This is a genomic window from Rhizobium rosettiformans W3, assembly GCF_004912135.1.
Classification (GTDB): Bacteria; Pseudomonadota; Alphaproteobacteria; order Rhizobiales; family Rhizobiaceae; genus Allorhizobium; species Allorhizobium rosettiformans.
The window spans coordinates 493,288-549,588 of record NZ_STGU01000002.1; the positions used below are offsets into that span (position 1 = coordinate 493,288).

Below are 56,301 nucleotides of genomic sequence, written 5' to 3' on the forward strand. Positions count from 1 at the left end.
CCTCAACTCCACCTTCGCCGAGACCAAGACCTCGCGCGACAAGGAAGGCCGTCCGGAAGTCATGGTGAACCCTGCCGACGCCCTGAACCTCGGCCTCGCCGACGGCGATGTCGTGCGCCTCGGCAATGTCAGAGGTGAGCTTCGCATCCACGCCAAAATCACCGATGCCGTGAAGCCGGGTGTGCTGGTGGCGGAAGGCCTCTGGCCGAACAAGGCGCATCTCGATGGCGAAGGCATCAACGTCCTGACCGGTGCCGACCCGGCAGCCCCCCATGGCGGCGCCGCCTTCCACGACAACAAGGTCTGGATGAGAAAAGCCTGAGTATGAGCATTTTCGACAAGGCCCGGATCGCGATCCTGGAAGACAAGACGCTGTGGAAGGGCTGGAGCCATCTGCGTGGCATCACCTTCGATTTCTTCCGCGAGGGCAGGGCGCCACATCGCCTGACCTGGGAAGTGTTCGACCGCCGCAATGCCGCAGCGATCCTGTTGCACAACGTCGAACGCGACACCGTCACGCTGGTGCGTCAGCTGCGCATCGCCGCCCATCTGAGTGGCGAATATCCGTACCTGCTCGAAACGCCCGCCGGCTTCATCGATGACGGCGAGACCGCGCTGCAGGCGGCGCTTCGGGAGGCGCGCGAAGAAACGGGTTACAAGATTGCCCGGGCCACACCCGCCTTCGCCGCCTTCATGTCGCCCGGCTCCGTGACCGAAAAGCTCCACGGTTTCTATGCGGCCGTGACGGATGCCGACCGTGTCGCCGAGGGCGGCGGGCTGGACGACGAGCACGAGGACCTCGAGGTCGTCGAACTCGGCTTTTCCGAGGCGCTGGAGATGGTCGAGGCCGGCGAGATCATCGACGCCAAGACGATCATGCTCCTGCAATGGGCGGCACTTCGGCGGGATCAGCCCGCCGAGATCTAGTCGTCGAGGGCTGCGATATAGCCGCCTGTCTGTCGTGCCCAGAGACGGCTGTAGAGACCCCCGGATGTCAGCAGGTCGTCCGGCCGCCCCTCTTCGACAATTCGTCCCCGGTCGAGAACGATGATCCGGTCCATCCGGGCAATCGTCGAGAGCCGGTGGGCGATGGCGATCACCGTCTTGCCCTGCATCAGCAGGTCGAGCTTTTCCTGAATGGTCGCCTCGGCCTCGCTATCCAGCGCCGATGTCGCCTCGTCCAGAACGAGGATCGGGGCATCTTTCAACAGCACGCGAGCGATGGCGACGCGCTGGCGCTGGCCGCCGGACAAACGAACGCCGCGATCGCCGACAAAAGCCTCGCGGCCGGTCCGGCCTTCGCCATCCTTCAGATCTGCAATGAACGCATCTGCGCTGGCGTCGTGAATGGCCGCGGTAAGCTCGGCGTCGCTGGCATCGGGCCGTCCATAGAGAATGTTGTCGCCGATCGACCGGTGCAGGAGCGAGACATCCTGGGTGATGTAGCCGATCTTCTGTCTGAGACTGGCCTGGGTGACGGTTGAGATATCCTGGCCATCGATGAGAATCCGCCCGCTCTTCACATCGAAGAGCCTGAGGAGAAGGCTGACCAGCGTTGTTTTGCCGGCACCGGAGAGCCCCACCAGCCCGACCTTCTCTCCGGATCGGATATGGAGGGACAGTTGCTGGAGAACCGGCGTTTCATCGCGGTAGCCGAAGTCGACACGTTCGAATCGGATGTCACCCTCTGTCACGACCAGTGGGCCGGCCTGAGGAGCGTCCACCACTTTCGGCGCATTCGTCATGACGGGCATGGCGTCCCGGATCGTCCCGACCGCCTCGAAGATCTGCTGGCCCATGCTGAGGAAGCCACGGGAATTGGCCGAGAGGCGCTGTGTGAGCGTGATCGCCGCGACGAATTCGCCGATTGAAACGAACCCCTGGACCATGCCCCAGACACTGACGCCGAAGATCGAGAGAAAGAGCAGGACATTCAGCGTAATGACCGCGGCATCGGAGAGGATGCCCACGCGGCGCTCCTGATACTGTGCGCCCATGGTCCGGGATATCGCATTGCGCAGCGCTCCGGCCTCGCTGTCCTCGGCAGCAAAGAGCTTCACGGTCTGGATATTGCTGTAGAGATCGGTCATCGAACCGACCAGCCGGCTGCGCGCCTTGGCGGATTTGCGCGCAGTCTCTGAGAACTTCGGGATCGCCCGCCGTGCGATGAGAACATTGCCACCGATCCAGATCGCCACGGGGATCGCGAGAGGCCAGGAGAGGGTGATCATCAGGGCGAATGTGCCGATGAGTTGCACGAGGAAGTGAGGGAAGGTCCAAATGCCGACGGCAAGCTGCTGCTTCACGGAGGAGGCGACCTGCGCGATGCGCGTCGCCACCTGACCGGCGAAGAGATCGTGGAAGAAAGCGAGATCCTGTCGCTCGACCGCCTTGTGCCCGTGCCACTGGATGAGTGCGGGGAGCGCGACACTCACCACATGCGAACCGAGCGTGTTGCAAAGGAAGCTCATGACCGGTGTGATTGGAAAGAACAGGATGAGGAACAGGATGAGGGCCGTCTGGTGCTCACGCAGATAGGGAATTGCGCCGCCAGCCGAAATGCCGTCGACGAGGTGCGAGACACCCCAGATGACCGTCAGGTTCGACACTTCGATCGCCGCACTGAGGGTCAGGATCGCCAGCATCGGCCCCGGGGCAAAGCGGGCAAAATGGTAGAGCAGCCTTATGGGCCCGGCATCTGGCAAGGGCTGGAAGGGAATGTCGAGCGGGCGGAGCAAGCCCTCGAACGGGCGGAAAAGACGATCGGAAAAGGACATCTGAAACACTGCGCTGATAAAGTGAAAGACCAAGAGCGGAGGCAATCACTGGCAGTAGATCATGAGTCTGTGGCATCAGGAAGTTGTTGTCCCCGCGGCCGGTATGCCGGTGCGGGGAAGCTTCGTGATCCCGTTAGATGGTCCCCTTCACGCCCGCGGTGACCATGATCGACTGGAACTCGGACGCGGCGCCGTCTTCGGAGCTGGCGCTGGCGCCGGTGACCGTGTTGCGGACATGGGCATCGCCGCGGGTCTTGAAGATCTTCTGGAAATCGCCGCCGACATAGATGGAGGCCGATTGCAGAACCTGGTAGTCGGCCGTCACCGTTGCTCCAAGCATCGGAGCGGGCTCCATGGTGTCGGTGAAGCGCAGGTCTCTCAGCCAATGGTCGTCGACGCCCTTGTAGCTGATCGCAGCCCCTCCACGCAGGACGCCGGAGAGCGTCAAGGCGCCGATTCGCTGCTGGGCATTGGCGCTGAGAAAGACGGTCGGAATGCGTTGCTCGTAGCTGATCCCCTTCACCCCATCCGCGAAATTGCCGACCGTGTCGTGCAGCGTGGTGTTGGTGTAAATGTAGCTGCCGCCGCGCGCCGTCCATTTGACGTCGGTATAGCCGAAACCGCCGCCGATCCCGAGGCGGGTTGCGCCGGTGTCGACGAGCGCCCGTTCGGCTTCCAGGAGAACATTGATGTAGCGGTCGAGCTCGGTGTCCGGATGCAGCGACTGGTGCGTCCAGCCGGAATAGGACGTGTCCAGCCAGTCGCGGTCTTCCATGAAGCCGTCACCGCCAAGGCCGACATCGACGCGTCCCTTCAGCGTCCAGGCATAGCCGATATCGACTTCCCCGCCGATCGTGCCGGTCTTCACGCCCTTGCTCTCCCAGTCGAGCTGGCTGACCTTGTAGTCGCCGCTATAGACGTATTCGCCGGCCTTGATGTTCGCCATGCCGATGCCGGCAAAGTAGCGCACCGTCCCGGCTGACGAACTCGAATAGGCGTCCTGGCCGAAGGCTGGAGCGGTGAAGAGCAGGGTGCCGCCAAGCGACAGAGCTGAAATAACCTGGAGATTGAACATGTCGTGACCGTGTCGATGAGATAATCGTTACGGTTGCATGTTTATGGTTAAGAGAATGCTATCAAACGGCGATCGCGCGTGCAGTCGGTCGATTTGCGTCAGCCGCTGATCAGCCGTGCGTCTGCGTCTGTCTCCGACGCCCGTCGCTCGACACTGCCATCGGCGCGCATGGTGACGCTGCCCGACGCCACGAGCTTCAAGGCGAGCGCATAGGTCTGATGCTCGACCGTGAGCACCCGTGCTGCCAGCGTCTCTGCCGTATCGTCGATCAGAACAGGCACGACGGACTGCGCGATCACCGGGCCTTCATCCATGCCTTCGGTAACGAAATGCACGGTGCAGCCCGCGACTTTCATGCCGGCATCGAGCGCACGCTGATGCGTGTGCAGGCCGGGAAAGAGCGGCAGCAGGGACGGATGGATGTTGAGGATCCGGCCCTCATGTGGCCGGATGAAGTCACCCGAGAGCAGGCGCATGTAGCCTGCGAGGCAGATGAGGTCTGGGTCGACCTCGGCGAGTGCCGCAAGAATTGCCGCCTCGTGCTCGGCCTTCGAGCCATAGCTTTTCCGCTCGAAAACGTGTGTCGGGATGCCGAGTGCTTCCGCCTTGGCAAGACCCGCGGCCTCCGGTTTGTCGGAGAACACGGCGACGATTTCCGCCGGATAGTCGGCCGCTTCGCAGGCTCTGGCCAGCGCCAGCATGTTCGACCCGCCGCCGGAGATGAAGGCCACGACGCGTTTGCGGCCGCTGCTCATAGGGCGAGCGTACCCTTGTAGGTCACGCCATGCGCACCCTCTTCGCGGGCAATCATGCGGCCAAGGCGGGCAACGGTCTCACCTTCGGCTTCCAGCACCTTGGTCACCTCGTCCACCTTGTCGGCGGGAACGACGACGATCATGCCGATGCCGCAGTTGAAGGTGCGCAGCATCTCGTTCTGGGCCACGCCGCCGGTCTTGGCGAGCCAGGAGAAGACGGCGGGAACCTGGAACGAGGATAGGTCGATTTCGGCGGCGAGATGCTTCGGCAGCACGCGCGGAATGTTTTCGGGGAAGCCGCCGCCGGTAATATGGGCAAGCGCCTTCAACGCCCCAGTTTCCTTGATCGCCTTCAGAAGCGGCTTCACATAGATGCGCGTCGGGGTCAGCAGCGCTGCGCCCAGTGACTGTCCCTCGGCAAAGGGCGCCGGAGCATCCCAGGCAAGGCCCGAGACTTCGACGATCTTGCGCACCAGCGAGAAGCCGTTGGAATGCACGCCGGAAGACGAGAGGCCGAGGATCACGTCACCTTCGGCGATATCGCCAGCCGGCAGCAGTTCGCCGCGCTCGGCAGCACCCACGGCAAAGCCTGCAAGGTCATAGTCACCCTTGGAATACATGCCCGGCATCTCGGCAGTCTCGCCCCCGATCAGCGCGCAACCCGCCTCGCGGCAGCCGGCAGCAATACCCTGCACGATCGCCGCACCCTGATCGGGATCGAGCTTGCCGGTGGCGAAATAGTCGAGGAAGAGCAGCGGTTCGGCGCCCTGGACCACGAGATCGTTGACGCACATGGCGACGAGGTCGATGCCGACTGTGTCGTGGATATTGGCGTCGATCGCGATCTTCAGCTTGGTGCCGACGCCGTCATTGGCGGCCACCAGGATCGGGTCCTTGAAGCCGGCGGCCTTGAGGTCGAACAAGCCGCCGAAGCCGCCGATCTCGCCATCCGCCCCCGGACGGCGTGTCGACTTCACGGCCGGCTTGATCTTCTCGACCATCAGGTTGCCGGCATCGATGTCGACGCCCGCATCGCTATAGGTCAACCCGTTCTTGCCAGCCTGGCTCATGCCTGCCTCCGATCCTGCGAGAATTTCGGCTGGCCATGGCATGAAGAGGCTTCGGATGCAAGCAGCGAGCCGGGGAAGTGCACGATTTCCCGGCCATTCTAGGCCGAGATCGTCTCTTGTCGCCATCCGCGAGGTGCCAGTTCTTGACCAAGGCTTTGCCGGTAACCTATCTCCTACTGCGGCACCGCAGCATGCGGGAAACGCCCGCGCCGCCCAAAGCGGACAACAAGGTTCTGAACGGAGACGGATATGGCTCGCAACATCAGTGCTATCGGCCTTCGCCGCCAGGTCTTCTTCTGGCTGGTGACGCTGGCGTTCTTCGTCGCCTTCCTGATGCTCTTCTCGTCGATCCTGCTGCCCTTCATTGCCGGCATGGCGCTCGCCTATTTTCTCGACCCGGTCGCCGACCGGCTGGAGCGCATCGGCCTCAGCCGATTGATGGCGACGGTGGTGATCCTTATCTCCTTCGTGGTCGTCTTCGTGCTGTCGCTGATGATCATCATCCCGGTCCTCGCCAGCCAGCTCAACGAATTCATTCAGCGCGTGCCCGGCTATGTCACGCAGCTGCAGACCTTCATCGCGACCTCGAACGCCTCCTGGCTGCCGGATTGGGTCGACAGCCAGATGGGCACGATCCGGGAGAACTTCTCCCGCTATCTCAGCGAAGGCGTCGGCTTCCTCGGCACTCTCGTCGAGCAGATCTGGAACTCCGGCAAGGCACTCCTCGACATCGCCTCGCTGCTCGTCGTGACGCCGGTCGTGGCCTTCTACCTGCTGCTCGACTGGGACCGCATGATCGAGAAGGTCGACAGCTGGGTGCCGCGTGCCCAGGTCGCAACCGTGCGTCAGCTGGCGACCGAACTCGACAATACGATCGCCGGCTTCGTGCGCGGACAGGGCTCTCTCTGCCTGATCCTCGGCATCTTCTACGCCGTGGCGCTCTCGGCCGCCGGCCTCAATTTCGGCCTGCTGATCGGCTTCTTCACCGGCATGATCAGTTTCATCCCCTATGTCGGCTCCACCGTCGGCCTGCTGCTGTCGCTCGGCGTGGCGCTGGTACAGTTCTGGCCGGACTTCATCTGGATCGGCGTCATCGCCGGCATCTTCTTCCTCGGTCAGTTCATCGAGGGCAACATCCTGCAGCCGAAACTGGTGGGCAAAAGCGTCGGCCTGCATCCGGTCTGGCTGATGTTTGCCCTCTTTGCCTTCGGCGCGCTGTTCGGCTTCGTCGGCGTCCTTGTGGCCGTGCCCGCGGCCGCTGCGGTCGGCGTCCTTGTTCGTTTCGCCATCTCGCGGTATCTTGAGAGCGATCTCTACTACGGAACCTCGGTCGTCATTGCGCCGCCTCACCAGCCCGTCGGCGAGATCGCACCCCCAAGCTCTAAAGACGTGCCCGAGGCATGAATGACTGACGCCAAGATGGCTGCCGAAAAACGCGGCACCGCCGAACAATTGCCACTTGCCTTCGAACACGGCGCTGCGACCGGTCGCGACGACCTCTTGGTCTCCGAACGCATGGCCGCTGCCGTGTCGATCGTCGACGCCTGGCCGGACTGGCCATCCCCCGTGGTGATCCTGACAGGGCCGGAGGGCTCGGGAAAATCCCATCTTGCGCAAATCTTCAGGGACACCAGCGGCGCAACCGACATTGCGCTTCAGCCGGGCAAGGGCGCGTCGCAGGCCGCCGCAGCCGGTCCGGTTCTGTTCGAGGATGCCGATCGCAACGGTTTCGATGAGGTCGAACTCTTCCACGTCATCAATGCCGTGCGCCAGCACGGCACGACGCTTCTCATCACGTCGCGCAGCTTCCCACCGTCCTGGAACGTGGCACTGCCGGATCTCAACTCCCGCCTGAAGGCTGCGACCGTCGTGGAGATCGGTGCGCCCGACGAAGAGCTTCTCGGTCACCTGATCACCAAGCTCTTCGCCGACCGCCAGCTTTACATCGATGACAAGATCGTCGGCTATATCGTCAGCCGCATGGAGCGTTCATTCTCGGCCGCCCAGGTGGTGGTCGATCGCATGGACAAGCTGGCGCTGGCACGCCGCGCCAAGATCAGCCGAAGCCTGGCTGCAGAGGTTCTCGAAATGCTGGAGGCGGCAGACATCAGCGAGTAGTCGTCACAGATCTGTCGTTAAACTGTTATAATCGGCACCAACGATAACCAGAGGGCGAATCATGGACAGCGCAGTACAAGGCACGGGCAGCGACAGCGGCGCGGAGGCAGCACCCGCCGAAGACCTGCTGACCAGCCCGCTGCGCTTCATCAACCGCGAATTTTCCTGGCTGCAGTTCAATCGCCGCGTCCTTGAGGAAACCCTCAATACTGCCCACCCGCTGCTGGAGCGCGTGCGCTTCCTGTCGATCTCGGCCGCGAACCTGGATGAGTTCTTCATGGTGCGCGTGGCTGGTCTCGAAGGCCAGGTGCGCCAGGGCATCGCGATCAAGAGCCCCGACGGCAAGACGCCGGGCGAGCAGCTCGACGACATCCTGAAGGAAATCGACAATCTGCAAATGGAGCAGCAGGCGTCGCTCGCCGTCCTGCAACAGTATCTGGCCCAGGAAGAAATCCTCATCGTCCGCCCGGCCGCCCTTTCGGACGAGGACCGGACCTGGCTCGAAACCGCGTTCCAGGAATCGATCTTCCCGGTCCTCACGCCGCTCTCGATCGATCCGGCTCACCCGTTCCCCTTCATCCCGAACCTCGGCTTTTCCATGGGCCTGCAGCTCTGCTCGAGCCGCAACGGTGAACCTATGACGGCGCTCTTGCGCCTGCCGCCGACGCTCGATCGCTTTATCCGCCTGCCGGACGAAGGGGTGACGATCCGCTACATCACGCTGGAAGACGTGGTCGGCCTTTTCATCAACCGGCTCTATCCGGGATATGAGGTCAAGGGCTACGGTACGTTCCGCATCATCCGCGACAGCGATATTGAAGTCGAAGAAGAGGCCGAAGACCTCGTGCGCTTCTTCGAGACCGCCCTGAAGCGCCGTCGCCGCGGCTCGGTGATCCGCATCGAGGTGGACAGCGAGATGCCGGTCGGCCTGCGCCAGTTCGTGGTGCATGAACTCGGCGTGCCGGATAACCGCGTCGCGGTCTTGCCGGGGCTGCTTGCGCTCAACACCATTTCTGAAATCACCAAGGCCCCGCGCGATGATCTGCGCTTCGAGCCCTACAATGCCCGCTTCCCCGAGCGCGTGCGTGAGCATGCGGGCGACTGCCTGGCCGCTATCCGTGAAAAGGACATGGTGGTTCACCACCCCTATGAGAGCTTCGACGTCGTGGTGCAGTTCCTGCTGCAGGCCGCGCGCGATCCCGACGTTCTCGCCATCAAGCAGACGCTCTACCGCACCTCGAACGACAGCCCGATCGTCCGCGCTCTGATCGATGCTGCGGAAATGGGCAAGTCGGTCACGGCGCTTGTCGAACTCAAGGCGCGCTTCGACGAAGAGGCAAACATTCGCTGGGCCCGCGACCTCGAGCGCGCCGGTGTGCAGGTCGTTTTCGGCTTCATCGAGCTCAAGACCCACGCCAAGATGTCGATGGTCGTGCGCCGCGAAGACGGCAAGCTCAGGACCTACTGCCATCTCGGCACCGGCAACTACCATCCGGTCACGGCGAAGATCTATACGGACCTGTCCTTCTTCACGTGCAACCCGAAGATCGCCCATGACATGGCGAATGTCTTCAACTTCATCACCGGCTATGGCGAGCCGGAAGAGGGCATGAAGCTCGCGGTTTCGCCCTACACGCTGCGCCCGCGCATCCTGAAGCACGTCCGCGAAGAGATTGAACACGCCAAGGCCGGCCGCCCGGCCGCAATCTGGATGAAGATGAATTCGCTGGTCGACCCCGAGATCATCGACGCGCTTTACGAGGCGAGTGGCGCGGGCGTCGAGGTGGATCTCGTCATTCGCGGCATCTGCTGCCTGCGTCCGCAGGTGCCTGGTCTGTCGGACAACATCCGCGTCAAGTCGATCGTCGGCCGCTTCCTGGAGCACAGCCGCATCTTCTGCTTCGGCAATGGCCACGGACTGCCGTCCGAAAAGGCACTTGTCTACATCGGCTCGGCCGACATGATGCCGCGCAATCTCGACCGGCGCGTCGAGACATTGGTGCCGCTGATCAACCCGACGGTGCATGAGCAGGTCCTGTCCCAGATCATGCTGGGCAACCTGATTGACAACCAGCAGAGCTACGAGATATTGCCCGACGGCACGTCTCGCCGCATTGAAGTGCGGCAGGGTGAGGAACCTTTCAACGCGCAGCAGTATTTCATGACCAATCCGAGCCTGTCGGGTCGCGGAGAAGCATTGAAATCGAGCGCACCGAAACTGATCGCCGGCCTCATTTCCGGCAGGAAAAGATAACACTGGTACCTCATGACAAGATCTGAAGCGCAGGGGCGCCTTCCCGGTATCGCCCCTGTCTCCGTTGTCGACATCGGCTCCAACTCGATCCGTCTGGTGATCTATGAGGGCCTGTCCCGCGCACCGACGGTTCTCTTCAACGAGAAGGTTCTCTGCGGCCTCGGCAGGGGCGTTGCGACGACCGGCCGTATGGACGAGGATGGCGTCGAGCGCGCTCTGGCCGCCTTGCGCCGCTTCCGCGCGCTGTCCAACCAGGCCAAGGCCACGCGCATGTTCGTGCTCGCGACCGCCGCGGCGCGCGAAGCGTCGAACGGGCCAGACTTCATCGCGCGGGCCGAAGAGATCCTCGGCCACGAGATCCTTGTCCTGACGGGTGAGGAAGAAGCGAAGTTCTCGGCACTCGGCGTCGTCAGCGGCTTTCACGATGCCGACGGCATCGCAGGCGACCTCGGCGGCGGCTCGCTCGAACTCATCGATATCAAGGGCAAGAGCTTTGGCAAGGGCATCACGCTGCCGCTCGGTGGCCTGCGCCTCTCCGAGACGGTCGCGGGCTCACTCCCCAAGGGCCGCGCGCTGGCGAAGAAGCTCATCGGCGATGCGGAACTGCTCAAGAAGGGGCAGGGCCGCACCTTCTATGCCGTCGGTGGCACCTGGCGCAACATCGCCAAGCTGCACATGGAAATCCGCAAATACCCGCTGCACATGATGCAGGGGTATGAACTGCCCTATGACGAGATCGCCTTCTTCCTGGAAGAGATCATCTCAGGCGCCAATGCTCGCGACCCGGCCTGGTCGACGATCTCCAAGAGCCGCCGCAACCTCATTCCCTTTGGCGCCGTTGCCATGCGCGAAGTGATCGAGGTCATGCAGCCGAAGAGCGTCTGTTTCTCCGCCCAGGGTGTCCGTGAAGGCTATCTCTATTCGCAGCTTCTGGACGAAGAGCAGGCACTCGATCCGCTGATCGAAGCTGCTGATGAACTGGCGATCCTGCGTGCGCGCTCGCCCGAACATGCGCGCGAGCTCGCCGACTGGACCGGCCGAATGATGCCGTTCTTTGATATCGAAGAAACGGAAGAGGAAAGCCGCTATCGCCAGGCGGCATGCCTGCTCGCCGACATCAGCTGGCGCGCCCATCCCGATTATCGCGGCCTGCAGGCGCTGAACGTGATTGCCCACTCTTCCTTCGTCGGCATCACCCATCCGGGCCGCGCCTTCATCGCGCTCACCAACTATTATCGCTTCGAAGGCCTGCACGACGACGGCCAGACCGGGCCGTTGGCGGCCATTGCCACCGAGCGTCTGCTCGACCGCGCCAAGCTCGTCGGCGGCATGCTGCGTGTCGTCTACCTCTTCTCGGCCTCCATGCCCGGTGTGGTGAACAACCTGACGTTCCGGCGTTCGGACAATCCGGAGCTCGACCTCGAATTCGTGGTGCCCAAGGCCTATGAGGAATTCTCAGGGGAACGGCTCGACGGCCGCCTGACCCAGCTGTCGAAGCTGACCGGCAAGCGGCTTGCCTTCCTCTACGAATAACCGGGATTGCCCGCAGCCAGGATATCGATAATCCTTTGATCGGAACCGCGCCTTGGGCGCGGTTCTGACGACTTACGCCGTGCTGTGGTCCAACTCCGGGGTGGTAGCGATATGGTGTTCGGCAGGCTTGGCAGAGGTCGCAATCGTCTGGCGCGCGAGGTGGTCTCCGTGACCGCTGTGGCTGTGTCGGCACTCCTGGCCACGGCAGCTTGGGTGTCGGCGGAGGATGCCCGCAAGTGGATCGGCGATCGGCAGGAGAACATTGCCACGCTGATCTATGGTGTGCCGCAGAGCGACGACGCGCCGATTGCCTTCCGATGCGAGCTGCCGGCCCGCGACTTCTTCGTCACTCTGGCCATGGACCCGAACTTCGAGCCGAAGGCAGGGACGGTTCCACTGACGCTAACCGCGCCACCATCGACGGAGCAGCTGGCGCTCGAGGCGGACATCCTGTTCATCGAGGACATGGAGGTCACATTCCTGGAGGCCAAGCCAGCTTTCGACGTGCCGATTGCGCGGATGTTGAAGCAGGGCAGCGAATTGCGCTTCACGCTCGGGGAAAAGACCTTCGTTTATCCTCTGGCCGGGGCGGCGGACGCCATGGGCCCGATTGAGGCGGCCTGCGCCAAGCCTACTTGAAGGCCGGTTTGCTCTGTCTGCCTAAACAACAGAGGCGCGGGGCCACTGGCCCCGCGCCTTGACGTGATGCGACCGGATCGGGCGACGCCTGCCGCCCGACCCAGGCACGAATGACTGCCGCTTACTTCGCGGCGAGGAAGTCGCCGACTTCGAGCAGAACGAACTCGTTGTCGTCGGCCTTGTCCAGCGCACGACCGGCCGAGAAGGGCAGGTTGTTGTCGTTGCCGACGATGATGTGGGTCGGATCGACCACATCGACATTCTCGATGGTCACGAAAGGCATGTCGTAGAAGCCTTCGCCGCCGCCCTGGCGCTTCTTGTTATCGGGGTCTTCGATCTTCATCAGATCGATATAGCCGATCTTGCGCACGGCCTTGCCGGCATTCTCGTCCGTCATCTCGATCTTGTAGATGCGCTTGTGCTTGGCCGGAACGGCGAAGCAGTCGGCAGCCGGAGCCTTCGGATCGGCACAGGCCTTTTCAACGACACCCGCACCATTATCACGCTCGATGACCAGGGCCGTCGTTTCGTCGATCATGTTGAAATCGCCGATCGCCTCGCCGCCTTCCGACAGCGGATAGAGCCAGGTCTTGCCCGTCCAGGCCTTGGAGGCGGCATCGAGTTCGATGATGCGCAGTGCGGTCAGGCCATCGGCCTTTTCGACAGAGCCGTCTTCGAGATAAAGCGGACCTTCAAGCAGGCCGTAGAGCTTCGTGCCGTCCTTCGACATGGCGAGGCCCTCATAGCCGCCGGAGCGCTTGAGGTTGAAGACGGGCATCTTGGCGGCCGGATTGGCCGGAACGACGAGCGTCGGATTGTCGGGCGACTTCACCTCGGTTTCACCGGCCTTGGTGGCGATGACATCCGTCAGCATGCCCTCGGTCGAGAACTTCAGCATGTAGGGGCCGAGCTCTTCGCCGACCCAGAAGCCGTCAGCCACCGGCTGGATGGATTCAACGTCGAAATCGGCGCCGGTGAGGTAACGCTTATCAGAGCCTTCCATGGCGATCGGGAAGGGGGCCTTCTTGTCCGGATCAGAGAGGAAGAGCGTCTTTTCGACATTCACGGTGCCGGCATCCCAGTCGAAGGTCAGGTGGTGCAGCATCAGCATGGCGTCGGTCGAGTTGATCTTCGAGCCGAAGCCGTTGTCGGAAAGGCTCCAGAAGCTGCCGTCTTCCATGGCCTTGATGCCGGAGAAGCCCTGCAGCGGCTGACCATCGAAGGGAAGCGAAAGGCCGGTCAGGCGTACGCCGTCCTTGCCGGGCACGCTGCCGAGCGCGTCGGCGCGCTTGCGATCCGCCGTCGTGAACTTGCCGGAGGTCTTGAGATAGGCGGGTGCATCCGCAGGGGCGGCGATAATGGTGTTGGCCGGCAGGATCGCGTGACTGACGAGCTTGGACGGGAAGACCTTCTCCTCGGCCGAGGCCTGGGAGACGAAGAGAACGAAGAGGGCGGCGGAAGTCAAAAGGGCTTTGGTCATAGCGTCACCTTGTTGGAAGGGAGGAAACGCCGCAGTCCATAAGCAGGCTTCATGTCGCACCGATTGCGATCAGGTGAAGTTTCGGTGACGTCAGCGGTTACCCACAGCCGCCGCGAGCCATGCCGGCAAGGTGCCGCGATCCTCGCCGGTGACGGCGGCGTCCACACAGGCGGCAAGGCTGCCAAAACGCATGGTGCGCCCGGTGAGGCCGGGACCGTAATGGGCGTATTTGCCGGAATTGGTCATGATGACCTCTGCCTCGACGGGAATGATCGGCTCGGTCACCATGCACCAGCAGGTGTCGTTGACGAGCGTGACGCCGAAATCTGCGAGAGCCTCAAGGTCGCCTGCGGCCTCGGCTTTGACCATCTCCGCCCGGCCGCAAGTGACGACGAGCGGCACGCTCGCATGCCGTCTCTTGCCGCGACAGAGATCGGCTAGTGCTGCCAGTTCCGTCGCGGAAAAATGCGGATTGCCGAGTGAAACAAGCTGTACCGGACCGGCACCTGCGCCGTTCAGCTCGCGCCAGGCTCGCTGAAGGTCGTCATGAGTGAGTGAAATTGTCGACAGATCCAGTGCGGCGAATGCACCCGGGCTCTGCGCTTCCGGCGTGACGTCAGCGATATGAAACATCGGTGCCGCCGAGGTGGTGGCAAACGCTGCCCCGAACGCCTTGAGAGCGTCCGTGTCCGGTAGATGTTGGGACACCCCCTCGACGAGCGGAATGGCATCCGGCGAGACGGTCCCGATCAGATAACCGAGAAGTGGCCAGAGACTGTCATCCACGTCCTCAAGCGGCGGCACGGTGACGCGGATCTGGGGCAAGCGCTCTTCCGGCAGATGGCAGCCTGCCTTGGGTGCCCGGCCGGTCAGCGCGATCGCGATGTCGAGATAGTCAGGATATTTCATCGTGCGCGCGCCAAGCACGCTGTTGGCATAGACGACGGCATTCGATTCCGCCCAGACGATCTGCTCGTCGCGCGCGGGCCGGTCATCGAGCAGATAGGGCGCGCAGGTGAAGGTAGGTTGGGCGCCCATCGCCACATAGGCATCGGCCACAGCGGCCGCCGAACGCCCAAGCGCTTCCGCAACACCCTGCACCTGCCAGCGGCGATGATCGACCGAAATCGCGTTCAGCGTCGTCGGTACAACGACGCGGCCGCCCAGATCGCGCAGCTTCTCGGCAAAGGCGAGGCCACCGGGACCGGTGTAGATGCAGCCGTCTATATGGGCGCGGGTGATGTCGATGAGTTCTCTCGCGCCCTCAAGCGCCGCCATCCGGAGCACGATCCGCATGGCGACCGCTGCCGCTTCGCCCCGCTCGCCTGCGAGAATGGCCTGGTCCCGATCCGTGAGCGCGATCTCCGCACCCATGCCAGCAACGCCGTCGCTGATCCGGATATGCCTCGCTGTCTTCAATGCAGCAAATTGCTCTTTGCCGACCGCAATCACCGGAATGGACTGCCCGAATACTTCCTCCGCGACGATGACGCCGAGCGTGATGATCGCCTCGGGATGTTCGAGCACGATCGCCGCGGGACCTTGTCCGTTAAGGATCAGTTCGAGGATCACGCCGCTGCCGGTGCAGGAGCCGCGGCTGGTGGGCAGGGCGAGCACGCGGCCGGTCAACCGCTCGCCGCTCAACGGGTGATGCCGGTCGATGATCTCGCCGGTCACGGCGTCCGCACCGCCCCAGAAGCTGAGCGCGGTATCGGTGAACAGCACCTCGCCCTCGGCGGAGCCTGAGACGAGCACGCGGCCCGTGATGTCGACGGTGTCAGTGAGGCTGCTCATTATTCCGTTTCCGTCAGTGCCAGAACCGCAAAACTCGCCAGCCAGTGTTCGCCCATATAGTCGCCCGCCACATGCGCGATCCCGGCTTTAAGATGCCCATGCGCGGCCTTGATCATCACAGGTCGGCGTGGGTCCGTGTCGGGCAGGGTGCTGGCGAGCGAAGACCAGCACCAGGCGCGGCTAAGGCTCAGGCCATCGAGATGGGCGATCTTGCCGTCCGAGCGATCGGAAACGGAGGCGGGCGCAAACAGCGTGCGCGGCTCACCGGTTGCGATGTCTGGCAGGAAGGCATCGAACCAGCGGGCGAACTCGGTGGCGGGCAGGAGTCGGCGCATGCATTCCGCCTCGATCAGAGCCGGCGACAGGAAGTCGTCCCCCGAGGGCTCGCCCCAGGCGGGGCAGGCGGTGTCGGAGCCGTACCAGCGCAGAGCCGTCGCGCGCAGCAGTTCGAAGAAGGTGCCGTCTCCGACGGTCTCGGTATAGTCGGCGGCGAGCCTCAGCGCGAAGGCGGTGTTGTAGTGCGTGCCCACCCGCACCGGATAGGTGGCCAGCGGCAGGAAGTCGCGGAAGCGTTGGACGATCCGCTCCGTCAGCGGAGACAGCGCAGCGCCCCAGGCTGGAACCTCGTGGCCGTGCAATTCGGCGGCAAGCTTCAGCAACCAGCCCCAGCCATAAGGGCGCTCGTAACCGCGCGCCATCGGCCGGTCGAAATAGGCACATTCGCCAGCGATCCTGTCGGGCACCAGCATCGTGGCGAAGAGATCTCGGATCGCCTGCGCCTCGGGCATCTCGGGGTGGAGCCGCAGCAGCCGCGCCAGCATCCAGTAGCCGTGTACGCAGGAATGCCAGTCGTAACTGCCGAAGAACACTGGATGAAGCTCGGATGGCGTCTTCGCGTCTTCAGGCCCTTCGAGCCCATGGAGGATGTGATTGGGATATTCGCGGGTGACATGCCCGAGCGCGATCGTAGCAAGGCGGGAGGCAAGCTCGGATGTCAGCCGCGAAGTCATCCCTTATCTCCTAAGTCCAGCCGGTCGCCCCAGTCAGCCCGGCGGATCTCCTTGAAGGCCTCGCCGTCGCGTTTGCTGAGCGTCAGTTCGGCAGCCGTGCCATCGGTGCGACAGAGCTTCACCCGCCCGACACCGCCATTGACGCGCGGCGGAGCCAGCACCCGGTCGCCGCTGATCGTGACAGGCTCGCGCGAAGCGGCGATGAAGATGTATTTCTCGTCTTCCCACGGCACTTCCGCCCCCTTGGCCATCCGGTGCACGCGTGAGCGCGCCACGCGCCTCGAGAAGTGGCACCAGTCCGGTGCCACGATCGGACAGTCTTCCGCATGCATGCAGGGAGCGACAAGATGGGCGCCGAGGGATCGGAGCTTATCTCTAACTGTGAGAATGCGCTGCCAGCCGGCCGGTGTGCCGGGCTCGATGATGACGAGCATGCCCTTGGTCAGATCCCAAAGCTTTTCCGTGACGGCTGCGATGGTCGTCGGCGGCAATTCGTCCAGGACATAAGCGAGCGTTACGAGGTCAGCCGCAGCGAGCGCCGGGATCTTCCCCGTCACGTCACCCGCCTGCCAGTGGTTCTTCACGCTGCCGGAGGCGGCGAGTTTTTCGCCGACGCTGCGGATTGCGCCACTCGCTTCCACCATCTCGGCCGATGCCAGGCTGCCCCAGGTATCGGCGGCCGCCCAGAGTGCAGTGCCGGGACCGCAGCCGAGATCGATCAGCGTCTGAGGCTGGAAATTCGGTGCCGCATCCTCGACCATGGCGAGCGCTGCGCGGACCGCCGCAAAGGTGGCGGGCAGGCGTGTCGCGAGATAGGCCTTGGCGGCCAGCGCATCATCGATATGAAACCGCCCGTCACGCACCTCGCGACGATAGCGATCGGACAGGATCGCGCTCGCCCTGGCGAGCTTTTCGAGCGGCTCGCCCTGAAGCATCTGGTCGACGGCGGAGCGAAGAGGAGCGGGGAGTTCCATTCTTTCCCTCAGCCGCGCCGTGCCGCCCATTCGGGGCGGAGGATGGACATCAGAAAGAAATCCGACCGGCTGCCATCCGGCATCAGCGCTGCCTCGCGCAGCACGCCCTCCTGAATGAAGCCGACCTTGCGATAGACGGTTTGCGCTCTCAAATTGCCGCTAACCACGTCGAGCCAGAGGCGATGGGCGTTGGTTTCGAGAAAGGCGAAATCGACGGCACCGGTGAGCAGCGGCGTGCCCATGCCCTTTTCCGGGCTGGCGACCGCGATGCGCTTGACGCAGGCATTGCCGTCGCGCCGGTTGAGATCCATCAGAATGACGAAGCCGAGCGGGGTGCCTTCGGAATCTTCACCGATCAGATAGGCGAAAGCCGGATTGGCCAGCTGCGCCAGATGTTCCTCGACGCCATAGCGGCCGATGAACTGGTCATAGCCCGGCTTGCGCTCGGTCTCCATGATGAAGGGGATATCGGCCTCCGTCGCACGGCGCAGGACAAGCGCCGGCACGGATCAGAACTCCACCGCTTCGACGCGCTTGTCGACGAAGCGCAGGCCGACGCCGCCGGAGATGAGCTTCAGCGCCAGATCGCCGAACAGCTCCTTGCGCCAACCCTGCAGCGCCGCCACTTCGGCCTTCTCGCCTTCGGCCGCGATCTTCTCCAGATCGTCACTGTTGGCGATCACCTTGGAGGCAACGCCGTGCTTCTCAGAGGTGAGCCGCAGCAGCACCTTCAGGAGCTCGACTGCGGACTGCGTACCCTCGGGCGCATGGGTGTGGCGCTGCAGATGCGGCATTTCCGACTTCGGCAGCGCGAGCGCGGCGTTCACCTGTTCGAGGATCGCCGCACCGGAGCTCGACCGTTCCCAGCCCTTGGGGATGGTGCGCAGACGACCAAGCGCTTCGGTGTCCTTCGGCTGCTGCTGGGCAATCTCGTAAATGGCGTCGTCTTTCAGCACACGCGAACGCGGCACGTTGCGCGAGCGTGCCTCGCGCTCCCGCCAGGCGGCGACATATTGCATGACGGCAAGTTCCGTCGGCTTGCGCAGCCGCATCTTCAGCCGCTGCCAGGCCTGTTCCGGCGGCAGGTCATAGGTTTCGCGGGATTCTAGGATGGCCATCTCTTCGGTCAGCCATTCCGCCCGGCCTTCGGCCTCCAGCTGGCCTTTCAGCTTGAGATAAACGTCGCGGAGATGGGTGACATCGGCCAGCGCATAATCGAGCTGCTTCTCCGACAGGGGACGGCGGCTCCAGTCGGTGAAGCGCGAGGTCTTGTCGATATGGACGTTCTTCACCTTCTGCACGAGCTGGTCATAGGAGACCGAGTCGCCGAAGCCGCAGACCATGGCCGCGACCTGCGTATCGAAGATCGGATGCGGGATCAGATCGCCGAGGTGGAAGATGATTTCGATGTCCTGGCGGGCCGCATGGAACACCTTGGTGACGGCCGGATTGGCCATCAGCTCGAAGAAGGGCTTCAGGTCCAGGCCCTTGGCCATGGGATCGACGATATACTCATGCTCCGGGCTCGCCATCTGGATGAGGCAGAGTTCCGGCCAGAAGGTCGTTTCGCGGAGAAATTCCGTGTCGATCGTGATGAAATCGGATTGGGCGAGGAGGCGGCAAGCCTCCTCAAGCGCGGCAGTGGTATCGATCATTTCGGCTCGGTCATGGAAACTACAGGATCAACCTTAGTTTCCCTTCTGGCCTTCCTTGTCAATATGAACGGCCCGGAAAGCCGGCAAGAGCGGGCTCCGTAGGCCCGATCTCCCCTTATTCGTCTGTCGGCGCGCCCTTGAGCACGGCGATATTCTGTTTGTGGACCGCCTCGTAGGGCGCGAAATAGGTTAGCGTTCCCGCGGCGAGCTCGGGCGCAATGAAGCTTTGGAGACTTTCCTCCGCAAGAGCCGGATCGTCGAGACGGGCAAGCAGTCGGTCGAGATAGTCGCGTGTCGCCGTCACCAGCGACGGTGGATAGCCGCCTGATGCGATGACCTGCTCGTCGCCGTGATTGGGCAGGATGCGGGCAAACTCGAGCCCCGCCAGCCGATCAAGCTCGGCGATGTGCCGTGCGGTGCGTTCAGGTTCGGAGATATAGGTGGCGGTGTCTTCCAGCGTGTCACCGGCGAGCAGAACGCCAAGATGGGGCAGCAGCAGAACGGTGCCATCGGCACTGTGGATGTCGAACTGCATCAGCTTCACCGTGATGGCGCCCACCTCCAGCACCGTCTCGCCCTCGAAGGTCTCGGTCGGCATGACGACCGGGTTGATCGGCGGATCCTTTTCGGCAAGCACCTTGCGCTTCTCGATCAGCGTGTTGCGCGTCAACTTGTTCGACAGGATGGGGCAGTCGATGAAGCCGGCATTGCCGGCGATATGATCGGTGTGCCAGTGGCTGAGCACGACCCGGATGCGGGTGACGCCGAGGCCGGCAAGATGGCTGCGGATCGCCCGGGCATGGTCGAAGGAGATATGCGTGTCGTAAACCAGCGCCTCCGGGCCGGAGACGATCGCATAGCTCGCAACACCGAGACTGTAGGCGCCATCGTCGAGCCAGTTCGGCCTAGCCGAGTGCAAGCGCTTTCCTTCGATCCGCCCGTCATAATAGGCAAAGACCCCTGGATAGGGCTCGTGGATGCGCATTGTCCCGGCAAGGCTCATGTCATGTCACTCGGAAATAGCCGGTCATCCCGGTCTTCTGGTGTTCTATGATGTGGCAATGGAAGACCCAGTCGCCCGGGTTGTCGGCCACCAGCGCAAGCTGGACCTTTTCATCCGGCAGCACAAGGTAGGTATCCGAGACGAGCGGTTGGACCTCTCGCTTGTTCGAAGAGATGGCCTTGAAGTTCATGCCATGCAGATGGATCGGATGCGCATGCGGCGTGACATTTTCCACGTTGAGCAGATAGGTCCGGCCGAGCTTCAAGTCCGCAATCGGCGCCGTCGGATCAGGCGTCGCCGGGATAGGGCACCTTGTTGATCGCCCAGAAGGAATAGCCAAGCGACCCGCAGATCGAATCGCGCGCTGCACTTTCGGCCGTGGCGCTGAGCAGCAGCGGGATTTCGGTTGCGTTGGATAGATCCGCGTCAACGCCGGCGTTTTCGGCGAGCGGGCCGAGATCACCGAGATTGCGTTGGAGCGATGACCCCACCGCCCTGAGCCGCGCCACCACCTTCGCCGTCGAGGGCCTCACATCCTCCAGCACCATCTCCGCACCTTCGCTGTCGGCGACGCGGACGGCAAGATCCAGTCGCTGCCCCGGCGAGATGACGGCCATGTCGAGCACCATGCGCTCCGGCACCGGATGCCCGTCGATCGCGATGATCTGCGCCTCGGCGCCTGCGAGCTTGAGATTATAGATCCGCGTCACGTCGGCCGCGAGAATACGGACACGCACGAGGCCACCGGCCGGAACGTCATAGCGCGGCTCCGTCTGCCAGTTAGCGGTGCGCAGCGTTCCGAAGGTGCCGGTCTTTGCCGCATCGCGTGGCTTGAACTGCTCGATGAACTGGCTGTCGCCGCCAAGCCGGAAATCCCTCAGATTCAGCACGACCTCGCCATCGAACACCGGATCACGGTCGTCTTCCACCACCAGCACGCCGGCAAGCCCGCGCCCCATCTGGGTCAGCGTGTTGCAATGCGGGTGGTACCAGAAGGTCCCGGCATCCGGCGGCGAGAAGGCATAATCGAAGCGGTCGCCGGTACAGACGTAAGGCTGGGTGACGAAGGGCACGCCGTCCTGATCGTTCGGCAGGCGGATGCCATGCCAGTGGATCGTCGTCGGCTCGTCCAGCCGGTTGGTGAGGCGCGCCTTGAAAGCCTCTCCGCGTCTGGCGCGCAGGATCGGCGGGGAGGGATCGCCAGACGTCTGGCCGTTGAGCGCATAGCGCATCACGCCGCGCGTTGCCTGTTTTCCATCAAGCACCACGTCGCCGGTGAGCGCCTCGATTTCCAGCGGGTCAGAGGCTGCAAGCGCCTGGCTGATCCGCGGCATCACGGCAAGACCCGCGCCATAGGCGCCGAGCACGGCGGCGGATTTGAGGAGGGTGCGTCTGGAGATTTGGGGCACGGTCGAAACTCTCGCTGATCCGCCCGTTTTTTAAAGTTGAGATGGCCGATCAGCAATAGCATCATCGGGCCATGCTGTCGCAGGCCTGACGATGATCATCTCAGCCGCCATCCTTCTCGTTGGGCGGTGTGGCGAGCTTGCTGAAGAAGGTCGAGGTGCGCAGCAGGCTGCGGAACCGCATGCGCCGCTTTTCGGTCGGCACCGCGTCGCGGGCCCGGATGCGGGCAAGCGTATAGGCGGCAAAGAAGGTGAGCACGACGATCACATAGGCAAACAGCGCATGCGGCCCGAAGGCATCCATCAGGAAGGACGCAAAGAGGGGCCCGACAACCGCGCCGATCGACCAGAAAAACAGCGTGCCGGCCGAGACCAGCGCATGTTGACCCGGTGCCGCATGGTCGTTGGCATGGGCCGAGCACAGCGAATAGAGCGGCAGGGCAAAGGCGCCGAAGACGAAGATGCCGATGAAATTGGCCAGTTCCCCGTCACCGGCCAGGAAGGCGAGGTAAAGCGCGGCGAGCAAGGCGCCGATCGTCGAGATGAGGATGATGACGCGGCGGTCCAGCTTGTCCGAGTAATGGCCGAGCGGATATTGCAGCACGATGCCGGCGAAGATGCCGATGCTCATGAAGGTGGCGATCGCGGTGACCGACATGCCGATGCCATCCGCATAGATCGGGCCGAGCGAGCGGAAGCTGGAATTGGTGAGCCCGATCACGATGCAGCCGACGGTCGCGAGCGGCGAAACGGACCACAGAACCTTGATGTCGAACTTCACGTCCTTCGGTGGCGCCGGGCTCGACTTGTCGGCAAAGGAGATCGGCACGAGCGACAGCGAAAGCGCCATGGCGATGATGGCGAAGAGATCGAAGCCGGAGACGCCGAAGAGCGGGATCATGTATTGCGCCGCCGTCACCGATCCGAGATCGACGAACCGATAGACGGAAAGCGTGCGCGCCCGGGTGGCATTGGTGACGCGGGCGTTGAGCCAACTCTCGACCACGGCGAAAAGCCCGGCAAAACAGATGCCCTGCACAAGGCGCATCAGGAACCAGGAGATCGGGTCGATCACCAGCACCATCATGATCGAGGCGGCGGAGGCGATGGCCGCGAGCGCCGAGAAGGTCCGGATATGCCCGATCGCCCGCATGATCTTTGTGACATAGACGCAGCCGATCACGAAGCCGATGAAATAGCCGGTGCCGACCATGCCGATGACGGAGGTACTGAAGCCTTCCTCGATGCCGCGCAGCGAAATGAACGTCCCCTGCAATCCGTTGCCGCCGATCAGGATGCCGGCGGTGATGAGCAGGGGAATGAGAGGGCGGATATCATGCATGATGGGCCTGCAGGCCACGGCGAGGGGTCGGTGAGTCGGTGCCGTGTCGGGTCAGAATTCCTAGACCTGTTTGGCCAATGGCGACAGGCCAAAATCGCGGGCCCTCGCCATCCGCCCGGATTTGCCCGTCAGAGGAAGGGCTGCCCCTGGACAGCCTGCACGAAGGTGGCGATCACGACGGCAATTGAGAGCACGGCGCCGAACGCGATGCCGGACCTGGCGAAGCGGGGTGCTACGCGGTCGAAGGCAAGGCCGAGGAGGGGCAGCGCCTGCATGATATGGGTGGCGAAGAAATGCGGCACGCGCAGATCGCCGCCCGTGCGCGACCAGCCGACGAGCGGCAAGCCGCCGAGATCCGTTCTGGCGCCGCCGACCCAGTGGCCGGGGCCGCCGATCTCGCCGCTGCCGAGGGCAAAGGCCGTGATGAGGGTCGCCACGCTGCCGAGCACGAGACCCCAGCCGGCACCGAGGCGCAGGCCGGCCGGCGCGTCCGGACTTGGACGCCGCAGGATATAGAGCCCGATCACCAGGCTTGAGAGAACAAGCAGAGCCGCGCCTGCACCCATCACACTATAGGCCGTCGCCTCGAAGGGTGTCGAGTCGTTGAAATGCGAGGCACGACCGCGCGCCGCCTGCAGCGTGATGTAGAGAATCTCGCCGCTCGCCGTGATGACGGCGACGAGGCTCGCCAGCCAGACGCCGCGCCCGGCCCGCATCCGCAGCTCGATGAGCGGCAGCAGCAGAAGCAGCGTGACCAGCATAAGGGGCAGCGAAGCCTGGAACTTCAGCGGCTTCACCCAGACGCTGATGTCGTTGAGCACGCGCTCGTCGATGAAGAGGGCGAGCAGGCTCGGAAGGGCGAGCGCCAGCTGCAAGCCGATGCCGACGATCAGCAGGCGGCGGGTCTTCGCTTCGGTGACGGCGAAGTCCCGCGCCGGTGCCAGTGAAACGCTGTCGTTGAAAAGCATGGTCATGGGTCAGACCTTTCGGGCGGTGAGTGACGCGTCCGTCGCGCGGGTGATGTAGAAAAGCAGGAGGCCAAGAGGGCCGAACATGAAGGTGGCGACGAGGATCGGGGCCTGCAGCAGCCGGTTCCAGCCGCGCTTGTCGGCCTCGACGGCGATCCAGGTGCCGATGAAGAGATCGAAGGCGAGGTAGTGCACCCAGCCCGCCACCAGCACCGGATCGCTCATGAAGAGCGCGCGCACCTCGGCAATCGATCCGAAGCCGCCGCCCTCGACGCGGAAGAAATAGACGAAGACCAGTACGGCATAGGTCAGCGACAGCGCCCCGATGAGGGCAAAGCGGATGAGGGCGATCAGCGCGCCCCACCGCGGCGCGAGGATCAGCAGCAGCCAGCCCGCCATGGCGGTGCCGCTGGCGAGTGAAAACACGGTGGCGGCGGACATCTCGATCTCCATCTTGACGGTGACAAGATCAGGATGAGGCAAAACTTGGCAATGTCAAGATTGATTTTGACGGCAGGTTTTCGAGCGGCTATGAAGGGGCATGGCAAGACAGAAATCCTATCACCACGGCGACCTTCGCCAGGCCCTGATCGAGAACGGTCTGGCCATGCTCGAGGAGCAGGGGCTGGAGGGCCTGACGCTGCGCAAGCTCGCCGCCCGCGTCGGCGTCTCCCATGCGGCCCCCGAACATCATTTCCCGACCATGCGACACCTGATGACCGCCTTTGCGGTGGAGGGTTTCGGTCTCTTCGCCGTCTCGATGCGCTCTGCGATGGCGCAAGCTGCGGACGACCCGGCAGAACAGCTGCGTGCCGCCGCCCGCGGCTATCTCGCCTTTGCGAGGTCCCGCCCGCATCTCTTCCGCCTGATGTTCACCGCCAACCGCCTCGACTGGGACGACCCGGCGCTGGGCCCCCCGGCAAACGCGGCTCATGCCGTGCTCGAGGAAATCTCGCTGCCGGTGGCGAAACGCCTGAACCGCGACACGCCGGAGGGCAGGGCGGCCGTCGAACAGCTCGTCTGGTCCCAGATCCACGGCCATGCCCATCTGATGATCGACGGCAAACTGCAGCAGGAGGGCGGAACTGGCGAAGAGCCTTTCGCGGCGCCGCTGGATCTCGCGAGTGTGTTGTTGCCGGGGTGAGGGGGCTGAGTGCAAATGGCTTTAGAGCGTGCTCATAATGATGTTAGCGGGATGAAGATCATGAGCCTCAATGGCTGGGGCGGGAAACTGCACGAGGACCTAGTCGCTTACGTCAAGACGGCATGTCCTGATGTCTTGTGCCTGCAGGAGGTCACGTACAGTCCAACTTCGACAAGCGAGTGGCTGGTCTATCGAGATGGAGACCACATCTTACCCCAGCGTGCGAATTTCTTCCGAGATATCGCAGATGCGCTTCCGGATCATGCGGCCATCTTTTGTCCGGCGGCTCAGGGGGCGCTTTGGGATGACCAGCGTCCCGTCCCCTCCCAGTGGGGTCTGGCAACCTTCGTCCACCGATCTCTTCCGATCGTCTCGCAAGCGCAAGGGTTCGTACACAAGACATTCTCGCCCGACAGTTTCGGAGACCACCCAAGATCTAGAAACGCCCATGTCGTCAGGGTTTATGACTTTGATCGGCGACGTTATCTCTGTGTGGCCCACATGCATGGCCTCCGAGATCCCGAGGGGAAGCACGACAGCCTAGAGCGGAGGCAGCAGGCCAGACGGTTGACCGAGCTTGTAAGTCGCGTTGTTGAGCCGGAAGATGGGTTGATCGTCTGTGGCGATTTCAACGTCGAGCCGGATAGTGAGACTTTCACGATCCTCGCCGACCTCGGCCTTTTCGAGCTCGTGACCACCAGGGGATTCCAAAGCACTCGCACATCCCATTACGTCAAGCCGGGCAGATTTGCAGATTACATGCTGATCAACAAGAAGTTGACGGTTCTCGACTTCTCGGTGGTCAGCGACCCGGAGGTGTCGGACCACTGCCCGCTGGTGTTGACGATCTGACGACGCCACCTTGATCCGGTCAAACGAATCCGGAGTGGAAGCCCTCATCGCCTCCAGCCTTGACAAATCAGCCACACCATGCGCTTTTCCGCCCGATTTTCTATCGGTCGCGCGCCTCCTCTGACAGCGCCTTTTCGACCGTCACATTCGGGATACCTGATCATGCATCGTTACCGCAGCCACACCTGTGCCGCTCTTCGCAAGTCCGACGTCGGATCGACCGTTCGTCTCTCGGGCTGGGTCCATCGCGTTCGTGACCATGGCGGCGTGCTGTTCATCGACCTGCGCGACCATTACGGCATCACCCAGGTCGTGGCCGATCCGGATAGCCCGGCCTTCAAGGCGGCCGAAACCGTGCGTGGCGAATGGGTCATCCGCATCGACGGCCTGGTCAAGGCCCGCACGGATGACACCGTCAACAAGAACATGCCGACCGGCGAGATCGAGCTTTACGCTCAGGAGATCGAAGTCCTTTCGGCCGCCAAGGAATTGCCGCTGCCGGTCTTCGGCGAGCCTGACTATCCGGAAGACGTGCGTCTGAAGTACCGCTTCCTCGATCTGCGCCGCGACACGCTGCACAAGAACATCGTCAAGCGCACGCAGATCATCTCCGCGATGCGCACCGGCATGGCCGCTGCCGGTTTTGCCGAATACACGACCCCGATCCTGACGGCCTCTTCGCCGGAAGGTGCGCGCGACTTCCTGGTGCCGAGCCGCATCCATGAAGGCAAGTTCTTCGCGCTGCCCCAGGCGCCGCAGCAGTACAAGCAGCTGTTGATGGTCGCCGGTTTCGACCGCTACTTCCAGATCGCGCCCTGCTTCCGTGATGAAGACCCGCGCGCTGACCGTCTGCCGGGCGAATTCTATCAGCTCGACGTCGAAATGAGCTTCGTCACCCAGGAAGACATCTGGCAGACGATGGAGCCGATGATGACCTCGGTCTTCGAGCAGTTCGCGGAAGGCAAGCCGGTCACCAAGGAATGGCCGCGCATCCCCTATGACGTCGCGATCCGCAAATATGGTTCCGATAAGCCCGACCTGCGCAACCCGATCGTCATGGAGGGCGTCACCGATCACTTCCGCGATTCAGGCTTCAAGGTCTTCGCCAACATGATCGCCTCGAACCCGAAGGTCGAAGTCTGGGCGATCCCCGCCAAGACCGGTGGCTCGCGCGCCTTCTGCGACCGCATGAACGCCTGGGCGCAATCGACCGGCCAGCCGGGCCTCGGCTATATCTTCTGGAAGGAAGAGGACGGCAAGATCGCCGGCTCCGGCCCGCTTGCCAAGAACATCGGCGAAGAGCGCACCGAAGCGATCCGAACCCAGCTCGGTCTCGAGCCGGGCGATGCCTGCTTCTTCGTCGCAGGCGACCCGGCCAAGTTCTACAAGTTTGCCGGTGAAGCCCGCACCCGCGCCGGCGAGGAGCTGAACCTCGTCGATCGCGACCGTTTCGAAATGTGCTGGATCGTCGACTTCCCGTTCTACGAATACAACGAGGACGAAAAGAAGATCGACTTCGCCCACAACCCCTTCTCGATGCCGCAGGGCGGCCTGGAGGCGCTGGAAACGCAGGATCCGCTGTCGCTCAAGGCCTATCAGTATGACGCGGTCTGCAACGGCTTCGAAATCGCCTCGGGCTCGATCCGTAACCAGTCGCCGGAACTGATGGTCAAGGCGTTCGAACTGGTCGGCCTGTCGAAGGATGACGTCGAAGAACGCTTCGGCGGCATGTACCGCGCCTTCCAGTACGGCGCGCCCCCGCATGGCGGCTGCGCCTTCGGCATCGACCGCGTGGTCATGCTCTTGGTCGGCGCCAAGAATCTGCGCGAGATCTCGCTCTTCCCGATGAACCAGCAGGCCCAGGACTTGCTGATGAACGCCCCGTCGCCGGCCACCCCGACGCAGCTGCGCGAACTGGCACTGCGCGTCGTGCCGCAGCCGAAGAAGGACTGATACCGGTCTCCAAGCGCGAGATTAAAATAGGCGCCGCTTCCCAGCGGCGCCTTTTTTCATGCCTTGTTTGCACTGTGCCTGAAAGTCACCCCCAAGGTTGGGGAGAGGGGCTTCATTTCGTCAAACTGTCATCCTCGGTTCAGGTCTTGTTAACGGCCGCGCGGCATCAACGATGCAAAGATGCAAACCCACCGGATGTGTTATGAAGTTTATCCTGCGTTTCGGCATTACACACTGCGTCTTCGTACTGGGGCTTTTGGCCCTTGTCGGCGTGACTGTGATGGCAATTCTTTCCTATGCACAGATCCAGGCAGACAAGGCTTTCAGGGCTGACGAAGCGCAGTACCAGGATTTTCGCCGCTCCGTCGATATCATCGATACCCAGATACAGCGCGCCGCAATCTCCGCGGAACGTTTTCTGGCGCAACCGTCTGCAGAGGCAGCAGCTCCGTTTCGACAAGCCATTTTGGAAGCGTCCGAGGCTCTTGGGTCCCTTGGGCAATCTCTTGCCGACAGGGGACTGTCTGGAAATGACGAGCTCAAAGATCGGATGAACTCTTACGCCGATGCGTTCGAGGTGCTCTTCGCGGCCACCGAGCAGCTTGGCTTTACCCCGGTTACGGGGATGAGAGGCGCAATGCAGTCAGCCGTCGACAAGGTCGAGAAGCTCACACTCGATGTCGAAAATGCCGAACTCAGAGCGAGCATGCTGACCCTGAGAAAGCACGAGAAGGATTTCATGCTCTGGCAGCAGGCAGCGACGCTCGACGCGTTTCAAAGCGAACTGCCAAACTTCAAGGCGCATCTGAAGAAGACCTATCCTCCGGGACCGCAGAGGATGAAGGTAACCGAGGCGCTCGATATGTATGTGATCGCTTTCCGCCTTTTCGCCGAGGGAAGCCTGAAGGTGGTGGAGGCGCGCCAGTCTCTGACGAGCGCCGGTGCCGATGTCGAGCAAGGATTGCAGTCGCTGGTCGCGTCGATAAATGACGCCCTCACCAAAGCACAGGTGGAGAGCGAAACGGTTCGGGCCGCAAACCAGGAGGTTGCCATCATCACCGTGGCAGGTGTGGCCACATTGATCCTGTTCACAGTCTGGCTGGTTGGGCGCTCGATCAGCCGCCCGGTAAAGTCGATCACGGATGCCATGCGGAAACTCGCAGAGGGCGACACCGCCTATTCGGTCGCCTATCTCGACCAGCCAAACGAGATCGGTGCCATGGTGCGTGCCATCGAGGTGTTTCGTCGTTCGGCAATCGAGCGCTTGCAACTGGAGCGGGAGGCTGAGCAGGCGCGTACAGAAGCGGCGGCCGAGCGCATCCGCTTGCAAGAGGAAGCGGAGATCCACGCCAGAGAGCGCCTCGAACAAGCCACTGCCGGACTGGCTGAAGGGCTGCGCCGCCTGGCCGCTGGCGATCTGACAGTTCAGCTTGACGAGGTGTTCTCCGCCGAGTTCGAGGGCTTGAGGTCCGACCTTAATCGCACCGTTGCAGGTCTGCGGGAATTGATGGGCGGGATTGATTCCGTCAGCCAGGCTATCGATACCGGCAGCCGGGCGATCAATGTGGAGGCGATGCAGCTCGCAGAGCGCAGCATGAGGCAGGCGGCCACCCTCGAAGAGACTTCCGCGGCGCTCGACCAGATTGCTCAGAACGTCCAGCAATCTGCCCGACTGAGCAATGATGCACGAGACGCGGTGCGAACAGTCAGCGCAAGCATGGACAAAACGGGCAGTCTGGTGATCGACGCAGTCGAAGCGATGGCCCGGATCGAAGAATCATCCCGGAGCATTGGTAGCATCATCGGGGTGATCGATGAGATTGCGTTCCAGACCAACCTGCTGGCATTGAATGCCGGCGTTGAGGCTGCCCGAGCGGGAGAAGCAGGCAAGGGGTTTGCGGTCGTGGCGCATGAAGTTCGCGAATTGGCGCAGCGCTCGGCCAACGCGGCGAAGGAGATCAAAAGCCTCGTTGACCGATCCGGCAAGGAAGTTGCTGGTGGAGCGCATTTTGTGCGCGAAACCGGCTCGGCTCTGGTCGAGATTGAGCGGGAGGTTCAAGCGATCCAGCAGTACATGGAAAGCATCGCGTCGTCCGCAAGTGACCAGAGTGCCGGGATCAGCAACGTGAATCATGCCGTCGCAGGCATGGATCAGACGACCCAGCAGAACTCTGCTCTTGTGGAGCGCAACCAGATGGCTGTTGCCGGTCTTGAAGATCAGGCATCCCGCTTGCGTGCTCTCCTCGGCAGATTCCGGTTGTCCACTTCTAGAGAGGCTGTCCGGCCCCACCTTGGGACTGAAGAGCACCGCGCTGCTTGAATTTCGGCTTTTTGCAAAGAGCAAGACCGCCTAAAGAGCGGTCTTGCTCATTTAGGCTTAGTCGTTCGCCGTCACCTTCAGGCCGATCAGGCCCGGAATGGTTTCCGGTGCCCCCATGGCAGCGCCCATGATCATCGGGAAGGCGACCGGATTGGCCGGTGCCGCGGCGATCGTCAGCGCCTTCGGGTCGTCGATATAGGTGTTCACGGCGGCCGAGATCTCGTTCTGGATCGCGCCGAGCTTGGCCTGGGCGAGCAGGATCGGCACCATGCCCTTGACCATCTGTGCCATCTGGGCGCCATCAGCACCATTGCTCTTGCCGGCAAAGTCGAGGCCGCGCTTGGTGATGCCGGCATCTTCGAAGCGGATCTGCGCGTCCACCAGCGACAGCTGCTGCACGAGGCCGAGCATGGCAAGGCCGGCGGCCTGCTGGGCCTGCTCGTTCTGCGGCTGTGCCTGCATCATGCGGGCCTGTTCCTGCATCTGCTTGACCAGGTCGAGCGTGTAGCCGGACATCGAGAAGGCGAGCGAGAGCTTGCCGACATTGGCGAAATCGATCGAATAGTCTTCGATGTCGATCGTGCCGCTTTCGACTTCCCAGCTGCCGGACATGTTCATGTTGCCGTCGAGCGTGGTGAGGCCGAGTGCTTCGATCTGTTCCTTGGCCTTCGGATCCTCGACGGTGCTGAGATCCGCCTTCACGCCGGTGACGGAGCCCTCGAAGGTGATGGTAGTCTCGTCTTCGGAGAGGCCCATGGTGCCGACGGCTTCCGCCATCGAGAAGACCGGCTTGCCGTCAACGGTGACTTCCACCGGACCGCTATGGGCTTCTTCGTAGAACATCAGCGAATCGATGCCCTCGGCATTCGCATCGCCCGGCACATAGACGCCCGAGAGATAGAGATCCTCGACCTTGAAGTTCGACTTGTCCTCGGTGACGTTGACCTCGGGGAAGTCGACGCGTTCGATGTAATAGGCGCCGCCTTCTTCCTCGGTCACGCCTTCCAGCGTCAGTTCTTCGAGCGCGAGCGGCTTTTCGGCTGCATCGCCGTCCACGCCGAGCTTCAGGCCCCTGAAGATGACGTTGGAGCCATCCACTTCGACATTGTCGGCCGTGATGCTGGTGCCACCCGTTGCGAAAGCCGCATTGATCTTCTTCAACAAATCCTGTCCGTCCAGCGCGAGCGCCGGGCCGGAGAACGCGCAAAGCGCCGCGCCCGCGAGCAGAATTCGGGTGGAACGGTACAAGGTCATGATGAGGTCCTCTGTTGCTGTTGGCCGCCTGCAGCGTGCCCAAAAGGTCGGCAATATTTATAAGTGGGATTGGAAAAACGTCCACCGGTTTTCGCCATAGACTGGTGCAGCGCGAATGTGGCGTGATGACGGTCACAGGCTCTTAATCCACAGGCAGAACGCCCGGATTCCTTGCCGTTCCGGACCATCTCCGCTAGGCAGGGTCCCATGGGGACAAATCAGCTTCCGCCCGAAGAGGGTGGCGATAACATTCTTCCGGTCGACCTGAAGGCGGCGCTCGAAGAGCGCTACCTCGCCTATGCCTTGTCGACGATCATGCACCGCGCATTGCCGGACGTCCGCGACGGGCTGAAGCCGGTGCATCGCCGCATCATCCATGCGATGAGCGAAATGGGCATCCGGCCGAACTCGGCCTTCAAGAAATGCGCCCGTATCGTCGGTGACGTCATCGGTAAGTTCCACCCGCATGGCGACCAGTCGGTCTATGATGCGCTGGTGCGCCTCGCGCAGGACTTCTCGCAGCGTTACCCGGTCGTGGACGGACAGGGGAACTTCGGCAATATCGACGGCGACAGCGCGGCCGCCTATCGTTACACCGAAGCCCGCATGACCGATGTCGCAGCACTTCTGCTCGAAGGCATCGACCAGGACGCGGTCGATTTCCGCCCGACCTATAACGAAGAAGACGACGAGCCGACGGTTCTTCCCGGCGCCTTCCCGAACCTGCTCGCCAACGGCGCCTCGGGCATCGCGGTCGGCATGGCGACCTCCATCCCGCCGCACAATGCCCACGAGCTCTGCGACGCGGCCCTCTATCTGATCAAGAACCCCGGCGCGCCCGTCGAGGAACTGCTGGCAGATCCCGCCCATCCGGAACGCGGCGGCATTGAGGGACCGGACTTCCCGACCGGCGGCGTGATCGTCGAAAGCCGCGCCTCGATGCTCGAGACCTACCGCACCGGTCGCGGCGGTTTCCGTGTGCGTGCCAAGTGGGAGACCGAGGATCTCGGCCGCGGCGGATATCAGATCATCGTCACCCAGATCCCGTTCCAGGTGCAGAAGTCGCGCCTGATCGAGAAGATCGCCGAACTCCTGGTCGCGCGTCGCCTGCCATTGCTCGAAGATATCAGGGACGAAAGCGCCGAAGACGTGCGCATCGTGCTGGTACCGAAGAGCCGCACGGTCGACGCGACCCTGCTGATGGAATCGCTCTTCAAGCTCACCGAGCTCGAAAGCCGTGTTCCGCTGAACATGAACGTGCTCTCGCAGGGCAAGGTGCCGAAGGTCATGGCCCTCAACGAGGTGCTGACCGAGTGGCTGGAGCACCGCAAGGACGTGCTCGTCCGTCGTTCGAAGTTCAGGCTCGCCGCGATCGACCGGCGCCTCGAAATCCTCGGCGGCCTGCTGATCGCCTATCTCAACCTCGACGAGGTGATCCGCATCATCCGCGAGGAGGACGAGCCGAAGCCGGTGATGATCGCCAAATGGGATCTGACCGACATACAGGCGGAAGCCATTCTCAACATGCGCCTGCGCAATCTGCGCAAGCTCGAGGAATTCGAGATCCGCAAGGAGCATGAGGAACTGTCCGCCGAGAAGGCCGAGATCGAATCCCTGCTCGCCTCGCCGGAAAAGCAGTGGCAGACAGTCGCCTGGGAAATCGGGGAGGTGAAGAAGAAATACGCCAAGGCGACCGAACTCGGCCGCCGCCGCACCGTCTTCGCCGATGCCCCGGACGCCGATGTCGAGGCAATCCAGCAGGCGATGATCGAGAAGGAACCGATCACCGTCGTCATCTCCGAAAAGGGCTGGATCCGCGCGCTGAAGGGGCATATCTCCGACACCTCGTCACTGACCTTCAAGGAAGGCGATGCGCTGAAGGTCGCTTTCCCGGCCCAGACCACCGACAAGATCCTGCTCGTGACGACGGGTGGCAAGGTCTACACGCTCGGCGGCGACAAGCTCCCCGGTGGCCGTGGCCATGGCGAACCGCTGCGCATCATGGTCGACATGGAAAATGACCAGGACGTGCTGACGGCCTTCGTCCACGATGCCAGCCGCAAGCTGATCTTCGTCTCGACCGCCGGCAATGGCTTCATCGTGCCGGAGGGCGAGGTTGTCGCCAACACCCGCAAGGGCAAGCAGGTGATGAATGTCGGCATGCCGGACGAAGCCAAGCTCGTCGTGCCCGTGAGCGGCGACCATGTCGCTGTGGTCGGCGAGAACCGCAAGCTGCTCGTCTTCCCGCTCGCGCAGATCCCGGAAATGACCCGCGGCAAGGGCGTGCGCCTGCAGCGCTACAAGGATGGCGGCATCTCAGACGTGAAGTTCTTCACGCTGGCAGAGGGCCTGACCTGGGCCGATAGCGCCGGCCGCACCTTCACCAAGACCAAGGAAGAACTGGTCGAATGGCAGGGCGACCGCGCATCGGCGGGCCGCCTGGTGCCGAAGGGCTTCCCCCGCAGCGGCAAGTTCTCGGGCTGATCCCGAGAGATCTCCAAAGAACGAAACCGGTCGCATCGCGGCCGGCTTTTTTTCTCGTCAGCCGCGCTCCCAGATCGACCAGACGCCCATCAAGGTGGCTGCATTGCCGAGGATGAAGTGCGAAACAATCGGCCCGGCGAGGTTGCGATACTTCAGGTGCAGCCAGCCCCAGACGATGCCGGAGACGAGCGCGACGACCGCAAGCGACTGGGAATAGTGGAGGTGCAGGGTGGAGAAGATCAGTGACGTGATCACGATCGCCGACATCGGGCGCGTCTTGCCCGGCATCAGATCGGCGATCGCCGTCAGGAGCACGCCACGACAGATCCATTCCTGCAGGGGCGCGACGAGGATGTAGGTGTAGACCGTGATCGTCACCAGCTTCGGATCGATGATCGGCGTGCCAACAAGTTCCGGATAGAGGATCGTGCGGAAATAGGCCATCGCGGCGAGCGCGACGACGCTGATGCCGAGCCCCATACCGATCGACTGCCAGAGGTTTCCCATCCGGATACCCATGTCCTGCCGGGTGAGGCCGCAGCGCACGGTCAATCCCCAGATGACGAATGCGCCCCAGATCTCCATGACCCGCGACGTCCAGAACATCACCTGCTCTTGGTGCGAGACTTTCAGATGCGTCAGGATGATGCTGTTCACCAGGGCATAGATGTTGATCATCAGCACCATGGTGACGAAGAGGAAGGCGAGCGCGTGATAGCGGCGATCGGCGTCTTCAAGTGCGACGAACTGCTGGCGGAGCTTGCCGTAGCTGGCAGACAGTTGCGCATAGATCTTGCGGAAGAAGAGGGTGGCAAGCTCCGGGCGGTCGCTCAGGAATTCGCGATAGTCCAACCGGTCGATCTTCCAGCCGCGAACCGGTGTGAGGGCCCGTGCGGAGGCGCTGCGCGGATCGCCGCTGATCATGCCGAGTTCGCCGATCAGAGTGCCTTCACCGGAAACGGCAAGCACGGTGCCGCTGCCTTCGTCATAGACCTCGACCTCGCCACTTGCGATGAGGATGGCAAAGTCGCTCTCATCGCCCTTGTGGAATATGACCTCGCCTTCCGCATAATGGACGGCCTCGACATGGCTGCGAAAGGCATCGAGGTAGTCATCGCTGACGCGGATGCTGGTGTGCTTGAGAAGTGTTCTGGAAAAATCCTGGCCTTGAGCCAGGTCCACCGCCTCGACAGTGCTCATATGCGGATCCGCCCTTGATGATTTGGCCGGATACTACTGTTTTCGCTGCAAAATCGCAGAGGAGGGGATCGGCCAAATCTGGGGCCGACCGGAGTATTTTGCGGTCAGAGCCCGGCGACGGTTGCAAGCCGCGGGAAGGCCTTGATGCGGACCTCGTCGATCGGGACTGGCCGGCCGAGATAGTAACCCTGACCGAGCTCGATGCCGAGTTCGTGCATCAGTTCGACGTGGTCGGCCGTCTCCAGGCCCTCAATCAGGATCTTCAGGCCGCGATTGCGGATGAGCCGGATGATGTCTTCGAGCATGGCGCGTCCTGCTGGGCGGCGAGCATCCTGCAGGAAGGAGCGATCGATCTTGACCGTGTCGAAGGGGAAGAGCCGCAGCCAGGAGAGACCGGCAAAGCCGGTGCCGAAGTCGTCGAGCCAGATGCGGATGCCGAGCGCCTGCAGGTCGGTGATGCAGCGGATGACGTCCGACTGGCCTTCCATGTCGATGCCTTCGGTGATCTCGAAGGCGAGCTGAGATCCGGAAACGCCGGTTTCCTCGAGGATCGTCGAAACGGCAAGCGCAAAGCCACGCGATTTCAGCTGAATGGCCGAGACATTGACGCTCGCCATCGGCGCGATGCCGGTTGCCAGCACCTCCGTGCATGCGCGGCGGATCGCCCAGAGACCGAGATCGAGGATCGCGCCGGTCCGTTCGGCGACGGGGATGAACTGAGCCGGCGACAGCGGCGTGCCGTCGATCATCTTCAGCCGCATCAGCGATTCGACCGCCTCGACCCGGCCGGTGCGCAGGTTCTGGATGGGCTGGTAGACGAGATGCACGAGATCGTTCTTGATCGCCATGCGCAGGGTCGCGGCGATGTTCTCGTTGTCGTCGCTGGTCAGCGGATCGTTCGGGTTGAACAGCCGGATGCAGTTGCGCCCATTGGCCTTGGCCGAATAGAGCGCCCGGTCGGCCTCGTTGATGATGCGCTCGAGCTTCGGACCGCTCTGCGGACGTGTGTAGGAGGCCCCGACGCTGACCGTAACGACTGCCTGGCCATCGCGCCGCTGGTCGTGCACCAGATGCAAGCCTTCGACGGCGCTTCGAATGATTTCGCAGAGCGCCATGACCTGATCGCGGCCCGTGACGCGCGACAGCACGATGAACTCCTCGCCACCATAACGGCCGACGGAAGCATTGAGCGGTTTCAGCGTGTCATTGAGCACGCTTGCCACCAGGATCAGGCAGCGATCCCCAGCCTGATGGCCATAGAAATCGTTGTATTTCTTGAAGAAGTCGACATCGACCAGAATGGCCGCGAAGGCTTTCCCCTCACTTTGCCAGTCCGTCCAGTAATCCCGGAGACGCTTGTCGACCGCGCGACGGTTTTCGACCCCGGTCAGGTAGTCGGTGTTCGAGAGCCGCTCAAGCGCGACGCCCCGCTTTTCCGCTTCCCGATGCTGATGTGCAGCCTCCAGCGCATTGAGAAAAACGTTGTAGCGCTCGCCGTTCAGTTTCCAGTTCACATAAGAGGTGAAGATGAAGCAGGAAACATAGAACAGACCGAAATTGATCATATAGACCGGGTCACTCGGGAACATGGCGACCATGCTCGCGAGAAGAACGCCCAGCACGACGATTGATGTCACGACCGAGAGAACAAAGGGAAAAATGAAGAACAGGTTGGCTCCCATCATGAAGATGGTGCCGAAGATCATATAGAGCCTGATACTCTCGATGGCGGTCGTCTCAAGGGCGGGGATGAGCCAGAACAGATAGCCTGCGACGATCGAGATTGCTGAGATGCTCTCAATCCCGCGCGGACCAACCTTGGCCCAGCAGCACACTTCAAGGACGACCAGTGAAAGCAAGGCAACGATGAAACGCGCCAGTATGGTCGTTGCTGCGACGTCAGGAATGAGGATCACGTCGCTCGCGGCGAACAGAAGGTAGACCAGAACCGCCACCCAGAGACCTTGCCTGGCTGCCGTTACGCGTGCAGGCCCGGTATGCGTCTCGTAGATTTGGCGCAGCGTCGAGGGAGGAGCCTGCGTTGGGCAGGACTTCCCCGTCGCCTCGAGATCGTTGAGCGCAGCGTGCGACATGATCGGTTCCATCGGTCTCCACAGCTTCGCGATCGAGTTCGGGTTCGACAGGTTCATCTGTCCGTCTGCCCCTAACCCTCACTGCGTGCTTTCTCAAACCGCCGGGAGCGCTCTCGCAACTGCGAAAGACCCGACAGACATTGTCGCGTCCAAAGTCAAAAAGCTTCAGAGCCGATCCCCAAGCCCTGACAGAGTACGGGCATCGGCGCCGTTAACCAAACTCCTCAAAAGTTACCAAATCGAGTCGCGCATTCTCACAACTGCACATATGGTATCTGAAGTATTAACGAGTTTTGCGTTTTTCACGGCGGTGCGGCGTATGAGACATATTGATTTTTCCCTCGATGGCGAGAGCCTGATTACTCCAGAAGCAATCGCAGCCCATGTTGTGGCACCAGGCACAACTTGGGGCGAGCAAGAGTTTCAAACGGCACGGACGGCGCTTGGCCTTGCCCTCGGCATTGCGCTGCAGCAATTCGAGCAGGGAGCGGAACCCAGGCAAATCATTCACCGGATCGCAGGCTCTCTGCATGAGCTGCGCATGCGGTACCCGGCCAGCATCTGGCAGCAACTGATCCCGATCGCTCAACAGCACCCGGTATCACGCTATTTTCTAGAAGACCCGTTTACCCGCTGGTCCTTCGAAAAGCCTCGTGGCTATTCGGGTGATGCGCAGCTCCTTGACTTTATCTACGGCCATTCAAGCGTAGCGGAATGGATCGAAAACGCATCTCCGCTGGGGAAGGCGCTTTACGACTACACGAAAGACGCATCGTCATCGGTGGCAGTGCGCGAGCGTCGTGATCTTTTCACGCAACATGTTGATGCAATTGCTTCTTCTCGTGGCGGAGACGCAGAGGTGCTCACGATCGCCGCCGGTCATCTGCGGGAGGCAAATCAGTCTGTCGCCCTCAAGGAAGGTCGTATCAAACGCTGGGTGGCCCTCGATCAGGATCCACTGAGCGTGGGCTCCATCAGCCGTGATTTCTCAGGGACCTGCATCGAGGCGGTTGACGGTTCTGTGCGCGGGATCCTCGGCGGTCGCCATGATTTCGGCAAGTTCGATTTCGTGTATGCGGCAGGCCTTTACGACTATCTGAATGACAAGGTGTCGATTAAGCTCACGCAGCGTTGCCTGAACATGCTGAAGCCGAACGGCGTCTTCCTTTTCGCCAACTTCGCGACCGACATCATGGTCGACGGGTACATGGAAACCTTTATGAACTGGGCGTTGTTGCTGCGGTCCGAAACGGACATGTGGCGCATCATCAATGGCAGCGTTGGTGACCTGCCAATCGAAGGCACCGTTCGTTTCGGCGAGAATCGGAACGTCGTCTACGGGATCATTCGCAAGCTGTCCTGAAATGAAACAGCCCGCTGCCCTGTTAACGGGTGGCGGGCTTTATGTACCAAAACGAGACTGGCCATAAACCAAGTTTTGCGAGTTTACCCCTCAGCATCTACTGTAAACCGCGCCCAGCCCTGGCTCATCAGATGCTCCTGCGGCTGGAAGCGGGTCTTGTAGCCCATCTTCTTCGAACCCTGGACCCAGTAGCCGAGATAGACATGCGGCAGGCCGAGGGCCTTTGCGCGGCGGATATGGTCGAGCACCATCATCGTGCCGAGTGACCGCTTCTCCATTTCCGGGTTGTAGAACGAATAGACCATCGACAGCCCGTCGCTCATCAGATCGGACAGGGCAACGGCGATGAGTTCGCCCCGTGGCTGGGCCGTGATGCCGTCGCCGGGCGTGCGCAGCCGATACTCGATCACCCGGGTCTGCACGTGACTGTCCTCGACCATGATCGCATAGTCGAGCGCCGACATGTCGGACATGCCGCCGTTCTGATGGCGGTGATCAAGATAGTGGCGGAAAAGGGAAAACTGTTCGGTCGAGGGCTGGGCCGGAAAGACGGTCGAAACCACGTCGCGATTGGTGGCTTCGATGCGCTTGAAGCTGCGGCTCATCTCGAATTCGTTGACCAGAACCCGGACAGAGACGCAGGCGCGGCAGGATTCGCAGGCCGGGCGATAGGCAATGTTCTGCGACCGACGAAATCCGCCCTGCGTCAAGAGGTCGTTCATTTCGGTGGCGCGCGGCCCCACCAGATGGGTGAAGACCTTCCGCTCCATCTCTCCCGCCAGATACGGGCACGGCGCCGGCGCCGTGAGGTAGAATTGCGGGGAGGGGGAGGTCTGCGTGTTCATCTGCCGCCGAGAGAATCCTCTAGCCTGTCCTGTTCGAAGTAGGATGGCGCAAGAATGAAAAAGGTCAACACTCCGGCTGAAAAGCCGGAGTGTGACGTCTGTATGAGGAATGTGAGGCTTAGTAGGTGCGGACGGCGGCCGTGCCGAGCAGCAGGTCATGCACCAGGCGCGACCGCTCGATGAACAGACCGGCCAGCAGGACCAGCGGCGTGAGCACCGAGTTCAGGATCCAGAACAGTGCCAGATGCGCAATCGCAGTGATGAAGTCGATCTTGCGGCCGTCGACACGCACCATCGCAATGCCCATCATGCGCATGCCGGGCGTCGCCTGCGAAGGACCGGCCATCGACATGCCAAAATAAAGGCCGGCAACCACGAAGAAGAGGATCGGGTAGAGCAGCCAGCCGAGGCCGAGCGTCAGGACGCCGAGAAAGAAGACGACCACGGCTGCCGGGATCCAGAGGAAACCGATGAACAGGTAGTCGACAAGGAAGGCGAAGACACGCCGCGAAAGCACGCCGCTATAGGCGCGCCAATCTTCAGGTGCGGCATAGGACGGGTTGCTGTCGAGGCTCATGGCGGGCTCCTTTGAGGTTGTGCCTCAGATATGGGGAGCCCCACGCCGAATACAATAATCCGTGAACGTCAGCCCTGCTTGGCAAGCAGCCGCGCCACCTCCGGCGCGAAATAGGTGAGAATGCCATCGCAGCCGGCGCGCTTGAAACAGAGCAGCGTTTCGAGCATCGCCCGCTCTCCGTCGATCCAGCCATTGGCGGCTGCCGCCTTGATCTGGCTGTATTCGCCGGAGACCTGATAGGCAAAGACCGGGAGCCCGAAGGCTTCCTTCAGACGCCAGCAGATGTCGAGATAGGGAAGCCCGGGCTTCACCATCAGCATGTCAGCGCCTTCTTCCACGTCGAGGGCCGCATCACGGACGGCTTCCGTGCCGTTGGCCGGGTCGATGTAATAGGTCTTCTTGTCGCCTTTCAGCAGACCGCTGGTCGAGATCGCCTCGCGATAGGGCCCGTAATAGCAGGAGGCGAACTTCGTGGCATAGGACATGATGCCGACGCTCTGGTGACCGGCGGCATCGAGCCCATGGCGGATTGCGCCGATGCGGCCATCCATCATGTCGGAGGGGGCAATGATGTCGGACCCGGCATCGGCCTGGGCAACGGCAGCGCGCACCAGCTGATCCACCGTCTCGTCATTGACGATTTCGCCGTCCCGCAAGATCCCGTCATGGCCATGGCTGGTGAAGGGATCGAGCGCCACATCGGTGATCACCCCGATGTTCGGCACCGCCTTCTTGATTGCGGCCGTTACCTGATTGAGCAGATTGTTGCTCTTCAGGACCTCAGAGCCGGTCTGGTCGCGCAGCTCCATTTCCACATTGGGAAAGGTCGCAAGCGCGGGGATCCCGAGATCGGCCGCCTCTTTGGCCGCCTCGACGGCCTTGTCGATGCTCATGCGGTGAACACCAGGCATGGCCGCGATCGGCTCCATGATGCCGGTGCCGGGCACCACGAAGATCGGCCAGATCAGGTCGTCGACGGTCAGACGGTTCTCCTGAACCATGCGGCGCTGCCAGTCGGCCTTGCGCAGGCGGCGCATGCGCCTATGGCCGGTGACTGCGTCTACCAGATGTGTCTTGTCCGTCATGAGCGTGATCCTCGTCTGCGTCAGACTGCTGATTAGCACGATGCCCTGAGCTTGCAAAACCTCAGCCGGCACCAGGGGCCGCCTGCGTCGCCAAACCGCACTGGGCCAAGCCGAGCTTCGACAAGCCGCGCTTTAACATCAGCGGGGGAGGGCGTAGCCACCAAGCTGGCGAAGACCTTGTCGCAGGCCTATCCTCGCGCCCATGGAAGCTGATTCGACCAACACGCCCATCCGGAGCCTGACCGAAACCATCTTCGTGCTGTTCCTGCGCGTCGTGGCGTTGTCCTGCCTCTGGTTCGGTCTGCAATATTGGGCGCTGCTCGTCGGCTACAGCCATGATGGCCTGGGCCGTTTCGATCTCCTGTCCACACCCTGGCGCGTTGCGGCCACGGCGCTCGCCGTCGTCTTCCCCGTTGCTGCGCTCGGGCTCTGGGTCGCCGGCTCCTGGGGCCCGGTCATGTGGCTGCTGGCAGCCGGCGGGCAGATGCTGATGTTCACCGTCTGGCCGGAGATCTTCGGCCGCAACACGCTCGCGGTTGCCATGCATTCGGTGGTCTTCGTCGTCTATGCCGTTTTCCGCCTGGCGTTGTGGCTCGAAGGGAGACACAAGCAGGAGCGTATAACGGTTGATTTACCCTGATACGACAAGTGGCTTCGGTAAGCCTCTGTTAAGCCTGCGTTTTAAATAGAATTTTATGCGCATTGGATACGGTCCTCACCAAGGCGGGAGAAAAAACCAACACCGCCAAACAAAACAGTGAGGCAGACCGATATGAACACCAAGCTCAAGCCGCAGCCGGCCACTCTCGACCCGCAGGAAGAAGCGATCCGTTCGCTCTACCTCGAATCCCTCCACCTCGTCGAGCGTCTTCACCGCCGCCTTCTCGACGTTATCAAGGACGAGTTCGACCGCAAGGGCCGCTCCGACATCAACGCCGTCCAGGCGCTCCTGCTCTTCAACATCGGCAATTCGGAACTGACAGCCGGTGAACTGCGCTCGCGCGGTTACTATCTGGGTTCCAACGTCTCCTATAACGTCAAGAAGCTCGTCGACCTCGGCTTCATCAATCACCAGCGTTCGCGTGTCGACCGTCGCTCGGTCCGCATCAGCCTGACCGATGCCGGCCAGGAGATCGCCGAAACCGTTGCCAAGCTCTATGAGCGTCACATCGGCTCGATCCAGAAGGTCGGCGGCATCGGCACCGACGAATTCACCCAGATGAACAAGCTCCTGCAGCGCCTCGACCGCTTCTGGAACGACCAGATCCTCTATCGCCTCTGAGTTGCTCGAACGACGACCTCCTCAAGCGATCCACCGCTCGAAACCGGATGCTTCCTGGGAAGCGTCCGGTTTTCGCTTTTTGAAGCCTCACGACATCGGAAGAGCCCTACACAGTGTCGTGACGGAAGTCGCACCTGACACGAATTGGCCATATTGATATGGGACCGCCGGAACGAGTAGAGGGGGCCGTCTCGACAGCCTCTGGTCAACCCCGCAACGCATGTCTCAGCCAGTTTGGCGGCGCTTTGTTAACCATGGCGCGATATGCGTTTTGTTCAGGTTCAGGATGAAACGGTAGGGAATATGTCCAAGACGTCTGGAATTGTTGCTCTTTCGCGCCGCTCGCTGCTTCGCGGTGCCGCCGCTGCCGGTGCTGCGGCATTTGCCGGACAGGCCATGGCGCAGGACGCGATCAATGACCTGATCAACGCGCCCCGCCGCGGCAATTGGGACGACCAGTTCGACGCGCAGGCATCGCGCACGGCTCTGGACGTGGTCTCCAACAGCCCGATTCTGAGCGCCAACAACCTCGTCTACATGCAGCAGGCGATCTCGCAGTATCAGATGATCGTGTCGAATGGCGGCTGGCCGATGGTCAATGCTCCGGCTGCCCTGCGCATCGGCGCCATGGATCCGTCCGTTCAGAGCCTGCGCCAGCGCCTGATGATCGCCGGCGACCTGCCGCGTGAAGCCGGCATCTCCAATTCCTACGATTCCTACGTCGAAGCAGCCGTCAAGCGCTTCCAGGCCCGTCACGGCCTGCCTGAAGATGGCGTTCTCGGCGAGTTCACCGTCAAGGCGCTGAATGTCGGCGCAGACGTCCGTCTGAACCAGCTGAACACCAACCTGATCCGTCTCCAGTCCATGTCGGGCGATCTCGGCCGTCGCTACGTGATGGTCAACGTTCCCGGCGCCTCGGTCGAAGCGGTCGAGAACGATCGCGTCGCGCTTCGCAACACCGCCGTCGTCGGCCGCATCGACCGCCCGACCCACATGATCAATTCCAAGATCTACGAAGTCATCCTCAATCCGTACTGGACCGCGCCGCGCTCGATCGTCGAGAAGGACATCGTGCCGCTGATGCGCAAGGATCCGACCTACCTGACGCGCAACAGCATCCGCCTGTTCGACGGCAACGGCAATGAAGTGGCGCCGGAAACGGTCGACTGGAACGCCGCCAAGGCACCGAATCTGATGTTCCGTCAGGACCCCGGCAAGATCAACGCCATGGCCTCGACCAAGATCAACTTCCACAACCCGAACAACGAATACATGCACGACACGCCCCAGCAGGGCCTGTTCAACAAGCTGATGCGCTTTGAATCCTCAGGCTGCATCCGCGTGCAGAACGTGCGAGACCTGGTCACCTGGCTGCTGCGCGATACCCCCGGCTGGTCCCGCCAGGAAATCGAGCGCGTCATCACGACCCGCCAGAACAACCCGATCAAGCTCGCCGAGGAAGTGCCGGTCTACATCGTCTACATCACGGCATGGTCGACGAACAACGGCATCGTCCAGTTCCGCGATGACATCTATCAGAAGGACGGCGACGCGCAGCTTGCGCTGCAGTCCAACATCGGCGTCGAACAGTTTGCCGGTTCCGTCGACGAGGACCTGGTGCCGCTGCAGTAAGCCGACGCAGCAGCTCGCATCCACAGAAAGCCGCGCCTCGTGCGCGGCTTTTTCATGAGAGGCTGCGGCCTTTCGCCCGAGCGCGTCAATTGATCTGCAAATGTCGCTCTTCGTATTGCTCTCAGGACTGCGGAAGTTTAAGACCCCACAGCATCAAACGCTTTTGAGGAGCCAGCGATCATGTCGAACAACGATGCCTTCTTTTCTCGTTCTCTCGCCGATACGGATCCGGAAATTTTCGGTGCGATCGAGAAGGAACTCGGTCGTCAACGTCATGAGATCGAACTGATCGCCTCCGAAAACATCGTCTCCCGCGCCGTGCTCGAAGCCCAGGGCTCGATCATGACGAACAAGTATGCGGAAGGCTATCCGGGCAAGCGCTACTATGGCGGCTGCCAGTTCGTCGATATTGCTGAAGAACTCGCAATCGAACGCGCCAAGAAGCTCTTCGGCGTGAACTTCGCCAACGTTCAGCCGAACTCGGGTTCGCAGATGAACCAGGCGGTCTTCCTTGCGCTGCTGCAGCCGGGCGACACCTTCATGGGTCTCGACCTGAACTCCGGCGGTCACCTGACCCATGGTTCGCCGGTCAACATGTCCGGCAAGTGGTTCAACGTCGTCTCCTACGGCGTTCGTGAAGACGATCACCAGCTTGATATGGATGACGTTGCTGAAAAGGCCCGCACCCACAAGCCGAAGCTGATCATTGCCGGCGGCACCGCTTACTCCCGCATCTGGGACTGGAAGCGCTTCCGCGAGATCGCTGACGAAGTCGGCGCTTACCTGATGGTCGACATGGCCCATATCGCCGGTCTCGTTGCCGGTGGCCAGCATCCGTCGCCGTTCCCGCACTGCCATGTCGCGACCTCCACGACCCACAAGTCGCTGCGCGGCCCGCGTGGCGGCATGATCCTCACCAACGACGAGGATCTGGCGAAGAAGTTCAACTCGGCCGTCTTCCCGGGTCTCCAGGGCGGCCCGCTGATGCATGTCATCGCCGCCAAGGCCGTCGCCTTCGGCGAAGCGCTGCAGCCGGAATTCAAGGACTATGCCGCACAGGTCGTGAAGAACGCCAAGGCGCTGGCCGAGACCCTGATCAAGCAGAACCTCGACATCGTCTCGGGCGGTACCGACAACCACCTGATGCTGGTCGACCTGCGCAAGAAGAACGCCACTGGCAAGCGCGCGGAAGCCGGCCTCGGCCGCGCCTACATTACCTGCAACAAGAACGGCATCCCCTTCGACCCGGAAAAGCCTTTCGTCACCTCCGGCATCCGCCTCGGCACGCCGGCAGGTACGACCCGCGGCTTCAAGGAAGCGGAATTCACCGAAATCGGCAATCTGATCGTCGAGGTTCTCGATGGTCTGAAGGTTGCTAATTCCGATGAAGGCAATGCCGCCGTCGAAGCGGCCGTACGGGACAAGGTCGTCGCCCTGACGGACCGTTTCCCGATGTACCCCTACATGTAAGGCTGGACGTGGATGCGCTGCCCCTTCTGCGGATCGGATGAAACCCAGGTCAAGGACTCGCGACCGGCGGAGGACAACACCTCCATCCGCCGGCGTCGCATCTGTCCGGATTGCGGGGGGCGCTTCACCACCTTCGAACGGGTGCAGCTGCGCGAGTTGATGGTCTTGAAGAAGACCGGTCGCAAGGCGCCCTTTGATCGCGACAAGCTGGTGCGGTCCTTCCAGATCGCACTGCGCAAGCGTCCCGTCGATCCCGACCGCATCGAGCGGGCGGTCTCCGGCATCGTGCGTCGTCTGGAAAGTTCCGGCGAAACCGAGATCTCCTCGGAGGAAATCGGCCTGCAGGTGCTCGAGGCCCTGAAGACGCTCGATGACGTGGCCTTTGTTCGCTACGCCTCGGTCTATCGTGACTTCAGCCACGCCGAAGACTTCGAGAATGTCATTTCCGAGATCAACGCCAAGATCTCCAGAGACAGCACGGCGGATTGACGACGTGTCGATTACGGCCCGCGACGAACGGTATATGCGGGAGGCAATCAGGCTTTCCGAAACCCATGTCGGCCGCACCGGTCCCAATCCCTCGGTCGGTTGCGTCATCGTCAAGGATGGCGAAATCGTCGGGCGCGGCGTCACCGCCTTAGGCGGTCGTCCCCATGCAGAACCCCAGGCCATTGCCGAAGCCGGCGAGAGGGCGAGGGGAGCCACGGCCTATGTCACGCTCGAACCTTGCTCTCATCATGGAAAGACGCCGCCCTGCGCCAATGCGATCGTCGCGGCCGGCATCGCCCGCGTCGTCGTTGCCGTCGCCGATCCCGATCCGCGTGTGTCGGGTCGAGGTCTGAAAATCTTGGCCGACGCCGATATCGAGGTCACGATCGGCATCCTGCAGAAGGAAGCCAGGCGCGCCATGGGCGGCTACCTGACACGGCAGACCAAAGGTCGGCCTCAGGTCACGCTGAAACTGGCCGTATCCGCAGATGGAATGCTTGGAAGGCTGGGGGAAGGGCAGGTGGCCATCACCGGTCCGGAGGCCCGCGCTGAAGTACATCGTCTGCGGGCGGAAAGTGATGCCATCCTTGTCGGCATCGGAACGGCTCTTGCCGATGATCCGGAGCTGACGGTGCGCTTGCCAGGGCTGGAGGACGCGTCTCCCATTCGCATCGTTCTCGATCGGCGGGCCGAACTGCCCCCGACATCGAAACTGGCGACAACCGCAAAGAGCGTACCCGTCATCGCCGCGGTCGCTGCTGGTTCAACTGGCCATCGATTGGCACTTCAGGACCTGGGTGTGGAAGTCGTTGACGCAGTGGGAATAGAGGATCTGCTTGCGCTCCTCGCCCAACGCGGCGTTTCGTCTCTGATGGTCGAAGGCGGCGCACGCGTCGCCTCCGATCTGTTGGCCCGGGGACTGGTCGACCGGATCCACCTCTATGATTCATCCGTCACCATCGGACCCGGCGGCATCGCCTCGCCGATAACGGCTGACCACCTTCCCGCAGGTTTCGTCCGCGTAGATGAGCGGAAGGTGGGGGCGGATCGCCTGCAGATCTTCGAGCGACTGCCGGCCTCTGCCTGGGTTTAGCGCCAGAACAGCAGGATCAGGATGATGAGCGGGATCGGTACGCCGATCAGCCAGAGAAGAATGCCGCGACCCATGGGTGCCTCCAGAAGCGAGTGTTGCGAGGCAACCGCGTCGGGTGCCTTTCGACTGCGAAAACACCCGTCTATGCCTAAAGGTTCCATGGCGTGAAAAAGCCCCCGTTCTGGGAGAAACGGGGGCAGAGTTGGGGACTGGGAGGAGGGGTAGGCGATATCAGCGGACGTAGAAGGTGACGCTTCCATCGGCGGCGCGCTCGGCGCCGACGATATTGGTCAGTTCGACGTTCTGCGCCTGCAGCTTCTGCGCCAGCGAATGGTTGGCGATGACCGAGGCCTGCAACTGGCGCGTTTCGGGAGAGCTCTGCGAAACGGCGGCAAAGCGTTCATGCGCGGCATCATGCGTTCTCAGCGAGTCGATCCGAACCACGTCGAAGTCGGAAGCCGGCAGCGTCTGGATGGTGCTTTCGATCTTGCTTTCGGGAGCGCCGCTGGCGGCTGGCATGGCGGCATAGCTTTCGGCGCCGAAGGCAATGGCGGAGAGTGCCGTGGCACTGAAGATGGCTGCAAAGCGATTCATGGTCCTGTTCCTTTCGAGGATGTTTGCGATGGCGGGGGATTCCGTCGCTCGCTTGCAAGACTGAAGCTGGGATTGGTTTGTGGCAAAATCCAGCCTCTAAGTGTATGAATTCCATTAAACATTTGTCACGATATGTGCCCGATTTTCGCCTGCATTAGCGAGAGTGGAACAACAGTGTCAGGCCGGTAAACTGGGCTTTGGCAAAATGCGCGCCCGCGTCGCAGGTCTGTCCTGCCGCAAAAACACTTGCCTTCCGGGATATGGCGTGGTTTGACCGCGTTTCTGTTCGGCCAGCGGCCGCAATCACATTCAAGATCGGATCGGACCCATGGTAGATAAGTCGGCTTCGCCGCATTTGCTGATCGTCGAGGCACGCTTCTATGACGACATGTCGGACGCTCTTCTGGACGGCGCCAAGCACGCTTTGGACGAGGCTGGCGCGACATTCGACGTCATCACGGTGCCGGGTGCACTGGAAATCCCGCCGGCAATCGCCATGGCTCTGGACGCCATGGACGATGAAGGCACGCAGTATGACGGCTTCATCGCGCTCGGCATGGTCATCCGCGGCGAAACCTATCACTTCGACATCGTCGCCAACGAATCCTCCCGTGCGCTGATGGACCTTGCTGTCTCGGAATCGCTCGCGATCGGCAACGGCATCATGACCGTCGAGAACGATGAGCAGGCCTGGGCGCGCGTCAAGCGCAGCGAAAAGGACAAGGGCGGCTTTGCGGCCCGAGCGGCGCTCTCGATGATCGAACTGAAAAAGAAGCTGGGTGGCTGAGCGATGACGGGCGAAGGAAAGCATCCGGTGAAGCCGGCAAACCAGCGTGGCGCCGCGCGTCTCGCCGCCGTTCAGGCGCTGTACCAGATGGACATCGCCGGCTCCGGCGTCCTCGAGGTCGTCGCCGAATACGAAGCGCACCGTCTTGGCCAGGAAGTCGATGGCGACACCTATCTGAAGGCGGACGCCTCCTGGTTCCGCTCGATCGTGGCCGGCGTTGTCCGCGACCAGACCAAGATCGATCCGATGATCGCCAAGGCACTGCAGGACGATTGGGCACTGTCGCGCATCGACAGCACCGTGCGTGCTATTTTGCGTGCCGGCACCTTCGAATTGATCGAGCGCAAGGATGTGCCGATCGCCGTCATCGTAACTGAGTATGTCGAGATCGCGCAGGCCTTCTTCCCGGACGACGAGCCGAAGCTGGTCAACGCCGTTCTCGACCGCATCGCGAAACAGGTTCGCGCACCGGCGCAGAAATAGACGAGAAGCAGGATCAGGCAGATGAGCATCGCGACTGAGGCAGGGCTGGACGGACAACTCTCGACAGCCCGGCGCAACGTCGGATTGCTCGCTGTGGCTCAGGCGATCCTCGGCTCCGCGCCGCCGCTCGCTTTTGCCGTCGGCGGCCTTGCCGGCTTCCAGATGCTCGGGGCGGACAAGTCGCTGGCGACGGCCCCGCTGACCGGCTTCAATGTCGGTGTTGCTGTGGGCGCGGTTGTCGTTGCCGCCGCGTCCCGCGTGCTCGGCCGCCGTGAGAGCTTCATGGTTGGCGCCCTGATGGGTGCCCTTGGCAGCGCGCTTGCGGCCTTCTCGCTCATCCAATCGAACTTCTGGCTCTTTGCCTTTTCGCTGATGCTGATGGGCATCTCCGGCGGCTTCACCCAGAAGATCCGGTTTGCTGCCGCCGACGCATCGCCGAGCTTCTACAAGGGCAAGGCGATCTCCTGGATTCTCGCCGCCGGGATCATTTCGGCAATCGCCGGTCCGCAGATCGCCATCTGGCTCAAGGATGCGCTCGCGCCCGTGACCTTTGCCGGGGCTTTCCTCGGTATGGTGCCGCTGCTCCTCTGCGCGATCGCCGTCCTCTTCTTTCTGAGGCTGCCCACCATTGCTGAGAAGAAGGCCGAGGCCGCCGGTCCGACCCGCCCGCTGAGCGAGATCGTCATGACGCAGCGGTTCCTGACCGGCATGATCTGCGGCATCAGTTCCTACGCGCTGATGACCTTCATGATGACCGGCGCGCCGCTGGCCATGGTCATCGGTTGCGGCTTCTCCTCCGAACTCGCAACGCTTGGCATCCAGTGGCACGTCATCGCGATGTTCGCGCCGAGCTTCTTCACCGGGGTCCTGATCACGCGTTTCGGGGCAGAGAAGGTGGTCGCGGCGGGCCTTCTGATCCTCATGGCCTGCGCTGTCCTCGCCCATTGGGGCATCGAACTCTGGAACTTCTGGGGCGCGCTGGTCCTGCTTGGGATCGGCTGGAACTTCGGCTTCATCGGTGCGACGGCCATCGTCGCTTCGAGCTATCGTCCGGCAGAGGCCGACAAGGTCCAGGGCTTCCACGATATCATCCTGTTTTCGACCGTGGCGCTCTCGTCCTTCTCCTCCGGCAAGGTCTTCACCGCCTTCGGTTGGTCGGTGATGAACCTGATCATCTGGCCGGTGACAATCGCCTGCCTCATTCTCGTCCTTCTGCAGCTGCGCGCAGCCGCACGCAAACCGGCTTAAGTTCCCTCAGCACTGCGAAATATGCGTACTTGACGGCACGAAAAGCGCGACGCAATCTCGCCACGCGTTGACGAGGTCTCGGAGGAGGGGGCCTGAGTCTGCGAGTCACGGCCCGCGATGAGTGAGGCGCGGGCAATACGGGAGGGTATTGCGAATGACGGTTCTTCTAGGCGTAATTTTATGCGGACTTCTGTCCGTGGTCTACGCGGTCTGGGCGACACGCTCGGTGCTCGCGGCGGACCAGGGCAATGCCCGAATGCAGGAAATTGCAGGCTATATTCGCGAGGGTGCTCAGGCTTACCTCACTCGGCAATACCTGAACATCGCGATCGTCGGCGCCGTTGTTTTCGTCGCCACATGGTTTCTTCTCTCCGGCTCCGCAGCCATCGGCTTCCTGATCGGTGCCGTGCTGTCGGGGGCTGCCGGCTTTATCGGCATGCACGTCTCTGTCCGCGCCAATGTGCGCACGGCCCAGGCGGCATCGCACAGCCTCGCAGCCGGTCTCGACATCGCCTTCAAGTCGGGCGCCATCACTGGCATGCTCGTCGCAGGCCTCGCCCTGCTCGGCGTCTCCATCTACTTCTACATCCTGACTGCTATACTGGGGCACGAAAGCGGCTCGCGTGAAGTCATTGACGCGCTCGTGGCGCTGGGCTTCGGTGCTTCGCTGATCTCGATCTTCGCCCGTCTCGGCGGCGGTATCTTCACCAAGGGCGCCGACGTTGGTGGGGACCTCGTCGGCAAGGTGGAAGCTGGCATTCCGGAAGACGATCCGCGCAATCCGGCGACGATCGCCGACAACGTCGGCGACAATGTCGGTGACTGCGCAGGCATGGCCGCCGACCTTTTCGAGACCTATGCCGTCTCGGTGGTCGCCACCATGGTTCTGGCCGCAATCTTCTTTGCCGGCTCGGCCGCACTCGACATCGCGATGATCTACCCGCTCGCCATTTGCGGCGCCTGCATCATCACCTCGATCATCGGCACCTTCTTCGTCAAGCTCGGCACGAATGGCTCGATCATGGGCGCGCTCTACAAGGGTCTGATCGTCACCGGCCTTCTGTCCGTAGCCGGCCTGGCATTTGCCACCTCGCTCACCATTGGCTGGGGCACGATCGGCACGGTCGCCGGCATGGAGATCACGGGCGTCAACCTGTTCATCTGCGGTATTCTCGGTCTCGTCGTCACGGCGCTGATCGTCGTGATCACCGAATACTACACGGGCACCAACAAGCGTCCGGTCAATTCGATCGCCCAGGCATCGGTCACCGGCCACGGCACCAACGTCATCCAGGGTCTCGCCGTGTCGCTGGAATCGACGGCGCTGCCGGCCATCGTCATCGTCGGTGGCATCATCGCAACCTTCCAGCTCGCCGGTCTCTTCGGCACGGCGATCGCCGTGACCACCATGCTCGGTCTCGCCGGCATGATCGTCGCCCTCGACGCTTTCGGCCCGGTGACGGACAATGCCGGCGGCATCGCTGAAATGTCCCATCTGCCGCCGGAAGTGCGCAAGTCGACCGACGCACTCGATGCCGTCGGTAACACTACCAAGGCCGTCACCAAGGGCTATGCCATCGGCTCTGCCGGTCTGGGCGCGCTTGTCCTGTTCGCCGCCTATGCCAACGACCTGCAGTATTTTGCTGCCAACAGCGACCAGTATCCCTACTTTGCCGGCATCGGCGACATTTCCTTCAGCCTCGCCAATCCTTACGTCGTGGCAGGCCTGATCTTCGGCGGCCTTATCCCCTACCTCTTCGGCGGTATCGCGATGACGGCGGTTGGTCGTGCGGCAGGCTCGATCGTGGAAGAAGTGCGCCAGCAGTTCCGCAGCAAGCCGGGCATCATGCAGGGAACCGACAAGCCGGACTATGGCCGCGCCGTCGACATCCTGACGCGCGCTGCCATCAAGGAGATGGTCATTCCGTCCCTGCTGCCGGTCCTGGCACCGCTGGTCGTTTATTTCGGCGTGCTCCTGATCTCCGGCTCCAAGGCCTCCGCCTTCGCAGCCCTCGGCGCGTCGCTGCTCGGCGTCATCGTCAACGGCCTCTTCGTTGCAATCTCCATGACCTCGGGCGGTGGTGCCTGGGACAATGCAAAGAAGAGCTTCGAAGACGGCTTCATCGACAAGGATGGCGTCAAGCACCTGAAGGGTTCGGATGCCCACAAGGCCTCCGTCACCGGCGACACGGTCGGTGATCCCTACAAGGATACGGCTGGCCCTGCCGTCAATCCGGCGATCAAGATCACCAATATCGTCGCGCTCCTGCTGCTCGCCGTTCTCGCAGGCTGAGCAGGCACGCAAAAGAAAAAGACCGCGGAAGGCGACTTCCGCGGTCTTTTCATGTCTGGATCCAGGTGGACGGCGAGGTCCTCCTAGGTGAGGCGGCCTTACTGGCCGCCGAGGATGTTGCGAACGCTGTTGGCTGCACCGCCGCCGCCAGCCAGAAGCTGCTGCAGGAAGGTGAGGTCGCGACCACCGGTCGGGGTCGTGCGGGAAATCGTGTCGAACACCTTGCCGTCCTGCAGGGTGTAGTTGGCGCGCTGGGTCACGACGCCGTCCTTGTCGAAGTAGATCGCCAGGATCTGCTGGTCGACGAGGCGCTGCTTCATGAAGGCAACGGGGCGAGTACGCTTCTGGGAGATGTAGTAGAACACCTCGCCGTCGAAGGTCGCCGTGGTCGACGGTGTGCCGAGCGACAGCAGGACCTGTTCGCGGCTCGAGCCGACCGGCACGAGATCGAGCGCCGCCTGGTCAACGACGTAGCCGTTGTGGAAGACTTCGGATGTCTGGCAGGCGGAGAGGCCAAGTGTGACGGCAAGAGCAAGTGCGGTCGTGCTCAGGAGCTTCCTGTCCGACTTGAAAATCCTGATATCCACGCAAACGTCTCCCATGACTGTCGATGGCGCCTGCCAGCGCCGGAATGCTTCTGCGCATAGCATTGTGGCCTTTCCGGGGAAAGCTGCCGCAAAGCCCGCACTGCCGATTTGCCAAGCATTCTGCCGCAGGATGCGGCATCGCTGCCGGACATCGGCATTGCAATTCACGCCTGCTTCGGTAAACCAGCTTTCGCAATCATGCAACACGACCACGTCCGGGCTCACCACTTCGGTCGGCTCTTTTTGGTGGAATTGGATGGTATTCGGCTTCTTTCGACAGAAAAGAAACAATCAGGTGATCGTCGAGCGGCAATACGGCGCGCTGACGGCGGCTGCCCGCACGCCTGCCTTCTATCTCGACATGAACGTGCCCGACACGGTGATCGGTCGCTTCGAGATGCTGACGATCATGCTGATTCTCTATTTCCGCCGCACGGCAAAGTCCCCGCGCAGTGGCCAGGAGATCGCCCAGAACATCATCGACGCCTTTTTCGAAGACGTCGATCATTCGATCCGCGAGCTGGGCGTCGGCGATCCCGGCGTTCCCAAGCGCATGAAGAAGCTTGCCGGCATGTATTACGGGCGCCTCGAATCCTATGCGGCGGCGCTCGATAAGAACGACCACCAGGAACTGGCTGCCGCCCTGAAGCGCAACATCCATCCGGAAGAAGGCGATGCCGCCCCCTCCATGCAGGCGCTGGCCGACTGGATGTTCGAGGCCGAGCGGGCGCTTTCGGCCCTGGACGAGAACGAAATCGAGACGGGCATGGCCCGAATTGCGGTTCCGGGAGCCTGAACGCCAACGGGCGCCGCAAGGTGCCGGGGCGTGGACAGGGCCGGACGCAGCCGAAAGGAACGACGATCATGACAAGCAGCAATAAGAAGGATGGCAACGAGTTCAGCTACCTCGTGAAGGTCGGCCACGTCTCGGCCAATCCGGTTCAGGTGCATGTCGAGGCCGATGAGCGCGAGCGGGCGGGGCTTGCCGAATTGTGGAAGGTCGAGGGCGTGAACCGCCTGGCCGCCGATCTGCAGATCGCCCGCTGGAAGAAAGACGGTGTCCGCATCAAGGGCCATGTCTCCGGCGAAGTGGTGCAGGCCTGTGTCGTGACGCTGGAGCCTGTCGTCACGACCATCGAGCAGGAAATCGACCAGATCTTCGTGCCGGAAGGCTCCAAGCTCGCCCGCATCGTGCTCGATGGCGCCGGCGAAATGGTGCTCGATCCTGATGGCCCTGATCTTCCCGAGCAGTTCACCGGCGACACCATCGATGCGGGCGCGCTCGTTGCAGAATTCGCTGCTCTGGACATCGATCCCTATCCCAAGAAGGCGGGTGTGACCTTCAAGGAGCACATCGAAAGCAGGGACGAAGCGGAAAAGAAGCCATCTCCCTTTGCGGTCCTGAAGGACTGGAAAAAGGATTGATCATCCCCCATCTGCACCTGCGGGTGGGTTGTGTGCCGAGTGAAAAGCGCTATTTTGGCCGAAAATATCGCTGACCAGCGATGAAGAAGGGTCAGGTCTAAGTGATCAGAATTTCTGTCGACGTGATGGGTGGAGACTTCGGTCCCGAGGTCGTCATCCCCGGTGCTGCCAAGGCACTCGAGCGCCATCCCGATGTCACCTTCCTTCTCTTCGGCCAGCAGGAACGCTGCATGCCTATCCTGGCGCAGTTCCCGAAGCTGAAGGAGAAGTCGACCTTTCATCACTGTGACGTCTCCGTCACCATGGATGAAAAGCCGAGCCAAGCCCTGCGCCGCGGCCGCTACGTCTCCAGCATGTGGCGTTCGATCGAGGCCGTGAAGACGGGCCAGGCCGACGTCGTCGTGTCAGCCGGCAATACCGGCGCGCTGATGGCCATGGCGAAGTTCTGCCTGCGCACGATGGCGACCATCGAGCGGCCGGCGATCGCCGCAATCTGGCCGACGCTGTCGGGCGAGAGCATTGTGCTCGACGTCGGTGCCGGCATTGGCGCCGATGCCCAGCAATTGCTCGATTTCGCCGTTATGGGTGGCGCCATGGCGCGCGCCCTGTTTGAAATCGAGAAGCCCATGGTCGGCCTGCTGAATGTCGGCGTGGAAGAGATCAAGGGCCAGGAAGAAGTCAAGGAAGCCGGTCGCCTGATCCGCGAAGCCGGCCTCGACACGATCGACTATTACGGCTTCGTCGAAGGTGACGACCTCGGCAAGGGCACGGTCGACGTGGTCGTGACCGAAGGCTTCACCGGCAATATCGCGCTGAAGACCGCCGAAGGCACGGCCAAGCAGATCGCGGAGTATCTGCGCTCCGCCATGTCGCGCACCTGGATGGCCAAGCTCGGCTACATCCTCGCCAAGGGCGCCTTCGACCGCCTGCGCGAGAAGATGGACCCGCGCAAGGTCAATGGCGGCGTCTTCCTCGGCCTGAACGGCATCGTCATCAAGAGCCATGGCGGCACGGATGCCGAGGGCTTTGCGGCGGCTCTCGACGTGGGCTATGACATGGCCAGAAACGGTCTCACCCAGAAGATCGAAAACGACTTGAAAAAATATCACGCGCGGCACCCGTCTCCGGCCGGCCCCGAAGCGGCGTGAAAGGTAGGAAACTCCAATGATCCGTTCTGTAGTTCGCGGTTTCGGAGCAGCGCTCCCGAAACGGGTTGTGACCAATCGCGATCTCGAAAGCATGGTTGAAACCTCGGACGAGTGGATCGTCCAGCGAACCGGCATCAAGCAGCGTTACATCGCAGGCGAAGGCGAAACCACGGCATCGCTCGGTGCCGCCGCAGCGCAGGAAGCGCTGGAGCGCGCAGGCCTGACGGCTGCCGATATCGACCTCGTCATCTGTGCGACCTCGACGCCCGATAACACCTTCCCGGCAACCGCGGTCAACATCCAGAACCGGCTCGGCATGCATCACGGCTTCGGCTTCGACGTCCAGGCCGTCTGTTCCGGCTTCGTCTATGCCATGGCGACGGCGGATCTCTATATCCGTGGCGGCATGGCGAAGCGCGTCCTGGTCATCGGTGCGGAAACCTTCTCCCGCATCCTCGACTGGACAGATCGCACCACCTGCGTGCTCTTCGGTGACGGCGCAGGCGCCCTCGTGCTCGAAGCCGCCGAAGGCGAGGGCACGGTCGCCGATCGCGGTGTTCTGACCTCGAACCTGCGCTCGGACGGGGCCCATCGCGAAAAGCTCTATGTTGACGGCGGCCCGTCGACCACCGGCACGGTCGGCCATCTGCGCATGGAAGGCCGCGAGGTCTTCAAGCATGCCGTGGGCATGATCACCGACGTGATCGAGGGCGCGTTCAATGCAACGGGCACGACCGCCGACGACAT

The 56,301-nt window shown here is 62.2% G+C and carries 50 protein-coding genes and 1 pseudogene (2 of these 51 cut by a window edge); 27 read left to right on the top strand and 24 right to left on the bottom strand.

Features of this window, described 5'->3' with window-relative positions:
- Both FAA86_RS05765 and FAA86_RS05770 read left to right on the top strand, forming a co-directional pair.
- Positions 1 to 322, top strand: the end of a protein-coding gene (locus tag FAA86_RS05765) for a molybdopterin-containing oxidoreductase family protein (RefSeq protein WP_246035010.1). Its footprint begins 1,793 nt before the window's first position; only the last 322 of its 2,115 coding nucleotides appear in the window; its start codon lies off the left edge, out of view; it ends in the stop codon at positions 320 to 322.
- A 2-nt stretch (positions 323 to 324) separates the two neighbouring features.
- On the top strand, positions 325 to 927 hold the full coding sequence (locus FAA86_RS05770; protein ID WP_136538857.1) for an NUDIX domain-containing protein: 603 nt from the start codon (positions 325 to 327) through the stop codon (positions 925 to 927).
- On the opposite strand, the gene FAA86_RS05775 is transcribed toward FAA86_RS05770, so the two are convergent.
- The 4 genes from FAA86_RS05775 to purM all read right to left on the bottom strand — a co-directional run bounded on the left by FAA86_RS05775 (position 924) and on the right by purM (position 5,677).
- A complete protein-coding gene (locus tag FAA86_RS05775) occupies positions 924 to 2,777 on the bottom strand; it encodes an ABC transporter ATP-binding protein (protein WP_136538859.1) in 1,854 nt (617 codons plus the stop codon). The genes FAA86_RS05770 and FAA86_RS05775 overlap by 4 nt on opposite strands.
- Before the next feature lie 133 nt (positions 2,778 to 2,910).
- Positions 2,911 to 3,852 (bottom strand): omptin family outer membrane protease, encoded by a 942-nt coding sequence (locus FAA86_RS05780; protein WP_136538861.1) that lies wholly within the window; start codon positions 3,850 to 3,852, stop codon positions 2,911 to 2,913.
- Between the two features lie 98 nt (positions 3,853 to 3,950).
- Entirely contained in the window at positions 3,951 to 4,607 is a 657-nt protein-coding gene (purN, locus tag FAA86_RS05785) for a phosphoribosylglycinamide formyltransferase (protein WP_136538863.1), read from the bottom strand.
- Positions 4,604 to 5,677, bottom strand: coding sequence for a phosphoribosylformylglycinamidine cyclo-ligase (purM, locus tag FAA86_RS05790; protein WP_136538865.1), 1,074 nt, complete (start codon positions 5,675 to 5,677; stop codon positions 4,604 to 4,606). The genes purN and purM overlap by 4 nt, the downstream gene beginning before the upstream one ends.
- Positions 5,678 to 5,926: 249 nt before the next feature.
- Here purM and FAA86_RS05795 point away from each other — a divergent pair, with 249 nt between their 5' ends.
- From FAA86_RS05795 to FAA86_RS05815, 5 genes are all read left to right on the top strand, one after another.
- Positions 5,927 to 7,081 (top strand): AI-2E family transporter, encoded by a 1,155-nt coding sequence (locus FAA86_RS05795; protein ID WP_113459315.1) that lies wholly within the window; start codon positions 5,927 to 5,929, stop codon positions 7,079 to 7,081.
- Entirely contained in the window at positions 7,082 to 7,795 is a 714-nt protein-coding gene (gene hdaA / locus FAA86_RS05800; protein ID WP_136538867.1) for a DnaA regulatory inactivator HdaA, read from the top strand.
- A 61-nt stretch (positions 7,796 to 7,856) separates the two neighbouring features.
- Positions 7,857 to 10,049 (top strand): RNA degradosome polyphosphate kinase, encoded by a 2,193-nt coding sequence (locus FAA86_RS05805; RefSeq protein WP_113459317.1) that lies wholly within the window; start codon positions 7,857 to 7,859, stop codon positions 10,047 to 10,049.
- Positions 10,050 to 10,061: 12 nt separating this feature from the next.
- Positions 10,062 to 11,582: an exopolyphosphatase gene (gene ppx, locus FAA86_RS05810; protein ID WP_136538869.1), complete on the top strand. Its 1,521-nt coding sequence runs from the start codon at positions 10,062 to 10,064 to the stop codon at positions 11,580 to 11,582.
- A gap of 168 nt (positions 11,583 to 11,750) precedes the next feature.
- A complete protein-coding gene (locus FAA86_RS05815) occupies positions 11,751 to 12,221 on the top strand; it encodes a hypothetical protein (RefSeq protein WP_136538871.1) in 471 nt (156 codons plus the stop codon).
- A gap of 121 nt (positions 12,222 to 12,342) precedes the next feature.
- Here the strand turns inward: FAA86_RS05815 and FAA86_RS05820 are convergent, their stop codons facing one another.
- From FAA86_RS05820 to FAA86_RS05870, 11 genes and pseudogenes are all read right to left on the bottom strand, one after another.
- Positions 12,343 to 13,701, bottom strand: a complete 1,359-nt coding sequence (locus FAA86_RS05820) for an esterase-like activity of phytase family protein (protein WP_136538873.1) — start codon at positions 13,699 to 13,701, stop codon at positions 12,343 to 12,345.
- Positions 13,702 to 13,791: 90 nt separating this feature from the next.
- Positions 13,792 to 15,495, bottom strand: coding sequence for a cis-3-hydroxy-L-proline dehydratase (gene lhpI / locus FAA86_RS05825; protein ID WP_136538875.1), 1,704 nt, complete (start codon positions 15,493 to 15,495; stop codon positions 13,792 to 13,794).
- Positions 15,495 to 16,505 carry a DUF2891 domain-containing protein gene (locus tag FAA86_RS05830; protein ID WP_136538878.1) on the bottom strand — a complete coding sequence of 337 codons (1,011 nt, stop codon included), beginning with the start codon at positions 16,503 to 16,505 and terminating at the stop codon, positions 15,495 to 15,497. Before FAA86_RS05830 ends, lhpI begins: the two co-directional genes overlap by 1 nt.
- Complete coding sequence (locus tag FAA86_RS05835) at positions 16,502 to 17,479, bottom strand: small ribosomal subunit Rsm22 family protein (RefSeq protein ID WP_136538880.1); 978 nt, start codon at positions 17,477 to 17,479, stop codon at positions 16,502 to 16,504. The genes FAA86_RS05830 and FAA86_RS05835 overlap by 4 nt, the downstream gene beginning before the upstream one ends.
- Before the next feature lie 8 nt (positions 17,480 to 17,487).
- Positions 17,488 to 17,985, bottom strand: coding sequence for a GNAT family N-acetyltransferase (locus FAA86_RS05840; RefSeq protein ID WP_136538882.1), 498 nt, complete (start codon positions 17,983 to 17,985; stop codon positions 17,488 to 17,490).
- A 3-nt stretch (positions 17,986 to 17,988) separates the two neighbouring features.
- Entirely contained in the window at positions 17,989 to 19,134 is a 1,146-nt protein-coding gene (rnd, locus tag FAA86_RS05845; protein ID WP_136538884.1) for a ribonuclease D, read from the bottom strand.
- 115 nt (positions 19,135 to 19,249) lie between these two features.
- Positions 19,250 to 20,137 carry an MBL fold metallo-hydrolase gene (locus FAA86_RS05850; protein ID WP_136538886.1) on the bottom strand — a complete coding sequence of 296 codons (888 nt, stop codon included), beginning with the start codon at positions 20,135 to 20,137 and terminating at the stop codon, positions 19,250 to 19,252.
- A 1-nt stretch (position 20,138) separates the two neighbouring features.
- Positions 20,139 to 21,546: pseudogene (locus FAA86_RS05855) on the bottom strand (multicopper oxidase family protein).
- Between the two features lie 100 nt (positions 21,547 to 21,646).
- Positions 21,647 to 22,885 (bottom strand): MFS transporter, encoded by a 1,239-nt coding sequence (locus FAA86_RS05860; RefSeq protein ID WP_136538888.1) that lies wholly within the window; start codon positions 22,883 to 22,885, stop codon positions 21,647 to 21,649.
- Between the two features lie 128 nt (positions 22,886 to 23,013).
- On the bottom strand, positions 23,014 to 23,859 hold the full coding sequence (locus FAA86_RS05865; protein ID WP_136538890.1) for a hypothetical protein: 846 nt from the start codon (positions 23,857 to 23,859) through the stop codon (positions 23,014 to 23,016).
- A gap of 3 nt (positions 23,860 to 23,862) precedes the next feature.
- A complete protein-coding gene (locus FAA86_RS05870) occupies positions 23,863 to 24,294 on the bottom strand; it encodes an ABA4-like family protein (protein ID WP_136538892.1) in 432 nt (143 codons plus the stop codon).
- Between the two features lie 100 nt (positions 24,295 to 24,394).
- Between FAA86_RS05870 and FAA86_RS05875 the strand changes: the two genes are divergently transcribed.
- From FAA86_RS05875 to FAA86_RS05890, 4 genes are all read left to right on the top strand, one after another.
- Positions 24,395 to 24,997, top strand: a complete 603-nt coding sequence (locus FAA86_RS05875) for a TetR/AcrR family transcriptional regulator (RefSeq protein ID WP_136538894.1) — start codon at positions 24,395 to 24,397, stop codon at positions 24,995 to 24,997.
- 51 nt (positions 24,998 to 25,048) lie between these two features.
- On the top strand, positions 25,049 to 25,849 hold the full coding sequence (locus FAA86_RS05880) for an endonuclease/exonuclease/phosphatase family protein (RefSeq protein WP_136538896.1): 801 nt from the start codon (positions 25,049 to 25,051) through the stop codon (positions 25,847 to 25,849).
- A gap of 162 nt (positions 25,850 to 26,011) precedes the next feature.
- Complete coding sequence (gene aspS / locus FAA86_RS05885; RefSeq protein WP_136538898.1) at positions 26,012 to 27,802, top strand: aspartate--tRNA ligase; 1,791 nt, start codon at positions 26,012 to 26,014, stop codon at positions 27,800 to 27,802.
- A gap of 202 nt (positions 27,803 to 28,004) precedes the next feature.
- Positions 28,005 to 30,122, top strand: coding sequence for a methyl-accepting chemotaxis protein (locus FAA86_RS05890; protein ID WP_167494903.1), 2,118 nt, complete (start codon positions 28,005 to 28,007; stop codon positions 30,120 to 30,122).
- A gap of 57 nt (positions 30,123 to 30,179) precedes the next feature.
- Here FAA86_RS05890 and FAA86_RS05895 read toward each other — a convergent pair whose 3' ends face one another.
- Complete coding sequence (locus FAA86_RS05895; RefSeq protein ID WP_136538902.1) at positions 30,180 to 31,376, bottom strand: hypothetical protein; 1,197 nt, start codon at positions 31,374 to 31,376, stop codon at positions 30,180 to 30,182.
- A gap of 207 nt (positions 31,377 to 31,583) precedes the next feature.
- On the opposite strand from FAA86_RS05895, the gene parC reads away from it, so the two are divergent.
- Positions 31,584 to 33,860 carry a DNA topoisomerase IV subunit A gene (gene parC, locus FAA86_RS05900; RefSeq protein ID WP_136538904.1) on the top strand — a complete coding sequence of 759 codons (2,277 nt, stop codon included), beginning with the start codon at positions 31,584 to 31,586 and terminating at the stop codon, positions 33,858 to 33,860.
- 57 nt (positions 33,861 to 33,917) lie between these two features.
- Here the strand turns inward: parC and FAA86_RS05905 are convergent, their stop codons facing one another.
- Both FAA86_RS05905 and FAA86_RS05910 read right to left on the bottom strand, forming a co-directional pair.
- Positions 33,918 to 35,060 carry a cyclic nucleotide-binding domain-containing protein gene (locus FAA86_RS05905; RefSeq protein WP_136538906.1) on the bottom strand — a complete coding sequence of 381 codons (1,143 nt, stop codon included), beginning with the start codon at positions 35,058 to 35,060 and terminating at the stop codon, positions 33,918 to 33,920.
- Between the two features lie 104 nt (positions 35,061 to 35,164).
- Complete coding sequence (locus FAA86_RS05910) at positions 35,165 to 37,153, bottom strand: putative bifunctional diguanylate cyclase/phosphodiesterase (RefSeq protein WP_136538908.1); 1,989 nt, start codon at positions 37,151 to 37,153, stop codon at positions 35,165 to 35,167.
- Between the two features lie 319 nt (positions 37,154 to 37,472).
- Between FAA86_RS05910 and FAA86_RS05915 the strand changes: the two genes are divergently transcribed.
- Positions 37,473 to 38,516 carry a class I SAM-dependent methyltransferase gene (locus FAA86_RS05915; protein WP_136539040.1) on the top strand — a complete coding sequence of 348 codons (1,044 nt, stop codon included), beginning with the start codon at positions 37,473 to 37,475 and terminating at the stop codon, positions 38,514 to 38,516.
- A gap of 83 nt (positions 38,517 to 38,599) precedes the next feature.
- Here the strand turns inward: FAA86_RS05915 and FAA86_RS05920 are convergent, their stop codons facing one another.
- From FAA86_RS05920 to hemB, 3 genes are all read right to left on the bottom strand, one after another.
- Positions 38,600 to 39,361 carry an arginyltransferase gene (locus FAA86_RS05920; RefSeq protein WP_136538910.1) on the bottom strand — a complete coding sequence of 254 codons (762 nt, stop codon included), beginning with the start codon at positions 39,359 to 39,361 and terminating at the stop codon, positions 38,600 to 38,602.
- A 118-nt stretch (positions 39,362 to 39,479) separates the two neighbouring features.
- Positions 39,480 to 39,938 carry an RDD family protein gene (locus tag FAA86_RS05925; protein WP_136538912.1) on the bottom strand — a complete coding sequence of 153 codons (459 nt, stop codon included), beginning with the start codon at positions 39,936 to 39,938 and terminating at the stop codon, positions 39,480 to 39,482.
- Positions 39,939 to 40,006: 68 nt separating this feature from the next.
- Positions 40,007 to 41,023: a porphobilinogen synthase gene (gene hemB, locus FAA86_RS05930; protein WP_136538914.1), complete on the bottom strand. Its 1,017-nt coding sequence runs from the start codon at positions 41,021 to 41,023 to the stop codon at positions 40,007 to 40,009.
- 202 nt (positions 41,024 to 41,225) lie between these two features.
- On the opposite strand from hemB, the gene FAA86_RS05935 reads away from it, so the two are divergent.
- The 6 genes from FAA86_RS05935 (at position 41,226) to ribD (ending at position 46,989) form a co-directional block, all read left to right on the top strand.
- Complete coding sequence (locus tag FAA86_RS05935; RefSeq protein ID WP_113459341.1) at positions 41,226 to 41,663, top strand: DUF6163 family protein; 438 nt, start codon at positions 41,226 to 41,228, stop codon at positions 41,661 to 41,663.
- A 132-nt stretch (positions 41,664 to 41,795) separates the two neighbouring features.
- Positions 41,796 to 42,305 carry a transcriptional regulator LdtR gene (ldtR, locus tag FAA86_RS05940; protein WP_102021346.1) on the top strand — a complete coding sequence of 170 codons (510 nt, stop codon included), beginning with the start codon at positions 41,796 to 41,798 and terminating at the stop codon, positions 42,303 to 42,305.
- Between the two features lie 303 nt (positions 42,306 to 42,608).
- Positions 42,609 to 43,937, top strand: coding sequence for a L,D-transpeptidase family protein (locus tag FAA86_RS05945; protein ID WP_136538916.1), 1,329 nt, complete (start codon positions 42,609 to 42,611; stop codon positions 43,935 to 43,937).
- 180 nt (positions 43,938 to 44,117) lie between these two features.
- The gene (gene glyA, locus FAA86_RS05950; protein WP_113459343.1) at positions 44,118 to 45,407 is read left to right on the top strand and encodes a serine hydroxymethyltransferase; all 1,290 of its coding nucleotides are present in this window, start codon (positions 44,118 to 44,120) and stop codon (positions 45,405 to 45,407) included.
- Positions 45,408 to 45,419: 12 nt separating this feature from the next.
- Entirely contained in the window at positions 45,420 to 45,896 is a 477-nt protein-coding gene (gene nrdR / locus FAA86_RS05955; protein WP_113459344.1) for a transcriptional regulator NrdR, read from the top strand.
- A 4-nt stretch (positions 45,897 to 45,900) separates the two neighbouring features.
- A complete protein-coding gene (gene ribD / locus FAA86_RS05960; protein WP_136538918.1) occupies positions 45,901 to 46,989 on the top strand; it encodes a bifunctional diaminohydroxyphosphoribosylaminopyrimidine deaminase/5-amino-6-(5-phosphoribosylamino)uracil reductase RibD in 1,089 nt (362 codons plus the stop codon).
- Here ribD and FAA86_RS24520 read toward each other — a convergent pair.
- Both FAA86_RS24520 and FAA86_RS05965 read right to left on the bottom strand, forming a co-directional pair.
- On the bottom strand, positions 46,986 to 47,150 hold the full coding sequence (locus FAA86_RS24520) for a hypothetical protein (protein ID WP_167494873.1): 165 nt from the start codon (positions 47,148 to 47,150) through the stop codon (positions 46,986 to 46,988). The genes ribD and FAA86_RS24520 overlap by 4 nt on opposite strands.
- A 70-nt stretch (positions 47,151 to 47,220) precedes the next feature.
- Positions 47,221 to 47,583 (bottom strand): hypothetical protein, encoded by a 363-nt coding sequence (locus tag FAA86_RS05965; protein WP_136538920.1) that lies wholly within the window; start codon positions 47,581 to 47,583, stop codon positions 47,221 to 47,223.
- Between the two features lie 328 nt (positions 47,584 to 47,911).
- On the opposite strand from FAA86_RS05965, the gene ribH reads away from it, so the two are divergent.
- From ribH to FAA86_RS05985, 4 genes are all read left to right on the top strand, one after another.
- Positions 47,912 to 48,370 carry a 6,7-dimethyl-8-ribityllumazine synthase gene (gene ribH, locus FAA86_RS05970; protein ID WP_113459347.1) on the top strand — a complete coding sequence of 153 codons (459 nt, stop codon included), beginning with the start codon at positions 47,912 to 47,914 and terminating at the stop codon, positions 48,368 to 48,370.
- Positions 48,371 to 48,373: 3 nt separating this feature from the next.
- Entirely contained in the window at positions 48,374 to 48,853 is a 480-nt protein-coding gene (gene nusB, locus FAA86_RS05975) for a transcription antitermination factor NusB (protein ID WP_136538922.1), read from the top strand.
- Between the two features lie 21 nt (positions 48,854 to 48,874).
- Entirely contained in the window at positions 48,875 to 50,101 is a 1,227-nt protein-coding gene (locus tag FAA86_RS05980; RefSeq protein WP_136538924.1) for an MFS transporter, read from the top strand.
- Between the two features lie 154 nt (positions 50,102 to 50,255).
- Entirely contained in the window at positions 50,256 to 52,394 is a 2,139-nt protein-coding gene (locus tag FAA86_RS05985; RefSeq protein ID WP_113459350.1) for a sodium-translocating pyrophosphatase, read from the top strand.
- Positions 52,395 to 52,492: 98 nt separating this feature from the next.
- Here the strand turns inward: FAA86_RS05985 and FAA86_RS05990 are convergent, their stop codons facing one another.
- Positions 52,493 to 52,981, bottom strand: a complete 489-nt coding sequence (locus FAA86_RS05990; RefSeq protein WP_374725513.1) for an outer membrane protein assembly factor BamE — start codon at positions 52,979 to 52,981, stop codon at positions 52,493 to 52,495.
- 256 nt (positions 52,982 to 53,237) lie between these two features.
- Here FAA86_RS05990 and FAA86_RS05995 point away from each other — a divergent pair, with 256 nt between their 5' ends.
- The 4 genes from FAA86_RS05995 to FAA86_RS06010 all read left to right on the top strand — a co-directional run.
- Complete coding sequence (locus FAA86_RS05995; protein WP_136538926.1) at positions 53,238 to 53,777, top strand: ubiquinol-cytochrome C chaperone family protein; 540 nt, start codon at positions 53,238 to 53,240, stop codon at positions 53,775 to 53,777.
- Positions 53,778 to 53,845: 68 nt separating this feature from the next.
- A complete protein-coding gene (locus FAA86_RS06000; RefSeq protein WP_136538928.1) occupies positions 53,846 to 54,406 on the top strand; it encodes a YceD family protein in 561 nt (186 codons plus the stop codon).
- Positions 54,407 to 54,507: 101 nt separating this feature from the next.
- Positions 54,508 to 55,554 carry a phosphate acyltransferase PlsX gene (gene plsX / locus FAA86_RS06005; RefSeq protein ID WP_113459354.1) on the top strand — a complete coding sequence of 349 codons (1,047 nt, stop codon included), beginning with the start codon at positions 54,508 to 54,510 and terminating at the stop codon, positions 55,552 to 55,554.
- A 16-nt stretch (positions 55,555 to 55,570) separates the two neighbouring features.
- Positions 55,571 to 56,301, top strand: the 5' portion of a protein-coding gene (locus FAA86_RS06010; protein ID WP_113459355.1) for a beta-ketoacyl-ACP synthase III. It continues 241 nt past the right edge of the window; the window shows 731 of its 972 coding nt (coding positions 1-731); it begins with the start codon at positions 55,571 to 55,573; its stop codon lies off the right edge, out of view.

What these genes read in the sequence shown, in the direction of transcription:
- FAA86_RS24520 (WP_167494873.1), bottom strand. Translation starts at nt 47,150, where the DNA reads ATGGAACCTTTAGGCATAGACGGGTGTTTTCGCAGTCGAAAGGCACCC.
- ppx (WP_136538869.1), top strand. Translation starts at nt 10,062, where the DNA reads ATGACAAGATCTGAAGCGCAGGGGCGCCTTCCCGGTATCGCCCCTGTC.
- FAA86_RS05805 (WP_113459317.1), top strand. Translation starts at nt 7,857, where the DNA reads ATGGACAGCGCAGTACAAGGCACGGGCAGCGACAGCGGCGCGGAGGCA.
- FAA86_RS05985 (WP_113459350.1), top strand. Translation starts at nt 50,256, where the DNA reads ATGACGGTTCTTCTAGGCGTAATTTTATGCGGACTTCTGTCCGTGGTC.
- hemB (WP_136538914.1), bottom strand. Translation starts at nt 41,023, where the DNA reads ATGACGGACAAGACACATCTGGTAGACGCAGTCACCGGCCATAGGCGC.
- FAA86_RS05780 (WP_136538861.1), bottom strand. Translation starts at nt 3,852, where the DNA reads ATGTTCAATCTCCAGGTTATTTCAGCTCTGTCGCTTGGCGGCACCCTG.
- parC (WP_136538904.1), top strand. Translation starts at nt 31,584, where the DNA reads ATGGGGACAAATCAGCTTCCGCCCGAAGAGGGTGGCGATAACATTCTT.
- purM (WP_136538865.1), bottom strand. Translation starts at nt 5,677, where the DNA reads ATGAGCCAGGCTGGCAAGAACGGGTTGACCTATAGCGATGCGGGCGTC.
- FAA86_RS05860 (WP_136538888.1), bottom strand. Translation starts at nt 22,885, where the DNA reads ATGCATGATATCCGCCCTCTCATTCCCCTGCTCATCACCGCCGGCATC.
- FAA86_RS06000 (WP_136538928.1), top strand. Translation starts at nt 53,846, where the DNA reads ATGACAAGCAGCAATAAGAAGGATGGCAACGAGTTCAGCTACCTCGTG.
- ribH (WP_113459347.1), top strand. Translation starts at nt 47,912, where the DNA reads ATGGTAGATAAGTCGGCTTCGCCGCATTTGCTGATCGTCGAGGCACGC.
- FAA86_RS05870 (WP_136538892.1), bottom strand. Translation starts at nt 24,294, where the DNA reads ATGTCCGCCGCCACCGTGTTTTCACTCGCCAGCGGCACCGCCATGGCG.
- glyA (WP_113459343.1), top strand. Translation starts at nt 44,118, where the DNA reads ATGTCGAACAACGATGCCTTCTTTTCTCGTTCTCTCGCCGATACGGAT.
- FAA86_RS05850 (WP_136538886.1), bottom strand. Translation starts at nt 20,137, where the DNA reads ATGAGCCTTGCCGGGACAATGCGCATCCACGAGCCCTATCCAGGGGTC.
- FAA86_RS05965 (WP_136538920.1), bottom strand. Translation starts at nt 47,583, where the DNA reads ATGAATCGCTTTGCAGCCATCTTCAGTGCCACGGCACTCTCCGCCATT.
- aspS (WP_136538898.1), top strand. Translation starts at nt 26,012, where the DNA reads ATGCATCGTTACCGCAGCCACACCTGTGCCGCTCTTCGCAAGTCCGAC.
- FAA86_RS05920 (WP_136538910.1), bottom strand. Translation starts at nt 39,361, where the DNA reads ATGAACACGCAGACCTCCCCCTCCCCGCAATTCTACCTCACGGCGCCG.
- FAA86_RS05945 (WP_136538916.1), top strand. Translation starts at nt 42,609, where the DNA reads ATGTCCAAGACGTCTGGAATTGTTGCTCTTTCGCGCCGCTCGCTGCTT.
- FAA86_RS05865 (WP_136538890.1), bottom strand. Translation starts at nt 23,859, where the DNA reads ATGACCATGCTTTTCAACGACAGCGTTTCACTGGCACCGGCGCGGGAC.
- FAA86_RS05875 (WP_136538894.1), top strand. Translation starts at nt 24,395, where the DNA reads ATGGCAAGACAGAAATCCTATCACCACGGCGACCTTCGCCAGGCCCTG.
- FAA86_RS05925 (WP_136538912.1), bottom strand. Translation starts at nt 39,938, where the DNA reads ATGAGCCTCGACAGCAACCCGTCCTATGCCGCACCTGAAGATTGGCGC.
- rnd (WP_136538884.1), bottom strand. Translation starts at nt 19,134, where the DNA reads ATGATCGATACCACTGCCGCGCTTGAGGAGGCTTGCCGCCTCCTCGCC.
- FAA86_RS05820 (WP_136538873.1), bottom strand. Translation starts at nt 13,701, where the DNA reads ATGACCAAAGCCCTTTTGACTTCCGCCGCCCTCTTCGTTCTCTTCGTC.
- FAA86_RS05905 (WP_136538906.1), bottom strand. Translation starts at nt 35,060, where the DNA reads ATGAGCACTGTCGAGGCGGTGGACCTGGCTCAAGGCCAGGATTTTTCC.
- nusB (WP_136538922.1), top strand. Translation starts at nt 48,374, where the DNA reads ATGACGGGCGAAGGAAAGCATCCGGTGAAGCCGGCAAACCAGCGTGGC.
- lhpI (WP_136538875.1), bottom strand. Translation starts at nt 15,495, where the DNA reads ATGAGCAGCCTCACTGACACCGTCGACATCACGGGCCGCGTGCTCGTC.
- FAA86_RS05915 (WP_136539040.1), top strand. Translation starts at nt 37,473, where the DNA reads ATGAGACATATTGATTTTTCCCTCGATGGCGAGAGCCTGATTACTCCA.
- FAA86_RS05935 (WP_113459341.1), top strand. Translation starts at nt 41,226, where the DNA reads ATGGAAGCTGATTCGACCAACACGCCCATCCGGAGCCTGACCGAAACC.
- nrdR (WP_113459344.1), top strand. Translation starts at nt 45,420, where the DNA reads ATGCGCTGCCCCTTCTGCGGATCGGATGAAACCCAGGTCAAGGACTCG.
- FAA86_RS05835 (WP_136538880.1), bottom strand. Translation starts at nt 17,479, where the DNA reads ATGGAACTCCCCGCTCCTCTTCGCTCCGCCGTCGACCAGATGCTTCAG.
- FAA86_RS05770 (WP_136538857.1), top strand. Translation starts at nt 325, where the DNA reads ATGAGCATTTTCGACAAGGCCCGGATCGCGATCCTGGAAGACAAGACG.
- FAA86_RS05910 (WP_136538908.1), bottom strand. Translation starts at nt 37,153, where the DNA reads ATGTCGCACGCTGCGCTCAACGATCTCGAGGCGACGGGGAAGTCCTGC.
- purN (WP_136538863.1), bottom strand. Translation starts at nt 4,607, where the DNA reads ATGAGCAGCGGCCGCAAACGCGTCGTGGCCTTCATCTCCGGCGGCGGG.
- FAA86_RS05890 (WP_167494903.1), top strand. Translation starts at nt 28,005, where the DNA reads ATGAAGTTTATCCTGCGTTTCGGCATTACACACTGCGTCTTCGTACTG.
- FAA86_RS05895 (WP_136538902.1), bottom strand. Translation starts at nt 31,376, where the DNA reads ATGACCTTGTACCGTTCCACCCGAATTCTGCTCGCGGGCGCGGCGCTT.
- FAA86_RS05995 (WP_136538926.1), top strand. Translation starts at nt 53,238, where the DNA reads ATGGTATTCGGCTTCTTTCGACAGAAAAGAAACAATCAGGTGATCGTC.
- hdaA (WP_136538867.1), top strand. Translation starts at nt 7,082, where the DNA reads ATGACTGACGCCAAGATGGCTGCCGAAAAACGCGGCACCGCCGAACAA.
- FAA86_RS05795 (WP_113459315.1), top strand. Translation starts at nt 5,927, where the DNA reads ATGGCTCGCAACATCAGTGCTATCGGCCTTCGCCGCCAGGTCTTCTTC.
- ldtR (WP_102021346.1), top strand. Translation starts at nt 41,796, where the DNA reads ATGAACACCAAGCTCAAGCCGCAGCCGGCCACTCTCGACCCGCAGGAA.
- FAA86_RS05980 (WP_136538924.1), top strand. Translation starts at nt 48,875, where the DNA reads ATGAGCATCGCGACTGAGGCAGGGCTGGACGGACAACTCTCGACAGCC.
- FAA86_RS05880 (WP_136538896.1), top strand. Translation starts at nt 25,049, where the DNA reads ATGAAGATCATGAGCCTCAATGGCTGGGGCGGGAAACTGCACGAGGAC.
- FAA86_RS05775 (WP_136538859.1), bottom strand. Translation starts at nt 2,777, where the DNA reads ATGTCCTTTTCCGATCGTCTTTTCCGCCCGTTCGAGGGCTTGCTCCGC.
- FAA86_RS05830 (WP_136538878.1), bottom strand. Translation starts at nt 16,505, where the DNA reads ATGACTTCGCGGCTGACATCCGAGCTTGCCTCCCGCCTTGCTACGATC.